Genomic DNA, 57,671 nt, shown 5'->3' on the forward strand with positions numbered 1-57,671 from the left:
GTTGTGTCCATCCTCTCGTTTGCCCCCCAAATCCCTACCAAAAACCCGGTTTCCGACCTCAAGCCCGAAACCGGGTTTCTTGCACCAACCCCTTACCCACCATCACCCCCCTGAAACCCGGTTTCTTTCCCACCACTAGCCACTCGACTTAGGACTGATAAGGACAAGTTCAGGGAAATAGGTTTGGTAACGGGTAGCATCACGAGTGAGCAGATTGTACCCAGACACAACCCCATGAGCACCAATATAGAAATCCGGTAAAGGCGATCTTTTCACACCACCCCTACGACGATAGGCTAAAAAAGCCTGACCCGCTAAAAATGCCGCCTCATAAAGTAATCCATCCCTCTGAAAAAAGCGAAATACTGATTCCACCTCCGTCACAGCCTTAAACCCAATCGAAACTTCCGCATAAATAATCGGGTTGATATGCAATGTTCCACTCTCAGCACAATCAGCCAATTGTGCGGCTGACCAGTCAAACCAATAAGGATCTTCAGTTAAGACATCCAGAATCACATTACTATCCACGAGGAAATCCGTCATTCCTCACCCCGCGTTAAACTCAAAATCTCATCAGTACTCAGATCCCCCGTCGCCTTTCCTCGCAGACTCGCAATTAAATTTGCTCCTTGATGCGAATTATTTTGATACCGCCAAGCCAAAAAATCTAAAAATATTTTCGCCTCATCCAGAGCAGGCTGGGGCAGATTACGCAAAATCGCTAAAATTTCAGTTTCCGTAGTGAGCATCGTCAATTTTTCAGAATACTACCCCCAATTCTACCCCATTCCCAAAATCGAGAAACCGGGTTGCGCTTATCCCTCATTTTCCCCCAACCCCTCCCAAAAACCCGGTTTCTCACCTCAAGGCCGAAACCGGGTTTCTTGCACCAACCCCTTACCCACCATCACCCCCCTGAAACCCGGTTTCTTTCCCCCCACTAACCAAGAAACCGGGTTGCGTTTATCTTCTTGTTTTCTCCTAAATCCCTACCAAAAACGCGGTTTCTGATCTCAAGGCTGAAACCGGGTTTCTTGCACCAACCCCTTGCCCCCCATCACCCCCCCTGAAACCCGGTTTCTAACTGCTTGTTATTCATCGAACATTAAATGCTGAATCGCAGTAGTTTGGATCGAACTTTCTACAAATAAACGGTAATTGGCGGCTGACTCAAAATAACCCTGCATTGCATCCAACTTAGGTAAACTTCCCCGTCGTAGCCCTAAATATTCTGGATAACTCGAAAACTCCCAATCTTCAGGTCGATTGACGAGGTTTGCTTTCACCGGGTTTAAATGAATGTACCGGGTTAACTGCCATAAATACTCATCTGAATCAACAGCGATCGCTTGAAATCGACCCTGAAATAAACTACCCACTCGTCGATATCGCTGGTTGATGGCTTTTGTATAAGATAATCCAAACTACTGGGATCACCTTTAGACAACAAGAAACCGGGTTGCGTTCATTTTCTCATTTCCTCCCAACTCCTACCAAAAACCCGGTTTCTGACCTCAAGCCTGAAACCGGGTTGCACCCATCCCCTCGTTTTCCCCCAAACCCCTAACAAAAACCCGGTTTCTGAACTCATCCCTCCCTAAACCCTGCCCAAGTAGTACAATCAAAGCAATCCAAAAGGTAACTCGTTTTCTGTTTCATCACCTGTTGACCCTTGCTAAACTCTACCCCTAGTCCCCCACACATTGAACAACGACTAAAGGAAATCCCCTTGGAACCGGGGGTGTATTTGATGCGAGATAGTCATGGGCAGATTCTCTATATCGGCAAATCCAAAAAATTGCGATCGCGAGTTCGTTCCTATTTTCGCTCCTCCCAACCCCTAAGTGACCGCATCGCCCTGATGGTGCGTCAAGTGGCAGATATTGAATTTATCGTCACCGATACTGAATCTGAAGCCCTAGCATTAGAAGCAAATTTAGTCAAGCAACATCAACCTTATTTTAATGTTCTGTTAAAAGATGACAAAAAATACCCCTATATTTGCATTACTTGGTCAGACGATTATCCCCGTATTTTTATCACCCGAAAACGACGACTCACCCAAGCCAAAGACCGCTACTATGGCCCCTATGTAGACACGGGAGTTTTACGCAATACCCTCCACCTCATTAAGCGGATTTTCCCCTTGCGTCAGCGTCCTAAACCCCTGTTTAAAGACCGTCCCTGTTTGAATTATGACATTGGGCGCTGTCCGGGAGTCTGTCAAAGTTTAATCACCCCCCAAGACTATCAGAAAATTGTCCAAAAAGTGGCGATGATTTTCCAAGGCAGAACCGGGGAATTAATTGATGCACTCACCCGACAAATGGAGGAAGCGTCGGCAGAATTAAACTTTGAACTGGCGGCTAAATTACGGGATCAAATTCAGGGGTTAAGTCAACTTCAGGGGGAGCAAAAAGTCTCTTTACCCGATGATACAATTTCCCGAGATGCTATTGCTTTGGCGACCAATGAACAGCATTGTTGTATTCAACTTTTCCAGATCCGTGCTGGGAAATTAGTAGGTCGTTTAGGCTTTTTTGCGGACGCTCAAAGTGGGACACCGGGGGCTATTTTACAACGAGTGTTAGAAGAACACTATTGGCAAGTTGACCCGGTAGAAATTCCCAGCGAAATTTTAGTTCAGTATGACCTGCCCCAAGGGGATTTATTAACCGAGTGGCTGACGGAAAAACGGGGGCGAAAAGTGCATCTGTTAACCCCCCAGCGCCAGACTAAGGCCGAATTAGTGGAACTGGTGGAACGCAATGCCCAGTATGAGTTAGACTGGACTCAGAAAAAATGCGATCGCAATCTAGAAGCCCTACAAGACCTCGCCCAAGTCTTAGACCTCCCCACCCTTCCCAAACGCATTGAGGGTTACGATATTTCCCACATTCAAGGGTCTAATGCCGTGGCCTCCCAAGTGGTTTTTATTGATGGCATCCCCGCGAAACAACATTACCGCCACTATAAGATTCAAAACCCAGAAATTAGGATAGGACATTCCGATGATTTCGCCAGTTTAGCCGAAGTCATCGGCCGTCGTTTTCGCCGTTATTTAGACAATCCCCAACTCTCCCCCCAAGAAGATCCCGATTTTCCCGATTTAGTCATGATTGACGGAGGGAAAGGACAACTTTCTGCGGTGGTGGCTGTTTTGCAGTCTCACCCAGAATCCTCTCTGTTGGCCGAGTTATCTGTAGTGAGTTTAGCCAAACAACGGGAGGAAATTTTTCTACCCGGACAGTCTAAACCGTTAGCCACAGATCCAGATCAACCGGGGGTTCAATTATTACGACGACTGCGGGATGAAGCCCATCGTTTTGCTGTCACCTTCCACCGTCAACAGCGCTTAGAACAGAGTCGGCGATCGCGCTTAGAAGAAATTCCCGGATTAGGATTTGAACGACAAAAGCAATTACTAGCTCATTTCCATGCCATTGACTCTATCCGAGAAGCGACCCCAGAGCAATTACAACAAGTCCCCGGAATTGGTCAAAAATTAGCCCAAGAAATTCACAACTATTTCCACCCCTAACCAAGAAAACCCCCCGTAGGTTGGGTGCAGCGACAGCGAAACCCAACACTCAAGAGGAAAGTGTTGGGTTCATTTCATTGCAGCCAACCTACAAAGCAGAGACTCCTAGGCATTATTCGCCCGTTTGCGACGAGTCGTTAACACACCGAACGCGACAGCACCTAAACCAATTATCATCGTAGGTTCGGGAACGGGTTGGGTTTGTAAACCTACCACCTTAAAGTCAGGGCCATTATAAAAAGCGGCATTTTTGCCCGTATTTTCCAACAATCCCAAATCATCTAAGGAAACAGTGTTATTGAAGAAACTGTTTCCTTTCGCTACTATACGAACCCCATGAATGAGAGAAGAAAGTCCTAAATCCTCAAGAGAGATCCCAATAGAACCCACGTTTTGAACACTATTGCCAATTTCCATCGTACCCATACGGAATCCGGCATCAGCCCACTGACGAGCGTCGAGATTGAGCAAATTTCCTAACAAGTTACCTTGTTTGTCAAGGGCTTGAATAGACATCCCGCTATTTCTGCCCCGTTCCCAGAACAACAGGTTATTCACGGCTGTTTCAAAGAACAGATCCATTGAGACAGTCCCTCTATCTTCCCCATCAATAATGCTGCCCAGGTTCTGATTTCCTAACGCTTCTACAGCCCCCTCATTGGTGAGATCCTCTTGGGATAAACCAATAGTTGCTAAACGTCCCATATCCGCACTGGCTGCCCCCGTATTTCCCCCTGTGAAGGCATCATTGTAGAGGATGTTCACATTATCAACTAAGGAGAAATTGCTAAATGTCTGACCATCAAAGGTGACGGAATCCAGCATGATATCACCGCGCCAGCGATTATCTCCGCTTAAGCTGGGGTTAGTCGAAAAATTTGTCTGGAAATAAAAACCTGCTGCTTGCGCGGCACTACTTAATCCGAGGCTGCTGGCTAAAATTCCTGCAAAGATAGATAAGCTGAGTTTAGTGTTCATTCGTCGTTTACCTTATTTTCTAGTTTTTCTCAATGCTCTAGAAGACCCTGTTGCTCCCTTTATAACTAATAGGTTGAGGGAGCGACAAGGGCAAATCAGGTCTTTTTACGAAAACTTGTTCCTTTTTTGATCTCTATAAAGTTTGTATAAAGATAACTTGCTTAAACTTTTTTTGTAATTGCCGCAACCGAGTTTTCACGGAATTAACCTTGATCGGGTAGTAATTCTAGGGGAATTCATAAATTCCCCTAGAATCGGAAAGTTAGAAACGTTTCAAGGCGCGCTGCATATCTCTTTGATCTTGGCGTTGTTTCGTCGTTTCCCGTTTATCGTGGAGTTTTTTCCCACGTCCTAAACCGAGAACCAGTTTCACCCAACCTCGCTTAAAATACATTTTCAACGGCACGAGGGTTAAGCCTTTTTGTTCCAATTTGCCGACTAATTTATTAATTTCCTTGCGTTTCATTAATAACTTACGCGTCCGACGAGGATCATGGTTAAAGTAATCGCTACTCTCTTGGTAAGGGGAGATATGAACGTTAATTAACCAGGCTTCTCCGTTACGGATCAGCCCATAGCCATCCTGCATATTAACCCGTCCGGCACGGATGGATTTAACTTCGGTACCGACTAATTGAATTCCGGCTTCGTAGGTTTCTACGATTTCATACAGATATCTCGCCTTACGATTATCTGTAATGATTTTAACGCCGCTTTTCTCTTCTCCCATGGTTTTTTCCTGAAGTGATCATTTTGAAAGAATGGGGGGTAAACCCAAAATATTTGAGCAGGAAACCCGGTTTCTGAGTGACGTTCGGGGTTTTAGGGTGATTGGACTGAGAAACCGGATAATGAGCGCCTAACGGGTGAATGGACTCGATCTTGCGTTGTTCGCCTATTTTGAGATCCTACAATATTTTGCCGGGTCTCAAGGGATTAGTTGGCGAGGGGGACGGGGGTTTTCCAGATAGCTAGGGGACGGGTTTCCGGTTTAGACTGGGGGAGGGTGGAGGATTCTAAGACTTCGACTTCAATTTTCACCGCAATCAAGTATTCTCCAGAAGCGGAACCTACGGCCTGGGCGATCGCATTTTGTAAATCTGGCCGTTCCCCAGTCATGGGATTGCGCAACACACACTGATCCCAAGGGTGTTCGGCGTTCGGATCTAAATGGAGGATGTAGTGCTTGGTCATGGCTATTATAGGGGTGGAAGAACTGACAAAAGTTGAATAAAAAATCAACTTACTTTTATTATAGTCCCCTTTTTGAGTTTTGACCAAAATTCTGGGATACAAGCCCCATGCTTCTAGGACAGCTTTTTGTTGTTAGGATACCCACTTTCGGGCAGGGGGAAGTGGCTGATCTAGGTAGTGCCGCAGATCAGCCGTTATTCATCCCATAGGGGCTGATTTTAGCTTCCGTCGCAACGTTTGCTGCTGTTTCCGTAGCTGGCGCTGTCGGGCGGTTCCCCCTCGTCCTTTGTCATTACGCCCTGCACGACGGGGCGATTCCCAGCGCTTCAATCTCATCGCTCTCCCTCCTCTCAATATCCCACTTTCCCAAGTGTAACACGCTATGTATTACAAGTGTAGTGAAAGAATACCTAGGGCTTGCTGAATAACTCTACTCGTGGGACTAGGGAACAGGGAACAGGGAACGGGGAACAGGGGGGTCGAAAAAAGGCAAGTCTTTTTGATGATTTATCCCTAAAACCTTGCAGTTTCTCTCTCTTAAAATGGCTGAAAGTCCTAGTAACACTGCTTAGAGGGATATTCAGCAGACCCTACCTAGAGTTTTTTGCTCAAGGGAACGGGGTGTCGGGAGTTGGGAATCGGGAATCGGGAATCGGGTGTCGGGAATAAGTCTTAATTCCTCATCTCCCTCTCTCCTCTCTCCCCTGCTCCCCTGCTCGCCCTCCCCCGTTCCCTGTTCCCCGTTCCCCGTTCAGTAAATCACTAACCGATAGCGCCCCCGATCGGTTGGATTATAGCCATTGACGAACACCCGATAGATGCCATCGTAGGGTAGGGTCATCTGAACTAAGGAGTTGGTATCATTTTCACTAATGTCATCATTTTGTGCGAGAACCTCTGTTCCCTCTTCATTCAAAATGGCTAAGAAAGTGTCAAAATCATCACTTTCTAGGCGAATGGTGACAGATTGACCTTGTTCTCCCCGAAAACGATGTTCATGGTAAAGACTTCCATCTTCGTACATGGGATCTCCATCTTGTAGCACGCCTTCTTGAATCAAAATGACACCTGCCGAGGTGCTAGTGGGAGGAGTTGAGGTCGGTTGGGTGTCAGAGGGAGTTTCTGGGGGCGTTTCGGGAGGAGTTGGGGAGGGAGTGGCAATAGGTTGTTCTTGATAAGTCCCAGCAAAATTGATGGTACACATATTAGTTAGGGTCGGGTGTGAACCACAAGCTAACCCCATAAATCTAAAATCAAGATTGAACAAATTATTGCGCTGGGTTCGTTGGGATAAACCATCATCGATAATTAAGCGCATAACCATGATGCGGGCGGACTCTTCCCCATAGGTGATATTTTCTGCTGCCGGACCGTTGACCCGACCATAGCGACTCAATCGTTCAAAAAAGGCGCTGCCATCACTGCCTGTATTGCCAGTTTGTCCGGTTTCCCCTTGATCTGCAACGTGATCTTGAGCGGCTTTCGACATTCCGGGAGACAGTTGTAAGGGTAAGAGGGGACGAGCTTCTCTCAGGAAGCGAATGGCTTCATCAAGGGCATCGACTCCTTCTTGGGTTTCAATGGTTGGTTCTCCGGGAATTTCTAGGAGGTTGCCGTTAAAGTGGACACGCTGGGATTCTAACCAGTCAGCATAGGCTGAAGGATTGGTGCGAACACTGTTAATTTCTCGCAATACCCGGGTTTCAAAGGGGGATAATTCCGGGGCAGTTACTCGGGCGGGGTTTTGACTGACTCGGAGGGGGTTTTGAGGTTCTAGGGAAGAACCGTTAGAGGCCGCTAAGAGGGGGGTAGTCGGGGTTATGACTACCGTTAAACCACTTAGGAGGGCGATCGCGCAAAGTTGGATCCGGTGCATAGACTGTTTAACTTAACTGAGTTCAGCAATCACATTTGAAGACTTTAAGAAAATTTAGTTTCTTGAGATTTCATCCCACCGCTAACCCATGGTGTAGGGTAGGGGGGATTTCTCGGTTTGACCTCTGGGGGGAGAAATGCCCTAAGCGGTAAGCCGCTTAATGGATGGTTGTTCTCCGGCTAGAGTGCGGTTGGGATGAGTTTTCATAGGCATATTGTAATCACATCCGGTCAAAGTGGGGGGCAGAAAAGGAGAAGGCTGGAATCTTCGGTCAAAAGATCAGCCTGAATGTTTCACCCCCTGATACATTGGGGAAGATGTCGAGATACAATCGGAAACTAGAGTTGCTGCTCTAGAGCGTTTTTCCCAACACCCTGATTTTTATTGGAGTCAAGATGGCAGAATACCAGAAAATTGAATACCGAATCGGCAAAGATGGCAAAATTGTTGAAACGGTTGTCGATGGCATTTCCGGCCCCCACTGTACGAAGGTGACGGAGGAGATTGAACAGGCAATGGGTGAAATTGAAAGCCAAGAATTTCTCCCGGACTATTACCAGGACTCGAATATCCTCACTCAAACGGAAAGCCAATCACAATCGCTGGAACAGCAGGGATAGTAGAGGATAGCATCATGGTTGATGACCCCAATCTTTTTTGGTTCGGTGTCGTTCTTTGGTTCGGGGGGACTCTGGCTCTGTTAACGGTGGTTGGGTCACGGATGGCGCGGGAGGAGAATCTAGATTGTGTCTATCCGGGAGATGAACTATTGCGCGATCGCCTTTTGCGGGCGAATCTCTCCAGTTGGACGGCTCTACAACGTAAGGCGGGCTTGACTCCTCGGGAGTTGGAACAGTTGCGTCAAGGGTCGATTGAAAAACTGGAGTTGCAACAGTTGCAACGCTTGGCAACAACCCTCAACTGGACTTTAGAGGAGTTGCTACAACAGTTTGGTATTTCTTTCCCGTCTTTGGGGGTGGCTTTCCAAGAAATTGGTAAGTTACATCAAAAATGCCAAAGTTTGTATGATGAAACCGTGATGCTCAAAGGGCAATTAGCAACAGCCGAAGAAGGTTTAGCAACGGCTCAAGCTCAGGTTGCCCAGTTGGAAGAACAGACCACGGCACAAGATCAAACCTTGAATGAGGCGAACTATCAGGTGCAACAATTACAACAACAATGTCGTCGGATGCGGGCGGAATTGCAACAGGGAACTGAGCAGATTCGCGGGGATATTAAGACTGAGGTTTTTGAGCAGTTACAAACCCTGTTGATGAATTTTCCCACCGCTTGCACCATGGCCGAGGCTAAACCCAATTTACCCGCTAAAAATTTAATTGCTTTATTTACCCCCTTAAAAAACCTGCTCCAGACTTGGGGGTATGAACCCATTGGTTCAGCTTGGGAACAGGTGATTTTTGACCCCCAAATTCATCAAGGCGATCGCAATGATATTCAAGCGGGGGATTTAGTGTATATTCGCTTTGTGGGCTACCGAGAGGGCGATCGCATTCTCTGTCCCGCTAAGGTCAGTCGCACCTTACCCAAAACCTAACCCCTCCCCATTTTGACAAATTTAAGCCTGCGCGGATTCACAGTAAACACGAATCACGGAATCAGTCATCAGCCCCGAAGATTAGCCTAGCCCCCAGAAAGAAAATCAGAAATTGATCTCAATTGTGGTTTCTAGAGTCTAAACAGTTCCCCATCCCCCGATTCCCTAGTCCCTTTTTTAAAGCAATGAATACTGTTGCTATTGATTTCGGCACCAGCAACACCGTCGTCAGTTTTTTAGAACCCGATACCCAAACCCCGAAAACCCTACGCTTCGGGGAAATGTCCCGGTTGTTTCGCAGCAAGAGTAAAGACGGGAGTTGGGTAGATGTGCCTGTAATCCCCAGTTTGCTCTATGTGCAGGCCGCCGATCAGATTTTGATTGGGGAACAAGTGCGATCGCAACGCCTCGGCTTTACGGAACCTGAACGCCTCTTTAAAGGCTTCAAACGCGAGTTAGCGGCTGATTTCCAAATGCCCCCCCGTCAACTGGAGGGTTTAACCTACGATGCCCAGACCGTCTCAGAACGGTTTTTAGGGCAAATCTGGCAAAGTATCCAAAAGCAAGATATAACCCCCTCAGAACTCATTTTTACCGTGCCTGTGGGCGCATTTGAACGGTATCTGGACTGGTTTAATGATTTTGCCGATCAATTAGGGGTCGAACAACGGCGCTTTATTGATGAGTCTACGGCCGCCGCCCTGGGGTATGCTGTGCAGAATCCCGGCGCGTTAGTTCTGGTAATTGATTTTGGGGGCGGCACTCTGGATTTAAGTTTAGTCCGCACCGAGGGCGCAATGGGCAACCAGCAAGCGGTTTCTGCCCAAGTCTTGGCTAAATCTGATGCCTATGTGGGGGGAGAGGATATTGATATCTGGATTGTGGAAGACTATCTCAGGCAACAGGGCACCTCCCGGGATGGTGTGGATGAGGTGAGTTGGCAGAATTTACTGGAGTTAGCAGAACGCTTGAAAATTCGCCTGTCTGGGGAAGAAAAGGCGGCGGAAAGCTGGCTCGATGAGGAAAATTTTATGTCCTATGATTTGAGTTTAGATCGGGAGCAGTTCGAGGACATTCTAGAACGCCACCAGTTTTTAGAACAGTTGCGGGAGGCCTTGGATGAAGTGGTGATGACGGCCTTGGGGAAAGGAGTCCAGAAAAGTGATATTGAACAAGTGTTACTGGTGGGGGGCAGTTGTTTAATTCCGGCGGTGCAACAGTTGATTGTCTCCTATTTTGGGCGATCGCGGGTACAACTGGGCAAACCCTTTGAGGCCGTCTGTCATGGGGCTTTAGCCCTCACCCAAATTGAAGCGGTAGATGACTATTTACGCCACAGTTACGCCCTCCGTCTTTGGGAACCGATCACCCGCACTTATTCCTATTTCACCCTATTTAATCGAGGGAGTCAGTATCCTTGTAAACGGGAAGATCCCTTAACCTTACAAGTGGCTAGGGAAGGACAGAAGGAAATTCGCCTTGATATTGGGGAAGTGGCTCAAGTGAGTCAAGCTGAAGTAACCTATGATGAGTTGGGGCGAATGTCGAGCAGTAAACTCCATCGTCAATCCCAGTATCGCTCCCTTGACAGTCATCATGCCCAAGTCTGTGTCGCCCATTTAGAACCGAGTGGACAGGTGGGTATGGATCGAATTTCGGTAGAATTTGAGGTGAACGAGCAACGGGTACTGCTCGCCACGGTCAAGGATTTGTTAACCGAACAGGTGTTAGTCGAAAAAGGTGCGATCGCTAAATTGCAATAAAATCCATGCGTGTTCCCCTCCCCCAATTTGCCACCGACAATCGGCCCCCTGAACATATTGCCGAAGTCATCGAAACCACAACAACCGAGTTTCTGGCGCAATGTTTAGACCCCGAAGAATTAAACTTTCCCCTCATGCCGCCCTTTGGCAGTTGGGTCAAGGCCTGGGACGAAGAATCCGGGAATAAAATCTTTGGGATTGTCACCTATGCCACCACTTCCCCCATTGATTCCGTTCACCGGGCGCGAGCGTTAGGGCTATCCTTAGAAGAATTACGATCCGAACAGCCTCAAATCTTTGCCATGCTCAAAACCGAGTTTCGCGCCGCCCTAGTTGGCTTTGAAACGCCCTCTGGGGGGAATAACGGCCCATCTAGCGCACAGGGGGCTATGTTCCAGTATTTACCCCCTCGCCCTCCCCAAATTCATCAAGGCGTGTACCAGTGCGATCGCCCCGAAATCATCGCCTTCACCGAAAACCTAGACTTCCTGCGCACCCTCCTCCAAGTCAAAAACGTTCCCGTTGAAGCCCTCGTCGCCGCCTGCCTCCGCCAGATTTATCAACTGCGTCAATGCGATCGCCCTTGGCTCGTCAAAGCCGGACGCGCCCTCAGTCAACTCCTCAAAGACGATTACGACAATTTACGTTACATCCTCAGCCAAATTCACCCCTAAATCCCCCCGTTCCTATCATCTTTGTAACATTCGGGTATATTTTTTTACAAAGCTTCGCAAAACAGCAAGTGAAAGTAAATAAATCCAAAAGAACTCCCACGCTTCAAAAACCAAGTCTTACAATGAAGAAGTAAGCCAAGAAAAGGCGTGATTCAAAACTACCCTCGACCCAGAGGAGTGACCCCGGAAACTCCCTAGAGGTAAGGCATACCGCCGATTGCTGCCGAATCAAAATCGGTTCAAGCAGCCCTCTAAGGCTCCCAAACGATTGAATAGCACCCTCTTCTTGCTTAACCTCAAGTTAATGTCAGGCACTTAAACTTAGCAAAAAATCCAAGGTGGATAGAGTACATTGACCTTAAAAATGACTGTTTTTTGCGGCAATCTGATCAAAAAACTTAACCTAAGTTAACTCAAGCTTTAAGTTGCAGCTTAAAGAGAGTTGAATCAAGTTAAGTCCGGTTTCCTATTCTAAGTTTCAGTGTGACATTTAAGTTGTGACATTTAAGTTGAGTGTGATTATGTTTTGGTTTGGTAATGAGTATTAATCCTTAAATAATCTGGTGGATTCCGAAATACTCACTCCAGATCGTTCACAATCAAAAAGCTAGTCCAGAAGATTATCTCATACCGAGGGGACAAAATCAATGATCCCCAGTCGGTTTAAAGCCAATCTCTGGGACTCGCTAGGAAACTTTAGGCTTTGCATTGTTTCTTAACGTACTGAAATACACAGGAGCGAGATTTATGGTTAGCACAAGCCTTGACCGAACCAGTGATGCCTCTAAAGAAAAAGCTTTAATTCTTTGGTTTGAAGAAGTAGGCACCCATGATGTCGGTCTAGTAGGCGGGAAAAACTCCTCATTGGGTGAAATGATCCAATTATTACAACCCAAAGGAGTGAATGTTCCAACCGGTTTTGCCACAACCGCTTATGCGTTCCGCTACTTCGTCAAAGAAGCTGGTCTAGAAGCCAAATTACGGGAATTATTCAGTGATTTGGATGTTAACAACGTTCAAAACCTACAAGAACGGGGTAAACAAGCGCGGGCGTTGGTCTTAAACACCCCCTTCCCCCAAGACCTGCAAATGGCGATCGCCTCCGCTTACAAACGGCTTTGTGAACGCTACGGTGCAAGCTCAGAACTGTGTGATCGTTTCAGCGACCCCGAAGCCCGTCAACTTTGTGAAGAACAAAGCAAAGACACCGACGTAGCCGTTCGTTCCAGCGCCACCGCCGAAGACTTACCCGAAGCCAGTTTTGCCGGACAACAAGAAACCTATCTGAACGTACAAGGGGTAAAAGGCGTTTTAGAATCTTGTCATAAATGCTTCGCCTCCCTGTTCACCGACCGCGCTATTTCCTACCGGGAACACAACGGATTTGATCACTTCTCCGTTGCCCTCTCCGTTGGTGTCCAAAAAATGGTACGTTCTGACCTCTCCACCTCTGGGGTTATGTTCTCCATCGACACCGAAACCGGGTTCAAAAATGCCGCGTTAATCACCGCCGCCTATGGTTTAGGGGAAAACGTGGTACAAGGTGCCGTCAACCCCGATGAATACTATGTATTCAAGCCCACCCTGAAAGATGGTTGCCGTCCGATCTTAGAAAAACGCCTCGGCGAAAAAGCCATCAAAATGGTTTACGATGTCGGCGGTTCCAAACTGACCAAAAACGTTGAAGTTCCCCTGACTGAACGGCAGAAATATTGCATCAGCGACGATGAAATTCTGCAACTGGCAAAATGGGCTGTTCAAATTGAAGAACACTACTCCGAAGTACGCGGTCAATTCACCCCAATGGACATTGAGTGGGCGAAAGACGGGATTACCGGAGAACTGTTCATCGTTCAAGCCCGCCCTGAAACCGTTCAATCCCAAAAATCCGCCAACGTTTTAGTGAGCTATGAACTGAAAGAACACAGCAAGGTTCTGGTCACAGGTCGCAGTGTTGGCGCAGCCATCGGTCAAGGGAAAGCTCAAGTTATCCATAACGTGAGCAACATCACCCAGTTCAAACCCGGCGAAGTGCTGATTACCAACCGCACAGACCCCGACTGGGAACCCATCATGAAACAAGCCAGTGCCATCGTCACCAACCAAGGGGGGCGGACTTGCCACGCGGCCATTATTGCTCGTGAAATGGGGATTCCTGCCATTGTAGGTTGTGGTGATGCCACCGAAAAAATCGCCACCGGACAAGATGTTACCGTTTGTTGTTCTGAAGGGGACGAAGGTCACATCTACGAAGGTTTATTACCTTACGAATTGAAAGAAACCCAACTGGATAACCTGCCTCGCACCAAGACTCAAATCTTGATGAACATTGGTAATCCAGAACAAGCGTTCTCCTTAGCAGGGATTCCTGCCGATGGTGTTGGTTTAGCTCGTTTAGAGTTCATCATTGCCAACCACATCAAAGCTCACCCGATGGCCTTGTTGAAATACGACGAACTCGAAGATGAAAACGTGAAAGCGGAAATCGTCGAGTTGACAAAAGGCTATGATGACAAACCGGAATTCTTCGTCGACAAACTGGCTCGCGGGATTGCGATGATTGCCGCCGCCTTCTATCCCAAACCCGTTATCGTGCGGATGTCTGACTTCAAATCCAATGAGTACGCGAACTTACTCGGCGGTCGTCAGTTTGAACCGAAAGAAGAAAACCCGATGATTGGCTGGCGTGGTGCTTCCCGCTACTATGACCCCAACTATGCTGAAGCTTACGCTTTAGAATGTAAAGCCTTCAAACGGGTGCGCGACGAAATGGGTCTGACCAACGTTGTGCCGATGGTTCCCTTCTGCCGGACTCCTGAAGAAGGCAAACGGGTATTAGAAGAAATGGCTAAACAAGGTCTGGAACGGGGCGTAAACGGTTTACAAGTTTATGTGATGTGTGAACTGCCCAGTAACGTGATTTTGGCCGACCAATTCTCAGAAGTGTTTGATGGTTTCTCCATCGGTTCTAATGACTTAACCCAATTAACGTTAGGGTTAGACCGTGACTCCGCTTTAGTGGCTCACCTGTTCGACGAACGGAACGACGGTGTGAAACGGATGGTGAAAATGGCCATTGAAACCGCAAAAGCTAAAGGTCGTAAGATCGGGATTTGTGGTCAAGCGCCCAGTGACTATCCTGAATTCGCTCAGTTCTTAGTGGAATTAGGCATTGACTCCATGAGTTTGAATCCTGACTCTGTGCTGCAAACCATCTTGATGGTGGCAGAAGTGGAGCAGAAGAACGCCTAGAGCAACGTCTAGAAAATAAGGTGTGATGCCTTTTGAGTGATCTCCAGCACTCCGCCACCTCGCAGAACGCAGGTGGCGGAGTGTTCATTTGGTTTTTTCTGGTCTGCGTGACATCCTCCCGACGCTGACCCTAGGGATACAGCACCGGACTAATCTTGACAAGTTAAGTCTCCCCAGTAATAGACAATTGATCCACCCAAATCCGAGGACATACCCCACCTGGCGTTAACTCTAACTCCGATTCCACATAAATAATCGACTTCAACACCTCCCGGAAATCTCCGGCCACAGTGGCTGAATCAATACTAATGCGCTCTCCCTTGTTTACTAACCAGCCATCAAAGGGTAGGGAAAAAGATCCCTGTAACGCATTTGCTCCGGCATGGAGAGCTTGTAAATCATCAATCCAGATCACATTTTCGGCCTCGGCAAGGCTTAATACCTCTTGGGCAGGCTGTCCGGGGAAGACATGATAAAAGTGAGGGCTAACAGTGACTTTCGCGCCGATATTGGCGTTTCCGGTGGGTTGGGCGTTGAGACGTTTTGCCGTGCCAGCACTATGTAAAAAACTGGTCAGGATGCCATCGGTAATAATTGGGGTGCGACGGGTGGGAGTGCCTTCTCCATCAAAGGTTTCCTTGCCGACATTTTGGGGGTGTAAGGCATCATCACAGACTGAAAGCAGGGGAGAGGCGATCGCATGACCCAGAGAATCCGGCGTAGACAGACTTTGTTGATCGAGAATACTTTGAGCATTAAACAGATTAGAAAACGCCGACAATAACTGAAGAAATGCTTCAGCCGAAAAGACAACCCGATACTTGCCCGTTTTCACCTTTTGATAGTTTAAATGGCTAATGGTTTTTTCCGCCGCTTCTTGAATACAGCCTTGAACATCTAATTGATTTAAACCGTTACTCAGGCGAAAACTTCCAGCACTACGGGGTTTTTTGCCATTTTCTTCTGTCTTACTGTATAAATACATCGACGTAGTATTATGACGTTCATAGCGCACTGCCCCCGCACTATTGAGATAAAAATGATCTAAATCCTGTTGGGAGAGTCCATTGTAGGGAACGCTGGTAATAGCTGGATGAGCCGCCATCAATTCTTTTTCGGCTTGAATTAGGGTTTCAATTAACACCGGAACCTCTGCGGGGGATGCCGTTTGTGGCTCAATTTCCACCACGGGATGGGTAGATTCTGGACTAAAATCCGGGATGTTTTCCTTCACCCCAAAATAACTCGCTTCTTGGGCGGTTTTTAAGGCTAATTCAATCCCTTTAGGATCGACATCGGTTGTAGAGGTTACGCCCATTGTTTGCTGATCATTCCACACCCGCACCACAATACTGGAACGGTTAGAAGCCTTAACCTGTTTGGGTTCACCCTGATCTACTTGGACACTTGTAGAATCAGTCGAAGACCCATAAATATCATATTTGTGAATACCTAAACGCTGGGCGATTTCTCGGGTGTAATTGGATAGTTCTTGAACGTTTGCCATGATTAAATTGAGGGATAAAACAGACTCTCTTCGTAGTAAGAGAGTTTCATTTTTTAGGAGTAGATTGCTCTGTATTTTATTCCCTCAATTTTAAAAGATTGAGGGAATTTAAATCAGAGAATCATAACGGGAAATGTTTTAAAAAGATTCCCGGCTTATTGAAACCTGCCTGGGGGACAGTAACAGCAATTTATCGACCGCCAACGGTGATAGAATCCACTTTTAAATGAGGTTGACCCACGGTGACGTAAATACTGCCACTAATTGAACCACAGAAGCCCGGAGCAAGGCTTAAATCATTGGAACACATGGAAATTTTATTCATAATTTCCTTGGCTTCTCCAATCAGAATTGCACCTTTGAGAGGTTTTGTTATTTTGCCATTTTCGATTAAATAGGCTTCTTCCACCCCAAAATTAAATTCTCCCGTTGCGCCAACACTCCCGCCGCCCATTTTTTTACAGTAAATCCCTTTTTCCACGGAGTTAAATAAATCCTCAAGGCTATAGTCTCCGGGGGCGATGTAAGTATTGCGCATCCGAGAGGCGGCCGCATAGGCGAAACTTTGACGGCGACCGCTTCCTGTGCGAGGATGACCTGTTCGCAGAGATCCGGCGCGATCGCTCAAAAAGTTTTTCAATACCCCATTCTCAATCAATAATGTGCGCTGGGTAGGCATTCCTTCATCATCCATGTCAATGGTGCCAAAGGCATCATCGGAGCGCCCTTCATCCCAAGCGGTCAGATTTTCGTGGGCAATTTTTTCCCCTTTTTTGTCGATAAACGGTGTCGTTTTCCGTTCAATTTGGGTGGTTTCCAACAGATGGCCACAAGCTTCATGGAAGATTACTCCCCCAAAATGATTGGCCATAATAATTGGATAGTCTCCCGACTCCACATAGTCGGCATAGAGCATTTTTCCGGCCGATTCTCCCAAGTTAGCGGCCGTGGTGGTATAGTCCCAATTGCGCAGGAAATCGGGATCACTGGTATTTCCATCCCGGACACTATTAGAACTCCGATTATCTCCATCGGCACAGAGCAAATTGTAGCCCACCGATTGAGTTAAGCGAATATCCCGGGCAAAGGTGCCATCACTGGCCGCTACCAGCACTTCTTGCCAGTCTCGGAAATAAACAGCCCGTCGGGATTGTACATGGGAGGCATTCTGCTTTAATTGGTCATTGGCAGCTAGTAAAATCTCCCCCATTTCCTGCATGGAACTACATTCACCCAGCCAGCGTTCTTTTTCTTTCACTGTGCCATAATCCCGCAGGAGTTCTAAATACACTTCGGGAACGTAGGAATTCGGGGCGGGTAAGGTTAATCCTAAGATAGCTAGCGCTTTCTCTAAAGCTCCTTTTAGCCCTTGGAATGAGAGATCATTCGTGCTAACGTAACAGTCCCCCATCCCCCGGAAAACTCGCACTCCGGCCCCGGTGGAGAGGCGTGGGGTGATACTGGTGATGGTATCTTCTTCCGCGAGACAACTGATATAGTTGACCCGTTCTAGGAAAAATTCAATAAAATCCGCTCCTGCTGCACGTCCTAAGCCCAAGAGTGTGGAGAGTGGGGATTCCCAAGTGATATCAAAGCGTTCCGGGGTAGCAGTATAGTCTAAACTCGGTAATTCTTTGGTCAGGAGTAAGATACTAGATGGCATAGTGTTTATTTTGTGCGGGATGAAAGAGCTAAATCCTTAGTTTAACAAAATGTTGCGGAATTCCCCGTCCCCCGTTGCAGATCCCGAGAGGATGCCAGATGACCAGAGTCTTGTTGAGCCATTGTGTTGGTCACTAGGTGATGATTTCGATTAACATTTTGCATCCAATCCCTAACAAGATCAATCCGCCGAGAATCTCAACTTTACTGCCGAAGAAGTCCCCGCAACGATGACCCACGACCACCCCACAACAACAGAGGGAAAAGGTGGTCATGCCAATAATGGTAATGACGGGGGCGAGGGCGACTTGTAACACCGAGAAACTCACCCCTGCGGCTAAAGCATCAATACTGGTTGCGATCGCTAATCCTAACAAGGTGTAATTATCGAGAGGATCAAAAGCCTGATTTTCTTCGTCTTGTAATCCCTCCTAGATCATCTTCCCCCCTATTCCCTATTAAACTATTGCCCGTCGTCGGAAAGGATACTGAGCGCGACGGGGATAAGTCCGAGCGGCGAGTTGGTGGGAGCGACGCTGACGCAAACGAGCGGCTTCCTCTAGGAGTCCTAAATCCTCAATAATCGCTAAAGCGGCAGCCTCTCCAGTTTCACAAGCCCCCTCCATGTAACCCTGAAATTCGAGGGAGGTATGTTCTCCAGCAAAGAAGAGATTGCCCACACGCTCCCCTTCCACACCGTACATTTGGGTGATTTGCCCCACTTTATAGCAACTGTAAGAACCACGACTGAAGGGATCACCGACCCAAGCGGTGCGGGCGGTTTTGCCCGGAATATGAACTTGGCGCAGGCCAGGAAACACTCGCTCAAATTGGGGAAGAACGCGGTTCACTGCCTCTGGTGTTGTTAACCGTTCAAAATCTACTCCCAGACGACCCCCCATATAGTGAACGAGAAAACTAGGACCCGGTGTAAAACGGGTAGAACTGGCTTCCCGGGTTTCTTGGTAGGGGAGGTCGCTAAAGGTTAATCCGGTGGCTTGATAGCGATCGCGCCAAATTTTCTCCTCATAGGCCGTCACCAGCTTATTATTAGTCCCATAGCCCAACTCATTAATTGCCAAGCGTTTGGCTTCCGGTAAAGGAATATTTAACTCCACATCCCGCAACACACTAAACGGCACCGTTAACACCACCCGTTCATAGGAACGTTGCCAAGTTCTCAGACCAGACCGCATACTAGCTTGATACCAGCCATCAGGTCGTTGCCGCAGCGACTCCAAAATGGTATCAGTTTGAATAAAATTGTGCAGGCGGTCAGCAATCATCCGGGGCATTTGGTCATTGCCTCCCCGGGTATAAAAGCGCTCATCAGACTCCCCATAAAGTGCCAATTCATCTAGGTCTGTGCTGACAACATAGAGCAAATTTAGGCAACTTTGCTCCTCCGCAGGCAACCCCACAAAGGTCGTGTAAGAGACTTTTAACAAGTTGCGGATCATCTCGCTGGCTTCGATACTATCCACATAATCGGCCAGAGAGATTTGATCCAGCGCCACAGCAGCCGGGATAGGAGTTGTATAATCCTCAAAATCCTCAATTGTGGCTAAATCAGCCTCAATTTGGGCAGCAATGGGGGCAAAATCCCGCAGGACTTCCTCCTCACTTACCTTACGACCGCCGAAAAAGTAGGTTTGAGGGGTTAGTCCCGCTTCCACTTCAAATAGGTCTACGAGTTCTAACTCCAGTTCCTCGGCTAAACTGCGGATAGCGACGTGATTGGTGTCAATCCACTCCCCGCCAATTTCCATTGAGGCCTCACTTCCCAGGGCTTGACGACGGCTATACATCCGCCCCCCGATTCGGCTACGCGCTTCCATAATTTCCACAGGAACTCCCGCCTCATGGAGACGATAAGCCGCCATCAGACCTGCCATTCCTGCCCCCACAATTAACACAGGGCGCATCTGTTGAGCAATGACAGGTCGGGAGGATCTTGGCCAAGCGGTACTCGTTACCATAGCAGTCGCAATAGCCAAACTCCCCTGCAACATTCGCCGTCGGGAAATTCCCCGATTTTGCGCTTTTTCCTTCGCCTGATCCATTAGTTCATCTGCTGGAATCCCCGTTTTCCGCGAGACATAATGTAATCGGTAGGCTTTGCGCAAAAGCCTAAGCAATGACGAGCGAGCCATGTTCAATATCTCCAAAATCTGAGCAATTGCACCCTTACTGATGGCAGAAACCACTGAGACGATGGGGGTGTATTTCTCCGTCATGGGCAAGGTCATTTTATTTCAAAAAAGATAATTCGTCCATTTTTTTATAATTCATTATTTTTGATTAATTAATCGCATAACAATATATCGAATTTTTTACTTTAGTTGCTCAATAGTTTTGCCCTGACTCAGGGGAGTCGTGTTATTTTAGGGGATGATCTACCGTCAATCTCCCCGCCCCGATGTATCTCAAATCGCTACATTTACAGGGTTTTCGCAATTATCGAGAGCAAAAAGTCCTGTTTGATGCCCAGAAAACCATTGTGGTGGGCAATAATGCTCAAGGGAAGTCCAACCTCCTCGAAGCCGTGGAATTGTTGGCGACCTTGAAAAGTCATCGGGTGAGCCGCGATCGCGATTTAGTCCTAGAAACCGCCGAAACCGGGCAAATTGAAGCCCTCGTAGAACGACAGTATGGCCCGGCTGACTTAACCCTAACCCTACGCAAACAAGGCCGACGCACTGCCCAACTCAACCACGAAACCCTACGCCGTCAACTCGACTTTCTGGGCGTTCTCAATGCCGTTCAGTTCTCCAGTTTGGATCTCGATCTTGTGCGCGGCAGTCCAGAAGCCCGTCGCAATTGGTTAGACTCCCTCTTGATTCAATTAGAACCTGTCTATGCCTACATATTGCAGCAATACAACAAAATTCTGCGCCAACGGAACGCCCTCCTCAAGAACCTCCGAGATCTCCACCACACCCAGACCCCCACTGCTCCCACTTCCCAGATATTGACTCAATTGGCACTCTGGGACGCACAACTCGCGGCCCACGGGTCACGAGTCACCCGCAGACGGGCGCGGGTCTTACAACGTTTAACCCCCATTGCCCAAAATTGGCACTCTTGTATTAGTGGGGAAACCGAGCAACTCGCGATTTGTTATCGTCCCAATGTTATTTGGACAGAAGATGAAGCCACAGAAGTACAACAAGCCTTTCTAGATAAACTAGAACAACGTCGCACAGCCGAATATTTTCAGGGCAAAACCGTAGTCGGTCCCCATCGAGATGAAATTGAGTTCACTATTAACCAAACCTTAGCCCGTTCCTACGGCTCTCAAGGTCAACAACGCACCCTTGTATTAGCCCTCAAGTTAGCGGAATTACAACTCATTGAGGAAGTGATTGGAGAACCCCCTTTATTGTTATTGGATGATGTATTAGCAGAATTAGATCCCCATCGACAAAACCAACTCCTCGAAGCCATCCAAGACCGTTTTCAAACTTTAATCACGACGACTCACATCACAGCCTTTGATGCCCAATGGCTACAAGCTTCTCAAATTTTATCAGTAGAAGCCGGAGAAATTGCGTTTTTTTAGAAGCGATAGGGACTAAGTAGGATTCTCATTCTGAGAAGCTTCACTAGCACACCAAGTCGCTAATTCTTCCAAAGTGTTTAAGCTGGGTAAGACAGTGAGTAAATCATCGAGTTGAGACTCTGAGAAGCCCTCAATAATCTCTCGTTGACGGGCGGGAAGTTCTCCAAAACGACGGTTGATTTGGCGGAATACCAGTCTGAATTGACCTTGTTCTAGACCTTGCTGTAGACCTTGTTGAAGTCCTTCATTCAAAATTTCCTGATACCAAGGCGACTCTCTTAAAATAGCCATATCCCACCTCAGAATGTCTTGAACTACTTGCAAGTTTAAGACAAAGGAGGCAAAGAATGCCAGTAGGGGTTCTAACTCTTGCAGGTCTTCCTCTGCCCTTAATTCTTGTAGGGCTTGTTGAATCACTTCTCGCTCATTCCCACCCCGCAAAATGGGAACGAAGGGCAGTAGACTGGACAAACCCTCACGAAACACTAACGCCACATCGACCTCCCAAAGATTAATCACCCGATAACTCTGTACCGCTTCAATCCCTAAGAATTGGGAACGATAGGCGTTGGGGATGTTGGGGTTCGCTGAAGGGGGCAAGATGTTGATTAAGACCGGATAAACGGGCAAATTGTAACGCTCTTCTGCCAAGGCGGTATAGGCTCGTATTCTCAGGGGGATTTGTCTATCCGGGCGTAGTTGAAGTTCAGTCAGCACAAGGAATGGGCCGTGGTCTGGACTATTAACTTTCAGCAGAACGTCGTTTTCCCGACTAATCCATTGGAATTCTGAACTGAGGAAGGCTTCAACGGTCAGGTCGTTGCGTTGTGTCACCCAATTCACCCAAGCCTCTGGAGCAAGGCTAATCAGTCGTTTGCTGCCAATATCGGCTTTTTTGGTCATGGTCAACCCCGATGAATGCTTGTCTAGGCTTAAAGTATCAGGGATTAGGGAATTTTCTGATTCCTTACAATCCTACCCTCCTCTTGCCGTCCGTGTCGGGAGAGTGTCACAATAGAATAAAGACTTGTCAAGGCCTTTTTGTTCCTTTCCTCCGGCTCGATTGTGGTCAGGAAAAACTAAGGTTACAGACATCATCCGTCCTGCGTGGACGTTGTGATCCGCATGGAGCAAGCCGAGATTAACTTATTAGGTCGTTCCTTACGACGTATTGATCAGAAACTACTGACTACTGAAGGGGATCCCCACAGGGTTCGCATCTGGTATCAGGGGGGAGAACCCTATTTTGATCTCTTTATTGAATTACAGCGTGAAACTATCGAATGGTTTCAGATGACCTTGCGCGGACGCTCTATTTCGTGGCAACGTCAAGATCAGGTGTGGCAAACTGGGATTACGAATGAACTGCGCACTGATGATGTGATGTTCTATCCGGCCAGTAAAACCATAGAAAGCGATCGCCAAACCAACCCAGATTTTTTTGCCCTGGCCGAAGCTATCCTCACCACACGCAAGGGAGAACCCTTATTTGATCAGCTTTTAGAGATTTTTCGGGGTCACTATAGCACCTCCCCCCTAAAAAATATTTATTGAAGGGCTTGCCTATTTCCAAAAGGCTATGCTACATTAGTAAATCGTGTGAACAACATAGTTTCAAGAGGGTCGCTAACTCAACGGTAGAGTACTCGGCTTTTAACCGATTAGTTCCGGGTTCGAATCCCGGGCGACCCATTCCCAGCCTAAAAATACTGGATTCCAAAAATTCCCCAGAGTAAAAATACTTAAGTCTGAAAAAAACTTTAAGATTCTGGTAAACTAACTTAAGATTACCTAAAAGACGACAGGGAAATCACAGGATAATCCCGGACATCCTAATCTCGGGTTGGCTGTGGAAACCTGTCAAAGATCAAAAAAAACGTTTATCTGGCTTGTGCTAGCTGAAAGCTCAACCCAATAACAAGACCGAACAAACCATTAGGAGGATATTTTATGGCGCTTGTACCTATGCGGCTGCTCTTAGACCACGCTGCCGAGAATGATTATGGGATTCCTGCTTACAATGTGAACAACATGGAGCAAATCATCTCCATCATGCAGGCAGCCCAAGAAGCTGACAGTCCTGTAATTCTACAAGCTTCTCGTGGCGCTCGTAGCTATGCAGGGGAAAATTTCTTACGTCACTTAGTGCAAGCAGCAGTGGAAACCTATCCTCATATTCCCGTTGCCATGCACCAAGATCACGGGAACTCTCCTGCCACCTGTTATTCTGCCATCCGCAACGGTTTCACCAGCGTAATGATGGACGGTTCCTTAGAAGCAGACGCTAAAACTCCCGCCAGCTTTGAATATAACGTCAGCGTTACGGCTGAAGTCGTCAAAGTCGCTCACTCCGTTGGTGTGAGTGTAGAAGGTGAATTAGGGTGTTTAGGGTCTTTAGAAACCGGGAAAGGTGACAAAGAAGACGGTCACGGTTTTGAAGGCACCCTGAGCAAAGATCAACTGCTGACCGACCCCGACGAAGCCGTTCAGTTCGTAGAACAAACCCAAGTGGACGCTCTCGCCGTTGCTATCGGTACCAGCCACGGTGCTTACAAATTCACCCGCAAACCGACGGGCGAAATTTTGGCGATTAGCCGCATTGAAGAAATTCACAAGCGCTTACCCAACACCCACTTAGTGATGCACGGTTCTTCCTCCGTTCCTCAAGAATGGATCGACATGATCAACCAATACGGTGGTACTATTCCTGAAACCTACGGTGTACCCATTGAAGAAATTCAAAAAGGGATTAAGAGCGGTGTGCGTAAAGTGAACATCGACACCGACAACCGTTTAGCGATTACGGCCGCTATCCGTGAAGCGGCGGCGAAGGATCCCAAAAACTTCGATCCTCGTCACTTCATGAAGCCCTCCATCAAGTACATGAAACAAGTGTGCTTAGAGCGTTACCAAGCATTTGGTACCGCCGGAAATGCCAGCAAGATCAAACAAATGACCTTAGATGAGTATGCCGCGAAGTATGCCAAAGGCGAATTGTCTGCTTCTGTGAAGTCTGCGGTTTCCGTTTAGATTCCGAGGGACATAAGGGAGAGTATCGTTGACTCTCCTTTCTCAACATTCCTAGACCAGTTCTTTTTTACTGGTCTATTTTTTTGGCTCAAGCTCTCCCCACCTGCTCCCAAGTAGGGAAACACAATAAGCTATCCTGATGTGGACTCATCCCATTTTCCCTGACAATATGTCTAACCCCCTACAAACTCCCCACAGTGGCTATCATTGGAACGGCAGTTCTGAGCGTTTCTTTGAAGGGTGGTATTTTCGCGTCACCCTCCCCACCATTGAACAAACCTTTGCCTTTATGTACTCCATTGAAGATCCCCTAGGAGGACAAGCGTATAGTGGGGGGGCTGCCCAAGTTTTAGGGGCTAATGATGAATATTTATGTCGTACCTTTCCCGATGTTACTCAATTTTGGGCGACTCCAGATGAACTGGGTTTGGGTCATTGGGGAAAGACGAATTTAACGCAAAATCCGCAACTCTTAGACTCCAAAGACTTTGAAACTCACGTTCAAGAAGGCTACCAATCAACGGCCTATTTAAATCAAGGGGTGATTGGGGATCGGGCCACTAAAAAATACTGTCGCTGGCAATATGAAATCAAGCCCATTTATGGCTGGGGAAATCCCAATCAGACACAACAATCAACGGCGGGCTGGTTGTCTTCTTTCCCGATTTTTGAGCCGGGATGGCAGATTTTAATGGCGCATGGTTTGGCGACGGGATGGATTGATTGGAGCGGACAACTTTATTATTTTGATGATGCTCCTGCTTATCATGAAAAAAACTGGGGGCGTGCGTTTCCGCAACGTTGGTTTTGGGTCAATTGTAATGTCTTTAAATCAGAATCGGACTTAGCGATTACGGCCGGAGGAGGTAAGCGGGGGGTTTTGTGGTGGATGGAATCTGTGGCGTTGATTTGTCTCCATTATCGCGGAAAATTTTATGAGTTTGTGCCGTGGAATTCGGAGGTGAGTTGGGTTATCGAACCTTGGGGATACTGGAAAATGCAGGCGAAAAATGCTCAGTATGAGGTGGAATTAGTGGGGAAAACGCAGCATTTAGGAACACCTCTGCGCGCTCCTACTTCTGAGGGGTTAGCGTTTTGTTGTCGGGATACCATGCGGGGTCATTTACGCTTAGAATTGCGGGAAAAACAAGGCCAGGTGATTGTGAGGGCGGAAAGTTCGGTTTGTGGTTTGGAAGTGGGGGGGGGCCCTTGGGATAAACCTTGGATTAAGGATTGATTTCCTGCATCACTCGCCCAATATCTAACAAAAAAATAGGCTTTTTCCCCTGTTCAGACTGCCACAGTGCCACATATTGAGCAAATTGGGCAGGGCTGGTTTGTTTCGTCGAAGGGGGGAGGGGTTGGATGATGTGGAGGGGTAAATCAATCATGTTGGGCAACTCGGCCACTTGAATCCCACATAACTGTTGTCGAGGGTTTTTAATTAAGATCAAAAAAGGACGTTCCGCTTGAGAAATAGGGGTTAAAAAAACATCCTCTTCTCCAGTTTCTTGTTCTTTTAATAAAGCTTCTAGGGGCAAAAGTAAAACGGTTTGACCTTCTAAATCAATTAATCCCACTTCATCAAATCCGGTTTTGGCATCAGGGGGACAATGGTAAATTTTTAAAACGGCTTTCATGGGTAAGGAAAATAAGTGATTCCCCAAGGGGAATACAATCACTTTAACACTATCAGCGCGCTGGGGGGATGAGGTCATGAATCGCTTCCTCTAAGGTGGAGAGAATTTCCTGTTCTAGGTAGGGTTTGGTTAAATAAGCATAAGCCCCTAAAGACATGGCGATATGTTGGAATTTGTCCCGACTGCGGGAGGTTAACATCACCACGGGAGGATGGGGAAGGGTTTTATCCTGTTGGAGACGGCTGAGGAATTCTAAGCCGTTCATCCGGGGCATTTCAATGTCACAGAGGATCATTTTGACCTCTGGGGCGGTTTTCAGGGCTTCTAGGGCTTCTAAACCGTCTTTAGATTGAATAATTTTATACCCGTTCCGTTGCAAAATTAGGGTCAAGGTTTGCCGTTCGGTGAGGGAATCATCGACGACTAAGATTGTATTCTGAGTGGGGGGGGATGGGGCTTGTCCTTCTCCTGCTTTGGGGGTAAGATTGGCGCTTCGACGTTCCTCGGTGTCCGTCGTGTCTTCGGAGGGGGCGACAAAAAGGCCTAATTGTTGGGTGGAAAGGGGGGAGGAGGACACATCAACGGTGAAGGGGGTGGAAAATTGGGAGCGCATTTCCGTTTCATCTAGGACGCGAATCCCTTTCTTTTGGGCTTGTTGGAGTAGGGCAGCACCATCTAAAATGAGGGTGAGACGACCATCTGCTAGGATACTACAACCGTAGAGGTAGGGGGGAGGGGCGATCGCACTAGAAATGGGTTTAATCACTAATTCCTGTTCCTCAATCACCTGATCCACTTCTAAGCCAATTAACCCCTCGGTTGTGCGTAATAATAACACAGGGGGAACATTATCCGGCGTTCGGAGAAGAGGACTTAATCCCTGTTCTGAGGACTCATGAAACAGTAGACTTTGATGGTGGGTGAGGGAGTGACCTGAGTAGTGAAACAGACTGGATAATTCATAAACAGGGATAGTGCATTCTTCCCCTTTTTGTTCCCAATCTAAGACCTTTTGTCCGGCTAACCAGCGTAAATTATCTCCCGGAATTAACACTTGTTCAATTTCATTGGAAACAAAGCCATAGATTGAGTTTTTAGCCCGACAGATGAGCAGTCTTGCACTCATCAAGGATTCCCGAATCTGCACATAGAAAATTGTCCCCTGTTGGGGGAAGGAACGGACGGAGAGATAGCCTTTAATATTGGCTAGTTGGGTTTGTACTACATCTAAACCTACCCCACGGCCGGATAAATCGCTCACCTGTTCGGCTGTAGAAAAGCCGGGCATACACATTAATTCAAGAAGTCGATCTTCGGGGTGTAGGAGTTGTTTAATTCGTTCTGCTTCAACTTCAGTAATTAACCTTTTGTGTAAAGCTTTTTGGCAAATTTTATCGATATTTAAACCCTGTCCATCATCCCGCAACTCGATAATGGTACGGTTGCCTTGATTATAGGCATTAATTTCCAGTTGTCCGGTTGTAGGTTTGCCTAGTTTTTGGCGAATTTCGGGGGATTCTATCCCATGATCAAAGGCGTTGCGGATCAGGTGTAAGAGAGCATCATAGAGGTTTTCAGTGATGGTTTTATCCACCATCACTTCTGTTCCTTTGAGGGCTAATTCTACTTCTTTTTTATGGACAAAGGAGAGTTGTTTCACCATGGGGGGAAACCGTTTGAGCAAGGTTTTTAGCGGAACCATGCGGGCTGATTGGATATTATCCCGCAGTTGTTTGGAAATTCGTTTTTCTCGCTCAATGGTGGAGGTCGTTGTCCGGGATAATAGGCTAATATCTTCTGTTGCTTGGGTAATTTGGGAGGTTTCTTCAAGGGCAGAATATAGCAGTCTTTGGGTGGGGGTGAGTTTTTTCTGATCTTCGTTTTTGTATTCGGCAATATAATCCCGCAGTTGGGTTAGGGTGAAACGGTGTTTTTTCAGCCAGTCGGAGAGTTTTTGGACGGCTCCTTGGAATTGTTCATCCCGTAGGGTGAGTTGGTTTTGATTAATCAGTAATTCCCCGACTAAGTGATTAATATGTTCGAGTTGTTCGAGTTCAAGACGGAGAGTTTTTGTGCTGACGGGTTGGGGGGTGGATTGTGCGGGGGCAGCAGGAGGAGGAGAGGGGGCTTTTAGGGGGGTGGGTTGACTGGTTTGTTGAAGAGGGGTTACAGGGGCAATTGAGGGGGTTTGGGAGGGTTCTGGAGTAGGTTCAGGTTCGGATTCTATTAAGAATAATTCATCAGCATCAAATTCGGCTAAAGATGGCTCTAATTCTAGTCGGCCAAAGGTGTCCTCAATGCTGGGAACGGTGTCTAATTGTTCGCTGTTATTCCAATCATCGCCGAACAGAATATGATCAGGGTTTTCTTTGTCAATTGGGGGGGAAGATTCTGGGGGCGCAATGCTGGTTTCTTGAGTGATGTTTTGCTCTTTTTTTATCTCGGGAGATGTTTGACCATAGTCTAGTTCTTCCTCATTTTCTACGGGAGAGGGGGCTGTTTCGGGGAGACTCTCTAGGGGTTCTTCTTCTGCCATTTCTGCGGCAGGATCTGTCCATTCTAAATCACTATAGAGGTCTTCTGTTGGTTGTTCGGGGGCTGTTTCGGTAAAGGTAAAGTCAATGAAGTTATCCTGATCTGGGGTTAGGTTTTCAGGATCTCTGCTAGGTTCTAGGCTGAAATCGTCGGGGTCTAAAATGAGGCTTGTTTCATCGGGGGAGAAGTCTATAAGAGGGGCTATTTCTTCTGCTTCTGCTGCAAAAGTAGGAGCATTAATCCAGTCTTCCTCTGGGTTAACGGGGGCAAGGAAATCTTCGTTTATTTGCGGGGTTTGTTCTAAATTGGGGGCTAAATCTTCCGAGGTTGAATGGGTGGGTTTCACGGGGGGAATGGGGGCAATATTTTCTGGAAAAATGAAGGTATTTCTGCCTTCATTTTCTGGTTCTAAATTTGGTGCATAGTCCGAGAGATCTAGGCTATAATCAAGGTCGTCTTCACCAATATCTAGACTATATTCGTCGTCTAGAAAAATCTGTTCTAGATCCTCGGAAGACTCAGGGGCAGATGGGCTGAAGTCGGGGTAAGTGTGGGAGGGATAGCTTGTCTCTTGGGGGTGAAAATCTAGAGGGTCTATTTCTGGGGTCTTTACGGCTGGATTGGTTATGTTTTCATCGAGTACATTTGGGGCTATCTCTTGATTGTTTAATTTTTCAGAATCTAAGTCTTCAACATCTAATTCTAAACGGTCGGGACTAACGGTCTGGTTTAACTCTTGATCTAAGTCTGGTTGTACAAGGTTTTGGGGGTGGAATAATTCAGATTCTAGCGGTATTGGCGCTGTCGTTTCTTCTGCTTCTGGATTGAATGGGGATTCACTGCCAGAGTCAAAACTATCCTCTAGGGGGATTTCTTCCTCGTCCCAAAGTTCTGAGGAGTTAAAGGGATCTTGGACTAATTCTAAGGGGTCTAATGTGAAAATATCCTCGTTGGAGGGGGTGGCATCCCCCAAAAATTCGGGGTCTTCTAGGGCTTCGGGAGGGTCAAAAGGGGCTAGGGGATCTAAGTCCCAGCTTTCGGGCTGTGGGGGGTCTGCTGGGGGGCTGTGGGGGCGTTCTGTGGGGGCGGTGGTATCAAGGAGTATGGCATCGCTGGGGGCGAAGTCTTGGGAGTCTTCGAGGTATTCTAACTCGCCAAAGTCTTCGGGGAGGGGGGCTTCGTCGCTGAGGGATGCTCCTGACCATTGTAGCAGTTGAGGGCTGGGGGTGCCGCCTTGGGTGCGATCGCCTGCAAAAACCGCTTGTTGTGCTTGGTAGAAGTCCTGATAAACCAGGGGGGCAATCTCCAAAACCGCGTCAGGGTGGTAACTGAGGGCGTTTAGGGTCGATTGGGCGATCGCACAAAATCCCGATAATCCCAAAGATTCCCCTAATCCTAGAAAAACTTCGGCACTTTCTTCTAAAAACACTAACAAATGTTCGGAACTTTCGGGATTCTCCAGCATTCCTTTCAACTCACTCAAGCGCTGTTCTACCCCCATTTCAAAAATAGAACGAGTCAGATCAAACCCCATTTCAGAAGAGCTAGGAAGGGGTGCCGGATTTTGAAAACAGTCCCCCAATTTTTCCTCAAAACGAGCAAATAAATCCGCCGCCCGATTTAATAAATCATCGGTTTGACCATACTCATGGGCTAACTCGGCAGAAAGGGCTAAACGCAAGCATTCGTAGCCCTCAAATAACATGGATTCTAACTCTGGATCAATCACCGCTTCCGGGGATAACATTGCCCGAAAAACATCCTCTAAGTTATGGGCAATGGTTTTAATTGTCTCTTGTCCCACATTGGCGGAAGCCCCTTTAAGGGTATGAGTTGCCCGCATTAAGCTATAAATTTGAGCCGTATCTTTTTGTCGGTTTAAGTTAAATACTTGTTCTTCAATTTGTACGAGTAAATCTTGAGCTTCTGTGATAAAATATTGATAGCTTTCTGGGTTACGCAGAACTGGACTTTGATGGCTAGATGTTGGGGAGGAAATGGGAGGGTTTAAATTAGGTGAATTTAAATTGGGTTGAATTTGTTCTGGATTCGGTTGGGAAGAGGGAATAGAAGGAGATGGGGAAAAATCACCTGTTTCGTCTTCGGTTACGGCCTCAATGGTGATTTCGGTAAATTCGGATTCAGGAGGTTTCCCGGCATCCTCAGACGGGTGAATATTCCATAAACTATCGGCAGAAGCCCGCACTTGTTGCCCGAGACTATCTCGGGTAAAATAATCCCAATCCCGGACGGATGACCAGATACCGCCCACCACTTGGCCTGCTATTTTGCCCAAATCCCATTCTTTCATGATCTTCCTCCGAGAAACCCTATCCCCTTGTGGGTGGGCTTATTGACATAATTGATCAAATTTTTATCAATTGAGTCTAATCGTCTCCTATTCCTGAGCTTCACTGATTCAGTTGCCACAGATCCGATCAGCCTTTACAGATTGTTACTTTTGGCGTTTAGAGTAATTTTAGCAAGAAACCGGGTTGCGTTCATTTTTTCGTGAGGCTCTTTACTCTCTATGAAAAACCCGGTTTCTGGATTTAAAGCTAATCCGTAGTAAGAAACCGGGTTGCGTTTATTTTCTTGTGAGTATCTCTACTCTCTATGAAAAACCCGGTTTCTGGATTTTCAAGAGTGGAATTAGACGAGACGACCATAAATCATCCCAGCGAAGGTGGCCATCAGGACAACTAAACCGACAAAGACAAGGGTTTTTTTCGTTCCTAAAATGCTGCGAATGACCAACAAATTGGGGAGGGAAACGGCGGGTCCGGCAAGGAGGAGGGCGAGGGCGGGGCCTTGACCCATGCCGTTGCCGATTAAGCCTTGTAAAATGGGAACTTCGGTGAGGGTGGCGAAATACATCAGCGCGCCGGCTAGGGCAGCAAAGAAGTTAGCTCCGAGGGAGTTTCCGCCTACAGCCCAAATAATCCAGTTTGAGGGGATGAGGGCTTCTTGTTCCGGGCGACCGAGTAGGGCTCCGGCTAAGAGAACTCCGAGCAAGAGTAAGGGGAGGATTTGCTGGGCATAGTCCCATGTGGCCTCAAACCAGTCTGAGGCTTCCCCTGGGCTGCTACTGGTGAGCCACGATAGACCTATTACGGCGGTCGAGAAGGGAATAAGGGGGTATTGGGGAAATTGCCAGCAGAGGACGGCGGTTAGACCTGTGATTAGGATCACTTTGCCGGAGTTGAGATGGTGCCAGAGGATGAGAATGGCGGCTAGGGCGAGTCCAAAGCCTCCGGTTATCCACCATTTCAGGGTATAGAGGTTATACCATAGCCCAATGGTGCTGTCGGGTTTTGCCCAGTTCGCAAAGATGAGGATGCCGACTAATACACCCAGAAATAGGGTATTTTGCCAGAGGGGGCGGGTTTCTTCGTCTTCTGGGAGGGGGGCGGGGGCTTTAATGGGGATAGGTTGCTCGTGGCGAAAGATGAATTCCATCGCTAAACCAATGACAATACTAAAGAGAATGGCTCCGATGGCGCGAGCGATGCCGAGTTGTAGCCCTAAAATCCGGGCGGTGAGGATGATCGCGAGGACGTTGATGGCTGGGCCGGAGTAGAGAAAGGCGATCGCCGGCCCCAAACCCGCCCCCATGCGATAGATGCCTGCAAATAAGGGGAGAACGGTACAGGAACAGACGGCTAAAATTGTGCCGGATACGGAGGCCACGCCATAGGCTAATCCTTTATTCGCCTGGGGCCCTAGGTAACGCATTACGGAGTCCTGACTGATGAAAATGGCGATCGCTCCGGCAATGAAGAAGGCGGGGATCAGACAGAGCAGGATGTGTTCTTGGGCGTACCAACGGACTAAATAGAGGGCTTCCCAGAAGGCACTGTGCAACCGTTGGGACTGTTGAAGGGCTTCGACGGGCAGGTAAAAACAGACTAAAAAGGCGATCGCAATGAGACCAAGGGATCTCCCATGTTCTCGCCAAAACGGGGACAGTTGCATAATAGGTAATGGGGAATGGGGACTTGGGAATCAAGCACGATTAATTCCCTATGGTTGACCTGTTAAGAAGGCTGTGCTTCTAACAGGGTTTGCAATTGTTCTGGGGTGGCAACTTTCCCCTGACTCATCACCTGACCGTCCACGATGAGAGCGGGGGTTTTCATGACACCCCGTTCCGCAATTTGTAGGGGATCGGTAATATGGAGAACTTCGGCATCCCAGTTTAATAATGCGATCGCCTCTTTCACATTAGTTTCCAATTGCTGACACTTTTTGCAGCCCGTGCCGAGAATTTGAACGGTTCGTTTTGCCATGAGGATTCTCCTAGGGATATTTGATACTCTCTCCCTCTAATGGGGGAGGAAGGTTCAACTTTATCCTAGACCCTATACCTGGGTATAAGGTCAAGCCCCTAGAGCCAAATTTCTTAAACCAGATCCGGGGATTGGTCTAAAACAACACATTGCTGATCCAGTTTTTGCAGATTGGTCTGGCAACGCTGCGCTAGTTTAGCTAGTTCCCCATGCAGGGCTTGTAATTGTTCCATCTGAGCCTCAATGTCCCTAAGTTTTTGAGTCAAATGCTCATATAGGGCTTGGCAAGTGAGCGATCGCCCATCTTTGAGCGCCAAGATCTCCTTAATTTCCTCCAAACTCAAGCCCAAGGTTTTCGCCCGACCAATGAATGCCAGTCGTTCCACATCTTCCGGGCTAAACAAGCGATAGCCCCCCTCACTACGGTGGGGGGGTGGAATCAAGCCAATCCGCTCATAAAAATACAAAGTTTGGGGGTTCAGATTTAACTGACGTGCTACTTGCCCGACTTGCAACATGGTTCTCTCCGCTAGATCAAACTGCCCCAAACTTATCCATGAAGGCTGAACTAACTCCAAAACTCATCTAGATTAACCTCCGACATCTCTTGCTGTACCTCTTGGAAGTAGCTACTTTCGGTTAACATTGCCACCTCTCGTTCTCGTTTTTTGTGGTCAATTTCAATCTGTAACTCTTGCAGTTGTCGCCGTAATTCCTCCTCCTGTCGCTTGCGGTCGGTAATATCTTGAACCATCCCCTCATAGTACAATATATTGCCGTCTTGATCCTTCACAACCCGAGCATCAATTTGAGTCCAGATAATACTCCCATCTTTGCAATAACACCGATATTCAAAATCTTTAACGGAGTTTTGTTTTTGCAATAAAGCGCGAAACTCTTGGCGTTTTTCTGGGTCAACATAGAGTTGTTCGCTAATGTTGGTAATACTGGTAATCATTTCCTCGGGGGATTCGTAGCCGTAAATTTTGGCTAAGGCCGGATTAGCATTGATAAAACGGCCTTCGGGGGAGGATTGAAAAATCCCCTCTAAGGCGTTTTCAAAGATGCTGCGGTAGTTTTCCTCAGCAATGCGTAAGGCTTCTTCGGCGCGTTTACGATCGGTAATATCCCGCACCATAATTAAAACCTCGTCCTCTGCCAAGACTAAAATCCGCACCTCTTCTTCTTGGACTTCACCGTTAACGGTGATGCGATGCTCATAAACTTGCAATTCCCCCGTGGCTAAGGCCTGCTGAATATAGTGCATTCGCTTGTCGGCTAAGTCTTGGGGGAGGGATTCATGGACGGTGGTTCCGGTGCTGAATTGCTTGACTCCGTGGACTCCCCGGAGGCGATCGCATCCTACAATATCCACATAGACCCCATTCCCTTTGGCGCGAATCATTAAATCCGGAATCGTGTTGACAATGGCGCGATTAGTCGCCTCACTTTGGCGCAGTGCATCAAAGGATTCTTTGAGTTGCCGTGCCATAGTGTTAAAAGAACTGGCCAAGCGGTCAATTTCAATGATAGAACTGGCTTTAACCTGTTGCTCCAATTTCCCTTGAGCCAATTTATCAGAGGCCTGGGAAACGCGCAAAATGGGACGAGTGACCCAGCGCGAGGTGAAAACTCCCAAGAGGATGGCAATTCCTAACGCTAAGATACTTAAACCCAAGGTTTGCTGACGACTGGCGGTAATTTGCGCCATAAAGTCTGACTCAGGAATAGTCAAAACAACCAGCCAGTCTAAGTTTTCATCCTGAAAGGGGACAATCTGCACATATTGCCGTTCCCCATTCAGTTCAAACTCTAGGGACTCGATGCTTTCAATATTGCTCAAGTCGGCAAAACGTTCTTGCAAATATTCGGCCGTGCCGCGAATGGTCTTATTTTCGCTCTCGGTGGCTAGAATGCGATCGCTCTCTTCTCCTTCTCCCGTAATGGTCGGTTCCGTCGTAGAAGTCGCCACCACTTGCCCAGAACGCTCTACAATAAAGGCCGTGCCTGTTTTGCCAATATCCAGACCTTGCAGGAAGTTGTTCAACTCTTCGGGGAGAAAAAAGTCTGTCCCACAAACTCCCATAAATTCACCCTCGACCACACTATAGACCGGAGCACTGGCGGTAACAGTGGGTAAGAGGGTAGAAAAAGAGAGATAAATGGCACTCCACATCACTTTCCCCTCAGCCCTTGCCGCCTTATACCAAGGCCGTGAACGAGGGTCATAGGGACGATCTAAACTCCCCACTTGTTCAGCGCGATTACCGCGACGATTAAAGGCGAAATCTTGGCGCTTATACTCCGTGTCGGCGTTGCTATAGACAAACGTCAGCTTAGACCGATCCGCTTGGGACAAACGACCGACCCCGAAAAAACTGCCTTGTTCATCCCCACAGTAGACGTAACTCAAACTCGGATACAGTTGCATTTGTTGCCATAATTGATGCTCTCCTTGGGGATTACTCACGGAAATATCCCCATGAGCGAAAGCATTGGCATTTAGGCGATTAATCGTATGGGGAACCTCCGTATAAGAAGATAATTTTTCAGTAATACGGTTGGTTAATTCTGTGCGCAATTGATCCGCCACATCATTAACGGCTTGTTCTCCACTGCGATAAGCGATCCATCCCACTAGGCCAACGGCGGCTAGAATTTGTAATAGAAACGGGATTAGGAGGGTTGTCCGCAGGCGAAATCGACGCACTGGGACGTTATTTTGATGGATCATTTTCGGTTCTCCTAAATGGCAACAAGAGAATTTTCTCTCAATATTTCAATGGTATTTGAGGAACGTTACCAGTCGTTGATACCCTCTCCGCCAGCCATCCATTCCTCTACATTGCGATCGCTCTTGGCCGCGTTAAACAAATGCAGACCAAAATCCCGGGAGAGTGCCTCACACACCTTAATTCCCCGGACACTATTCCCCTTAACATCCAAAGGAGGGGAAAAAATACCAATTCCCAATTTACCCGGCACCAGAGAGACAATCCCCCCACCGACACCACTTTTAGCAGGCATTCCCACGCGATAGGCCCACTCCCCCGATGCGTCATACATTCCACAGGTGAGCATCACACTAATCACATCCTGCACATAGCGTTCATCAAGAGCGCGTTCCTTCGTTACCGGATTCACTCCCCCATTGGCTAAGGTAGCGGCAATCATCCCTAAATCTCGCGCATTAACCAGAATCGAACATTGCTGAAAATAGAGGTCTAATGTTTCCTCAATTTTGTCGCTAATCATCCCGAAATTGAGCATTAAATAGGCCATCGCTCGATTGCGGTTTCCCGTCGCTTTTTCCGACAAAAAAACCGGGACATTGATATCATGTTCCCGTCCGGTATAACGTCTGAACATTTCCAACAGCCGTTTTAGCCGTTCCGTGCTACCATTGCCCTTAATCAAGTCAGCTGTTGCGATCGCCCCAGCATTGACCATCGGGTTATAAGGACGGTTCGTAGCTTCATCCAACACAATGGCGTTAAAAGCCTCTCCCGTTGGCTCAACACTCACCTTGCTATTAACATAATCTCGCCCACAATCTTCTAAGGCTAACCCAAAAACAAAGGGCTTAGAAATGGATTGAATCGTGAACAATTGGTCACAATTCCCCACCTCAAAAACCTGCCCATCCTTACTCACAACACAAATCCCAAACCAGTCCGGTTTTGCTAAAGCCAACTCCGGGATATAATCAGCCACTTTCCCCTCATTTAAGGGCTTATATCTTTCGTATAACTCATTCAGATAGCCCCGAAAGGGAGACGTTACCGCACTAATAGAACTGGCGAGGGACTTTAAATCTCCTAAATCTGACATAAGCCTTACCCCTCTATAATTTGTTGGGCAACTTTAGCAAATTCTTGGCTCACAGGATGCTCAGGATACCTAACACAAAATACCCCCTCACTGGCCAGTTGAACAATATCCTCCGACAGGGGAAACACACCAGCCACCGTTTCTGAGTAGGTTTCCTCAACCTTTTGTTTTAAAGCCTCCAAATTTAGCTTACTATGAGCCTTATTCACCGCTAAAAGCATCTTGCGAACCTTTAACTGACGCGCCACATCCACCGTCACCGCCGTTCCTTGATAATCTTGCTTATCTGGGCGTAAAATCAAGATTAAAATATGAGAAATAGCAATAGAAAGAAACGTTTCCTTCGACAAACCAGGGTGAGTATCAATGAACAAATAATCCAACTCTAAAGCCTTGACCAAGCGACGAAAACCGTCATTCATCAACTTAACATCATAGCCATTTTTCAAAATGCGAGCGATATCATCTGCTTTCACACTAGAAGGCACCAGATACAGTTTCCCATTCCCCGTTACACCGACATTCGCACTGACATCATAGGCCGCATCTTCAATGCCACTTTCCCCCCATAAATAATTATTCAGGGTTTTGTCCATTTGTTCGGGTTCAAGGCAGAATAAATTATGAATCCCCGGAGAAGGAACATCCGTGTCCACAACACCCACCCGGTAGCCTTTCGCGGCCACGGTAGTTGAAAGATTGGCCGTAAAGTTAGATTTACCTGTTCCCCCCCGGTAGGAGTGGATAGAAATGACTTTTGGCATAGTTTTTAATTAAGTCTCAGTAGGTCTGCAAATCAAGAGAGAACCGCAAGGATTCAGCCTTTCTTAGATAATCTCTCTCACCCCCCCCAATATAAGGAAATTTTGGCGATTTTTCCTCAATCAAAGAAAATTTTCCTGATTTTACCGCTTGGCATTAGCCTAACATTTCCTATTGCAGGGGATTCAGAGGGGATTTCCGGCTATGGTGAACCCTTACCGGGGAACTACCCAGCGCCAAGGATGCAAGGGTACAGTTTACACTTCCTGCTTTAAGGACTAATGCCTTTAGGTTTATACCCCCGCAAGGTCTGATTCAGCGCCCACAGGTCAAAGCCCTGCTCCCCAAAGCTTGTACAATGTTAGAGGATACTGGGTTTTTGTGCTACCGAATACTGTCGTATTTTTAGGATTAAGTGGCGATTCATCCCTTTGTCAGCCTTCCATTCGGCAATTTCCCCGCACTTTTTAATAATCAATTAGAAAACACTGTTTTATTCTTATGGAGTAGTTAATTTTGGACAAAAGTGCATTCTCCCCATTCCCTCGTAAACCATCGCGCCTTTGGTTAAAACTCCTCCCCCTCCTCACTCTCCTAACTAGCTGTGCCAGTTACCCCAGAGTGCTAAATTTCCCCTACGATATCGGGGGACGAGGCCTCAATAGTCCCAATTCTGAACTTACCCCTCACATTGCCTCAGAATATATTGTTTTTACCTCAGACCGTAACCGTTCCCAAGATGTGTATTTATTCGATGCCAGTAAGCGGCAACTGGTGGAACTTCCCGGACTCAATGCCTTAGATGCCACAGCCTCTCATCCGGCCATTTCTGAAGATGGGCGCTATATTGTTTATGCTTCCAGTCGTTTGGGACGGTCTGATATTTATTTATATGACCGGGAAACAGGACTCAATCGCAATCTTACCGAAGGATTACAGGCCCAAGTGCGACACCCAACGATTAACGGAGATGGGTCAATTATCGCTTTTGAGGCCAATAAAGATGGACAATGGGATATTTTAGTCTATGATTCCTCCGGCCAGCCTCTGCGTTAAATTTAGCCTATTCCTGCTGTTGCTGGGGGGGTGTGGGAGGAGTCTGTGGGTGAGTCCTCAAATTCCCACAGGGGGATTGAATAGTCAAGCGCCGGAGGAGTACCCCAGTTATAGCGCCGATGGTCGTTATTTGGCCTTTGCTTCGGAGCGCAACGGCCACCGGGACATTTTCCTTTATGATCTGCAAAATCGAACCCTAGTAAGTTTACCGAATTTAAACCGTCGGGACTCGTCCCAAGACCAACCCGCGTTAAGTCAGGATGGGCGTTTTTTGGCTTATATTTCCACAGAACGGGGGAGGAGTGATGTTTTTGTGTATGATCGTCAAACGGGGCGATCGCAACTGCTCACGGCCAACTCCAGAGGCAGCGCCCGTCATCCCACCATTACCGGAGATGGTCGTCAGATTGCCTTCCAAACCAGTGAACTCGGACAGTGGAATATTGCTGTTGTGGAAAATAATGCCGCACCTTGAATCAATCTTTAATACTCAATACTCCAGTCGGAAAACGAACCGTTTCTATACTAATTTTTTCGCTCTAACTAACCCTACATAAACTCAATCCACAATGAATTCCTTGTTAATCACGGCTCTTTTTCTCCTTTCTACTCCATCTCACCCCGGGTTAATGGGAGAACTCCCGGTTCAGCTTGAAGTAAAAACGCCACAGTACCTGAGCCAAACCTCTCAATCTATTAACTTTGAGCGACATTTTCAAGACCTTAACGTTGAGGGGTCAATCTTGATTTATGATTCCCAAAATAATCGCCGTTTTGAACATAACCCTCAACGGAATACTACCCCTTTCCCTACAGCATCCACCTTTAAAATTCTCAATTCCTTGATTGCCCTAGAAACAGGTGTCATTGCCGATGATTTAGCCCTCTTAACGTGGGATGGGATTGAACGCACACTACCCCAATGGAATCGGGATCTAAACCTGCGAGAAGCGTTTAAAATATCCGGGGTTTGGTTCTATCAAGTTTTAGCCCGACGGGTAGGGTATGAAAGGATGCGAAACTGGATTAATCAAGTTGAATATGGCAATCAAAATATAGGTCGTCCAGAGGATATTGACCAATTTTGGTTAGAAGGACAATTACAAGTGACTCCTCAACAACAAGTTGATTTTTTGCAGCGTTTTTATAACAATCAATTGCCTTTCTCTTCTCGTTCCGTTAGTCTGGTAAAAGATATTATGATTATGGAAAAAACGCCAGCCTATACCCTTTCAGGAAAAACGGGTTGGTTCGGGTTTGGTAATCCTAATGTAATCAATATTGGCTGGTATGTAGGATATTTAGAAACTTCGGATAATGTTTACTTTTTCGCCACGAATATTGAGATGAAAGAACAACAAGACGCGGCGGCACGTCTTGAATTAACCCGTCGCTGTCTCCAAGATTTAGGAGCATTCTAGGGATTTATTCGCTTTATAAAATGGGTAGGGGTAACATGAATTACCCCTAAAATTTGCCTTAAAATTCAAACAAGATTACTGCTTGTCTTGCGTCTAATTTTCTGACCATATAAGCGATTTGTTGTATAGCATCAATAGGGTCTATGATATTATCTGATTTCTCCCATTATTGGTTAAACAATGCCCACTGTCCCCCTTGTTTTTTACCGCCGCAATTTGCCTCTAAACCCACAGAGGAGGGATTTTGTCAAGTTAATTTAGAAATTAAACAGGGAAAAATTCAGCAGATTTTACCCGCCACGGAGTCCGGTTTATTGCCAAATACTATCTCGTCATGGGATTTGAAAAAGCGGATTATTTTACCTTGTTTTGTCGATATTCATACCCATTTAGATAAAGGTCATATTAGCCGCAGAACACCTAATTTACTGGGAACTTTTGCCGAGGCCGTGAAAATTATTCGGGAGGATTGCCGTGAGTTTTGGCAAGCAGAGGATCTTTATCGACGGATGGAATTTGGCTTAAAGTGTAGCTATGCTCATGGAACTCAAGCGATTCGTACTCATCTTGATGTTATAGAGCAACAATATAATATTACGTTTGAAGTGTTTAAGACTTTACAAAAGGAGTGGAAAAATCAGATATTTTTACAACCCTCTTCTTTATTTCCGGTGGAGAACTTTCTGACAGAGGAGGGGGTAAAGATAGCGGATGAGGTGGCAGAATTGGGGGGAATTTTGGGGGCGGTTGTTTATCCTCATCGGGAGGTTGATCGGCAACTGGATCGGATGTTTGAATTGGCGATGGAACGGGGGCTAGATGTAGATTTTCATGTGGACGAAACCGATGATCCCCAGTCCCAATGCTTGTTACAAGTGGCGGAAGCGGTGCTACGTCGTAGTTTTTCGGGGCGGGTGCTATGTGGTCATTGTTGTAGCTTGGCGGTGCAGTCTCCGGCAGTGGCTCAGAGGACGATGGAAGCGGTGCAGAGGGCGGGGATTGCGGTGGTGAGTCTACCGATGTGTAATTTGTATTTACAGGGGCGAGAAGGGGGAAAAACCCCCCGTTGGCGAGGGGTGACGCTGGTGCATGAGTTGAAGGGGCAAGGGATTCCGGTGTTGTTTGCCAGTGATAATTGTCGGGATCCCTTTTTTGCCTTTGGGGATCATGATGTGTTGGAGGTGTTTAATCAGTCGGTGCGAATTGCTCAGTTAAATCCAAATTATAGTGACTGGATTGAGTCGGTGACGACGGCGCCGGCGCAGGTAATGGGATTGGGGGAGCAGGGCGGTTTGAAACCGGGGGCAGGGGCGGATTTGATTATTTTTCGGGCGCGGTATTGGGAGGAGTTGTTATCTCGTTCTCAGCGCGATCGCATCGTTCTCCGTCAAGGTCAGCCCATTGATACCACACTTCCCGATTATGAGGAGTTGGACGATTTAAAAAGATTGCCGGGAACTCCCCATCCCCTCGTGGGTGGGGATGAAAGGCCAGTCAATCAAGCGGTTCAATGCCGCGCAGATTGACAATAATCTATCGGTCTTGCCATTAATCCTTTTTGTGTTAAACTTGGAGAATGAGAAGTGTTGTTAAGGTCAGAATCTATCCAACCACTGAGCAGCAAGTAGCCTTGTCAAAGGCGTTTGGCTGTGCTAGGTGGTGGAACTACGCTCTAAACCTGAACAATGAAACCTACAAAGCAACCGGGAAGGGACTGTCAAGACAGGGGTATAACGACCGCTTACCAGCACTCAAAAAGGAGTTTCCTTGGTTGGCCCAATGTTATTCCCAAGTTCTCCAGTCTGTATCCCTGAATCTTTCTCAGGCGTTTATCAACTTCTTTGAGGGAAGAGCTCAATATCCCAACTTCAAGAGCAAGCATGGTAAGCAATCAATCCAGTATCCGCAGCACGTCAAGTTGTTGGATAAAGCGATTAAATTGCCTAAAATCGGTGATGTCAAAGCAAAACTTCATCGTGTTTTTGATGGTAAGCTGAAGACCGTTACCGTCAGCATGAGTAGGACGGGCAAATACTACGCCTCTTTGCTTGTTGACGATGGACTACCTGAACCTGAAATAAGCAGCCAAGGTAAAGCGGTTGGGATTGACCTAGGGTTAGCCCATTTTGCCATTACGTCTGATGGTTCTAAATTTGATAATCCCAAACCGCTCAAGAAGAGAGAGAAAAACCTGAAACGCAAGCAGCAAAAGTTATCTCGTAAACAGAAGGGTTCAAAGCGTCGGGCTAAAGCAAAACGTATCGTAGCGCGAGTGCATGAGCGGATTGCTAACACTCGCAAAGACTTCCAGCACAAACTCTCCCGCAAATTGGTGAACGAAAATCAAGTCATCGTTGTGGAAGACCTAGCAGTTAAAAACATGGTGAAAAACCACAATCTAGCCAAAGCGATTTCAGATTGTGGATGGTCAGAATTCACCAGACAGTTAAAGTACAAGGCTGAAAAAGACGGGAAAACCTATCTAGAAATTGGTCGGTTTTTCCCGTCCAGTAAGACTTGTCATGTATGCCTCAATCAGATTGATAGTCTGCCTCTTGATGTTCGTAGTTGGGAATGCCCCAATTGCAAAACCCAACATGACAGAGACGTAAATGCAGCTATCAATATTCGAGATGAAGGCTTACGAATATTATCGTTGGGAACCAGCGATACTGCCCAAGGAGGCAATGTAAGACCAAAGCGGGGGCGTAAGTCATCCGTAGAGGCGGTTGCTGTTGAGTTGGGAAGCCCCGTCCCCTTGTGGGCGGGGTAGTTCACGGGCAACCAGTAAGCAGGAATCAGGAATCAGGAAAGCGTGATAGGTTAGAGGGAGTGATGATGTTCTACTATATCTTATGCCGAATCGTTTAAGCCAAGCCCAAAGCCTTTATCTGCGGAAACATGGAGACAATCCTATTGACTGGTGGCCTTGGTGTGAGGAGGCACTCGCTATGGCAGCCCAAACCGATCGACCGATTTTTCTCTCTGTGGGCTACTCGAGTTGTCATTGGTGTACGGTGATGGAGGGGGAGGCGTTTTCTAATCCGGCGATCGCACAATACCTGAATGAGAACTTTCTCCCCATCAAAGTAGACCGCGAAGAACGCCCCGATCTTGATAGTATCTATATGCAGGCGCTACAAATGATGATCGGACAAGGGGGCTGGCCGCTTCATCTTTTCCTCACCCCCGATGAACGCATTCCCTTTTATGGTGGGACTTACTTCCCCGTAGAACCGCGTTATGGTCGTCCCGGATTTTTACAGGTTTTACAAGCCCTCCATCGCTTTTATCAGGAAGAAAAGGACAAACTCCAAGGCATTAAGACCGAAATTCTCTCGACTCTACAACGGTCTACTCTATTACCCAAATCTCCCGAGTCGGTCTTAAAGTACGAACTCCTACAACAGGCCATTGTTGTTAATACCAGTGTGATTAAGGGTAGTACCCCCGGCCATCCCAGTTTCCCGATGATTCCCTATAGTGATTTTGTCTTAAGGGGGAGTCGTTTTCCTGAAGAAATTACCGCCCACAATGCAGCCTACCAACGGGGGGAGGATTTGGCCTTGGGGGGGATTTATGACCATGTAGGGGGAGGATTCCATCGCTACACCGTTGATGCGACTTGGACAGTGCCGCACTTTGAGAAAATGCTCTATGACAATGGTCAAATTATGGAGTATTTAGCGAATTTATGGAGTGCGGGAGATACCAAACCAGCTTATAAACGGGCGATTGATGGCACAATTCAATGGTTAAAACGGGAAATGACCGCCCCCCGTGGCTATTTTTACGCCGCCCAAGATGCCGATAGTTTCGCCACCTCAGAGGATAAGGAACCGGAAGAGGGGGCGTTTTATGTCTGGAAATACGAGGAATTGCAAGCCTACCTGACCTCGGAAGAATTAGCCGCCCTTGAACAGGAATTTATGATTAGTGAGAAGGGCAATTTTGAGGGGTCTAACGTCCTCCAACGTCGTCGGGGGGGTGTTTTATCAGAAGTGACGGAACAAGCCCTTTCTAAGCTATTTATCCGGCGTTATGGGGCTCCGGCCGAGGCGATCGCAACCTTCCCCCCAGCCCGTGACAACCAAGAAGCCAAAACCAAACCCTGGCCGGGTCGAATTCCCGCCGTCACCGACACCAAAATGATTGTTGCTTGGAACAGTTTAATGATTTCCGGTTTAGCCCGGGCTTACAGTGTGTTTAAAGATCCCCTCCCTTGGCACATGGCCACCCAGGCCGCCCAATTTATTCTGAAGTATCAGTGGGTCGAGGGGCGTTTTTACCGCTTAAATTATGAAGGAAATGCCACCATTTTAGCTCAATCGGAAGACTATACCCTGTTTATCAAAGCCTTACTGGACTTATATCAGACCAGTGTGGGACAAGGAAGACCCGAGGAACAATGGCGAGAAAGTGCGATCGCCCTCCAGCAAGAACTCGACCAATACCTCTGGGATAGCAGTATGGGAGGATACTACAACACCCCCAGCGATGCCAGCAGCGACCTGATCATCCGAGAACGCAGCTACATGGACAACGCCACCCCCTCCGCCAACGGAGTCGCCGTCAGTAACTTAGTTCGCCTCGCCCTTTGTACCGACGAGGAACAATACCTCCAGCGCGCTGAAGAAACCCTCATGGCCTTCAGTACCATCATGGAGCAGTCCCCCCAAGCTTGTCCTACCCTCTTCACCGGGTTAGACTGGTTTCTCTGTGCCACCCTCGTCCGCACCCGTCGCGACACCCTAAAATCCCTCAGTCCTCAATACTTCCCCAGCAGTGTTTACCAACTGGAGGAAACCCTACCCGAAAACACTGTGGGATTAGTCTGTAAAGGCCTGAGTTGTTTAACCCCGGCCACCAATCAAAGCGAATTCTTAGAGCAAATTCACCAGATATTGATTCCCTAATCCTTAATGCTCCCCACCTGCGACGGCTTCAAATTAAAAACCATGTATCTTTTTATTGCAATGTGCCGCCAAAAATGATCATGAGGGTCAAAGCAAAACCTCACTGTAGGGGCGCAATGCTTGCGCCCTAACCTTTTCCCCTGTTCCCTAACCTCACCAGCAGACTTATTCAGCAAGCCCTAATTATTAACAATAATTAACAACATTTCTCATATTAAAAAATAGCCTTGTGACCTAGCTCACTTCAGTGCTATTATAGGGACGAATAAAACTAAAAACCATCTGAATATCTGCCCTAGCAAGCTTACGCATTTTAGTTTGTGGGCTTTACTTTATCACCTCAAGTTTCCCTTAGTTCTTGATGAGAGAGCCGAAAAACTAAGCTTCCCTGTTGTCTTGGAACGTGGTATATACCGCCCCACTTCCTCCCTGAAAGTTCTCAGAGATTATCTAGCGGTCAACACCCTAAATGGATAGCAAATATTTTGAAGAATACCAAACCCAACTTCGTGATTGGCAAAAGAAATTTTTTGACACTTGGTTAGAATCCATGTCTATGGGGAAAGATGCCTTGAAATTTCCCGAAACCCTCGACAAAACCTTAGACGCTCAAGAAGAATGGGTTAATAACTATCTGGAAGCCCAAGAAACCGCTACTAAAATCGCGTTAGAGTCCCAAAAACAATTTTGGGATAGCTATTTTAAAGCCATGCGCGCAGTTCCCACGGCTCAAGCGGCCTAACGGCTTTTGCTTTTAAATGGCATCGTTGACGGGATTGGTTTTATCAATATCGCCGGGAAAACCCCTGTGCCTCGTGCTTGGGGATGAGAGGCGAGGCCATGAGGAGCTTCACCCCGGAATAATGCTGCAAAGCAGCGGATGGAGTGGGTGGGCGACGAGTTGCCAAGTGATACAATCGTAATACCTACCTGGGACATGGCATCTTCAAATCAGCATCTCGTCTGTGTTGAATGCGAAGAAAGCGGTTTGTCTGTGACGGTAGAAGTAGCTTTGCTAATCCTCCTGCGGGAGATGCCCCAACAACCGGGAGTAAAGGTTGAATTCTTCCCTCTACCGCTAGTCGGACGGAGGGACAGGGTACGGTCAATTGCCCGTATGCTTCGGAGAACTTCGGGACTCTAGAGGCAAGCCGCACCCGCTCGTCAGTGCGGTGGTTGACGAACTAATCTCCTGAGATGTAAGTTATGAGCTTTTGTGTTGAGTTTTCTTCGACAGTGAGTGAATAGAATGCCCCCCTAGAGAGAATCTGAGGGGGGTTTTCCTCGGATTTTGCCGATGCCATCAGAGCGCATCCGAACATCTTAATGTCGTCGTTTTTCTAAAACCCGGTAAACCTCGCGTAAATCAACATTGTGGTGAGCGAGAGCAACGAGGGTATGGTAGAACAAATCAGCCACCTCCGAGGCGATATCTTGGGGATTATCATCCTTACAGGCCATGACCACCTCGGCCGACTCTTCGCCAATCTTTTTGAGAATCTTGTTATCCCCCCCTGCGAAAAGTTTACAGGTGTAGGAACTTTCGTTGGGGTTAGCTTGGCGCTCCCGGATTACTTCGTACAAACCGGATAAGGTGTTAGCCGGGGGAGCTTGTTTTCCCTCTCCCTGTTGGTGGAAACAGCTTCTTTCCCCTGTATGACAAGCAATATCGCCGATTTGCTCAATGGTTAATAAAATGGCATCACTATCACAGTCATAGCGTAGGGATTTCACGGGCTGGAAATGTCCCGAGGTGGCTCCTTTGTGCCAGAGTTCTTGGCGGGAACGGCTCCAATACCATGCTTCCCCTGTCTCAAGGGTTTTCTGGAGTGCTTCGGCGTTCATCCAGGCCATCATTAATACAGTACCATCGAGGTAGTCTTGAGCGATCGCAGGCACTAATCCCTGTTCATTAAAACGTATTTTTTCCAAGGGAATCGATCCGACAAAGGAGGAGGGGTTGGAATTGGACATCATATCAAGGAGCAGAATGCTCTCAACGCATCGTGAAACATCTATCTTGACACTCCCTCCGTAAAATAGGCAAGAGGCAAGAATCCTTAATTCCCCCTCCCCCGTTGTTCCCTATTTCCTTGTTACCTCTAGCATCCCGTTTTCTTCAGCTAGCCTTAATTCTTGATGGCTAATCCCACCAAGCTCTCAAAGAATAGGGATCTACTTTTAACTCATCAGCATTGTGGGCAAAACAGACAAATTCTTGAATTAAAAAACTGGGAACCTGACCGCGAAAATATAACCCATCCAAGGTGACACGATAATCTCGACGGAAGGGACTAATCGCATACCCCGTAAAGCTAAACTCTAAGCCCTTTTGGGCTTGCCAACGGGCGAATTCTAGAAAAGCGTGATGGGTGGGAGCATAATTCTGTCGATCATTGGGGTCAACATAACCATGCTCAAATAATTGCTCTAGTTGATTGATACTTAAACTATCAAAAGCTACCCGCCCTCCTGGGGCATTATCCCAATCGAGACAAAAGCCAAAAATAATGATATCTCGTCGTTCACTCGCCAAATTATAGACAAATTCATTACCCGAATCAATGGGAAGGGATGCGGGAAAAAATGGCGGAATTTCCTGAGAGTTGATGCCCAAATTTTGCCAATACAATCCTAGGGCGGTTTCACGTTCTAAGGGTGAATTTGTGAGACATTCTGATAAATTAGGGCAATTGTAAATTACTCCGGTCATCATTTGACAATCTAAGCGCATGGGACAATACATGGGGATAACCTCTAGTCAAGAACAGATGGAAAACCCTTCTAGGAATGAACGGCTTCACACAATTTGTAGTAGCTTTTAGGCTCTAGGTGTGAGCTAAGATACCGGAGATTTAACCCGGTTCAAAATTGATCTGTTAATGATTTTAACGTCCGCTTTAATGAGAAATTGAACATAGTAGCGGTCTGCACGACGAATAAGCCTAACGTGACATCCTCCCGACACCGACCCTAGGGGTACGGTGCGGGCTTCCCCATATTACTATGAGGCTTTCCTGCTTCTACGGGAGGCTCTAGATGTCTTTTTAGGGACATCCCTGATAACCTCTTCCTCTACAGGCAGCAGATTTCTAGCCAGTCAAGTAATTCTTTTTCTTGACTGGCATCTGGATAAATTCTGTAGCAATAGTTGAGGTTTAACAAGAATAGTAGCTTATTGACATGAACCGATTATACAATATCTAGGGATAAATCGTCACTCCCTAGTAAATGATTGTTGGTTAATTTTCGGGGCATCGAACCCCTCAATTAACCGTCTTTCATCCCGACACTGACATTTGCTACGCAACGCTTTGCTACGCAACGCTTCGCGAACGCGAACGCGAAGCGTCACGAAGTGAACGCGAACGTACAGTGCGGGGCTTCCCGACGATGAGCTAAAAAGCCGTCCTTCTAGGACGGGGCTTTAGACCTAGGATCTTTGGTAACTGTGCAGATTTCTCGAAAGTCCGTGCTGCTTCCTGGTTTGGTTTTTGCCACCGGAACAATCGCTGGTCATAATTGACTGGCGATCGCGTTCACGGATTCCCTTCCCCCTCTCGATCCGTTGACGAAGGAAGACTCAGAGCCCCCTAATCGTACCCCTATCATACACATTGGGGTGAAACTTAAATCCTCTTCCTCCATTTCTTCTCCTCCTGAAACCAAGGAGCAGCATCCCAAACCACCGCCCTCCACCGGGCTACTCATCGCACTCCCGTATTACCGCCGCCGTTGGCTTAAACTATTCTTCTCCACAGCCCAAACCCCCCCGCTTCCCCTAGGGGCAACGTGGGCGAGAGCAACAAGCCTCCTAAGCCTCAACCCAAGGGGGATGAGGTGGACTGCTCGATCATTTTAGGGTTCACTGCCAGAAAATCTACAGAAAATCTTAAGCCAGAGTTTCTGGACAATAACCCAAACCGCGAGTAAACTGACGGCGGAAGGACTCGATATCACTCTTATCGGGATCGCCGTGAGAAACAACCGCTACTTGATAGCGTCTCATCACATCAATGGGAGATTGTCCGGTTTCCAAGCTCCAGAGTGCCATCTGAACGCGGATTTCCGGCTCATAAGGGATTCCTAATTCGTTCATGTAGGCGACGAAATCTCCATGTTGCTGAGGTGTGATAGGATCATTGAGTTTAACCCGAACGATCCAACCGTCAATCTGGTGTATAACCGTTATAAACCCAACTGACAAATGATCAACATTATGAAGAAACTCTGTAACTCTTAAAGTAAGGCTGGCGTTGGCAAGAAAATAGAGGTAGTACATTCTTCCCTCTCTCCAAATATTACATGGGGTGGTATATTCTTAGTCTTACGCAGAATGGGTTTATTAGCGAAGGGGAGATGCACCCGAATTTATATGGGGAAGTTTACCCAATTTTGCTCTCAGGAGTTTTCCTCAGTACCCTAGAATTGCAAGTAAAATCCAACATTCACTGCTAGTCGTCAATGACCATCGATCAATACCTGTCGAGCTATCAATATGAGTTACCGCAAGAGCTAATCGCTCAAAACCCTGCCGTACCCAGGGATAGTTCTCGTTTGTTAGTCGTAGATTCCCCCAAAACTCATGCTCACACGGTCTTTAAAGACATTGTGGACTGGTTACAGCCTGGGGATCTGTTAGTTCTGAACAATACTCGTGTGATTCCGGCGCGTTTATACGGTCGCAAGTCCACCGGAGCCCCGGTTGAGATTTTATTACTCCATGAAGTTCGGGAAAATTGCTGGCTGTGCTTAGTCAAACCCGGTAAACGGTTTAAGATAGGCTCCGAAATTTGTTTTAAGTTCTCTCCCGATGATGGCCGAACCGACAGCCCCTCAATTTGGGCGCGGGTGATTGAACGAGATGATGCCACTGGAGGGCGTTTATTAGAGTTTCAAGTGCCGGATGGTTCTTCTTTGATAGATTTAGTGGCGCGAGTGGGTCATGTGCCTTTACCGCCCTATATCACGGCCACAGAGGCCGATGCAGACCAGTATCAGACGGTGTATGCTCGGGAGTTAGGGTCGGCGGCGGCTCCTACTGCCGGACTCCACTTTACCAAGGAGTTGCTGGAGAAAATCGCCGCTAAGGGTGTTTCTATGACCAACATTACTCTCCATATAGGGGTGGGAACATTCCGCCCAGTGGAAGTAGAGGAAATTAACCAGCACAAAATGCACTCGGAATGGCTGGAAATTAATGCCGAAACGGTGAAGAAAATCCAAGAAACTCGGGCAGCTGGGGGTCGAGTGATTGCGGTGGGAACAACGGCGGTGCGCGCTTTAGAGGGGGCGGCCACGGCTCAGGGTGTCAGTGGGGCTGTCCCAGCGAAACGGTATTTAGTCGAACCGTTCCGCGATCGCACGGATTTATTCATTTACCCCGGCTATGAATGGAAAGTCGTAGACGGTATGATCACCAACTTCCACCTCCCTGGTTCGAGTTTGCTGATCTTGGTCAGTTCCTTGCTAGGTCGGGAGCGCCTGTTAAAATTGTATGAAGAGGCGATCGCCGAAAAATACCGTTTCTACTCCTTTGGAGATGCCATGTACATCACCCCCGAGGCTGCCGTTGGCCTCACAGGAGTCACAGAAACCGTGACAGAAGTGGACGAAGAAGAATAAGATCCACCGGATCTTAGATCCTATGCCCATTCCATTTTGCCTATCGGCCGATTAACTCGACCCATTAAAAATGCACCCTAAAAAACCTACACTCGCTTAAATCGCCCAGTGTAGGTTTTTTAGTGGGTGTTTTGTCATTCCTAGGCAGCAATTGCTGCTTGAGTTAGTTGCTCTGACTGTTCTTGCTAGCCGTTTGAATATACAAAATGAGCAGAAAGACAGAAGGAACTAACACAAACAAAATACTGGCAACAAAACCAAGATCATTAACTTGCATTGTAATTACGCCCCTAACGGAACTTTTGTCAAAGTTTACATGAGAACAGATTAAACAACCAGCCAAGGGTTGCTCAATCCTAGAATACCATCCTTGGCGCTTGGGGAATCAAGGCTTTGTTTTGACGCTCACAGGCCCATTAACAATGGTTTGACAGGCCAGCCGATAGTTACTCGGCTTTTTCTTCAATTTCCGTTGTTCAAACTCTGTGGGTGCCGATAAATTCTCTAACCCCTCAACAATCTCCACAATACAAGTTCCACACTGCCCGTAGCCTCCACAGTTCATGAGTTTGCCTTTTAAGGTGTAAAGGTCAACCCCATTCTGTAAAGCCTTTTCGCGCAAATTTGCCCCATCGGCGGCAATCACTTCTTTCTGTTCATTGATGAATGTAATATTCGCCATTGACCCTCCTAATGACAACTCCTTTTCTATTTTATGAAGAAATGCAAAGAAATATAAATTTTTTTGCAAAAAAGCCCGCACTTGTTGAACAAAATTAGCGACGCACTCCCCCACCTCGCGCCCTCGCAGGTGGCGGAGCATTCATAGCTCCTGCCTTTTAACCAAGGAATACAACGCAACGACATTTCGGCAACGCTCAGTGACTACGATTTGAAGGGACACAGAAAAATCACTTTATTTTTGAGGGTATTTAGGGTCTGCTGAATATCCCCCTAAGCACTGTTACTAGGACTTTTAGCCGTTTATACCAAATTAAATAGACTTGAGGGCAAAAACCTGAATTTCCCCTGTTCCCTGTTCCCTTGACTTCTAAGAGCGAGAAACTACAGGGTTTTAGGGATAAATCATCAAAAAGGCTTGCCTTTTTCCGATTCCCCCTGTTCCCTGTTCCCTAGCCCCACGAGTAGAGTTATTCAGCAAGCCCTATTTACATCTCGGTCTATTTTTGCATGACTAAGCCCCCCAACGCAAAAGCAGTAACTCTATCTAGAAAGCCTTTCTCTCCTTTTTTGGGTTGAGCCTGTGCGGAGTCACAAAGAACTAAAACAATTCTTGTGTTGCTCCCCATAAAACTAATTAAGGAAATCGGAGCTTTGCTTGGAGTTACTGCTTTTGAACTGACACGAGACAGATATAAAATTAAACAGCGTTCTTACCTCTCTTTGTACATGAACTAGCGTTATCCTTCGGTCTTGGCTGTTCTATCTGCCAGGGAAGCTCTAGTAGCCTCACTTATTAATCTAGCGAGTTTCGCTTAAATAACCAAGGGTTTGATACTAAACTTTACTGAAGTTTGAAGGCTTACTCTAACGCCGTAACTTTCTACAAAATTATGCTATCTTTACCCCCATTTTATGCTAGAATAACCCGCCTAACCATTTTGACGGTCGCGCCAATTTTCGATCCGCTCCACAGGCAAGGAAAGCACTTGAGCCACTTGTTCCACAGTCATTCCCAGCTCTAAAAGTTGGGAAATGGCGTTCAGTTGGGCTTGTTCCGCCTCTTCTGCTCGTTGCCGTTCCTCTGCGGCGCGTTGTCGTTCCTCTGCGGCTCGTTGTCGTTCCTCTTCGACTTGTAATCGGGCTTGTTGAGCTTGTAAGCGAGCTTGTTCCGCCTCCTGCCGGATTTGTTGGTTTTGAGCCACTAATTCCACAAAACTGGTAAAACGTTCCCCTGTGGGATGGTAGACCACTAACTGATCCTCAACAACAGTGAAACGGATGCCCAGTCGGGGACTAATCCAGTTGTCCATGGTGGGAATGGGGGCGAGAATCTCTTCAGAACGCAGCCATCCTTTTAATTCTCCTTGTTCGGGGTAGAACAGATAATATTCTTCTACCCCATAGCGTTCATAGAAGTGATGTTTTGTGACTTCTAATTCTTGACGGGTATTGCTGGGGGAGGCAATTTCAAAGACGACTTGAGGGGGAATGTTATTTTCTCGCCATTGTAAATAAGATCCGCGATCGCCTTTCGGACGGCCAATAGCCACTAAAACATCGGGAGCAACACGAGTCCAAGGTTCTCCTTCTACGGGATACCACAGTAAATCCCCCGCCACAAAAACATTGGGATTATCTTGAAACAAGGCATCGAGTCCCCCTTGTAGGGTGACGATTAGGCGAAACTGTAAGGTATTATCAGCCAAGGGTTGTCCGTCGCTTTCTGGATATTCCAGTTGAGAGAGAGATGAAACTATCATGATCTTTAGCTAGGGGAATCAACAAGAGGCAGGATGCAGAAAGCTTAACGATTAATGATTCACATAATGATTCACGTCCCCCACATCCTCCTCTCACCCATTCTACGCAAAGCGAGGAGGGTCTGGGGGGACATCTTGCCAACGGCCTTGACCTACAGCGCGCACCGCTTCTGAGAGGGATACATCCCCCGTGTATAAAGCACGGCCGACAATAGCCCCGATAACCCCTAATGGTTCTAAAGCTAATAGACTCAGGAGGTCTGTTAAGGAACTCACCCCTCCCGAAGCAATAACGGGAATGTCTACCGCTTGCGCCATTTCTCGCAGCGCTTCCATATTCGGGCCGATGAGGGTACCATCTCGGTGGATGTCGGTATAAATAATCGCACTTGCGCCAAAACCAGCCATTTGTTGAGCGAGGTCTGTGGCGTTGATTTCCGAGGTTTCTAGCCATCCTCGGGTGGCGACTTTGCCGTTGCGCGCATCAATCCCGACAATAATCTGGTCGGGGAAGTCTTGACAAAGTTGTTGGACTAAAGCGGGATTTTCTACGGCAATAGTACCGACAATGGCATAGCGCACCCCTACTTCAAATAAGCGTTCAATGGTGGCTTTGTCTCGCAGTCCGCCCCCGACTTCGACGGGAATTGAAATAGCTTGGGTGACAGAGGCGATCGCATCTAAATTAACAGATTTTCCCTCTTTTGCCCCATCTAAGTCTACCAAATGGAGGCGGGTCGCTCCTTCCTGTTCCCACTGTCGAGCCACTTCAACGGGATTTTCATTAAAGACCTCGGACTGATTGTAGTCTCCTTGATAGAGACGCACACAACGACCCTGGAGTAAATCAATGGCTGGGATAACTTCCATATTCTATTTATTTACTTTGCTCTGATCTGGATTCGCTGCAATTATCTACACAGTTTGTAGAGTTTGTTCGGTTTCCCCATGTTCTTTTAACAAGGCGGCAAATCTGCGCCGCATTAATAGACCCGGTTTATCGGTCATCATGTGTTGTTCTTGACTCACGTCTAGGGGAACATCATAATTGGTGGTTTCTAAAATGCGTTTATCTTCTAATGTCACCTGACGGTCAAAAGCAATTACATCGGCGGCGGATGTATCAGCTTCTGTGTCATTTCTCAGACAAAACTGCACAATTTGCGAGGAAGAATCATTAATGGGAGTAGTTGTGTTTACAATCACATGAACTAAGCCATTTGGGTAGCGAATCCGCAAGCGACAAGTAAAGGGAAGAAACCAATCTAGCTCAAAATAACGGGTCGTTTTTCCTTCCCCCATTTTTAGGTTTTTTTGTTGCAATTCTGGATTGACTACCCCTAAAATCGCTTCACCTTTTAAGCCATAGTCTGTTTCCGTAAGTTCTAATTGCTCAGGAATCGTATGCTCAGGACTACCAAAGGTGCTAGTGTGAACAAAACTGGGATGAGCGAGGTCTAGTTCATTCTCCATCACCCTTATTCCAGCAACGTTCCAAGTTTCGTAAAATTCAGGAATCAGACGAAAGTTAGGGTCTTGGGCTTCGGGAATTTCGGGTATGGGGTGCAGAGGATCACCTAAACAAACCCACAAATAACCATAGCGTTCTTGACAGGAATAGGTAGGGATTTTATATTTACTAGGGATCGGCTCATCTTCGGTCAGTTGGGGAACTTTAACACAAGTTCCCGCCCGGTTAAATTGCCAGCCATGATAAGGACAAGCAATATTTCCATTAACGACTTTTCCTAAAGAGAGTTGGGCGGAACGATGACAACATTGATCCGCCGCAGCGACGGGTTTTCCCACCTCATCTAACCACAGGACAATTTTTTGACCAAGGAGTTGAAAACTTTGGGGAGTATCTTTCAGTTGATCAAGGGGTAAAACGGGGTACCAAAAGCGTTTTAAAACGGGTTGTCGGGTGACTAACATAGGGATTTTTCGGGAGTCTTGTCCAATGATGTTGGTTTATTTTACCGTAAGCTTTTTGATGTAATGTATCACCTGACTCGGTTTTTGGCATGAGGCTGGGGTAGGTTTAGGGTGAGATGCGATCGCCGTGATCACCCTGTCGATGGGCTAAACACCTCCCCCTCTCTCGATTCCCGACTAACCCACTTTTTCCCCAACCCCCATCTAGCTGGATGTCCCCTCATTCGTCCTCTGGTTGAACATTTTTCTTGACCCCTCACTTTGGATGTGTTACGATATAACTTGGGTTGTGCTGGTTTCAATCCCTCTAACCCAGCAGAACTTGTAAGCGGATGTGGTGGAATTGGTAGACACGCACGCTTGAGGGGCGTGTGGCTAGCCCGTGCGAGTTCGAGTCTCGCCATCCGCATAAAGCTTAAAACCTTGTATGTCTAGCAGTTTAGGCTTCACTCAAACCTGATATAGTATCGTTTCACTCATCTTTCACTAAATCTACATTATGCCCAATCTACATTAGGCATAACTGAGTGAAAATCTTGGGTTCTAGGAAATTCACAGACCTAGAACCCAGTCGCTGATTTAGCGTCCCAATAGCTCAACAGCCCGCTTAACAAAATTCTCGGCCGTCAAACCATTCAGCGCCATAATCTGTCCGGCACTAGCCGTTGTTTCGCCACGTTTCCAAGCAAAAACATCCCGCTTCGAGGTACTGCGCAACATCACAGGTTCTAACATGGCACTCGTGCCTCCTGTGACGCCCAGTAAGACATCCCCACCGAACAACTGGGCAAACCCTTCATCACTGAGGAAATCCCCATCCGGTTCTGAACAAGCATCCCAGGCCACATCAGAAGGACGATAAAGACGACGAGGATTAATAATAGACACCACCTTTGAACCGATGCCCTGTGCTTGCAATTGTTCCACCGCTTCCAACACTGGAATTAACGTCATATCACCAATCACAGCAAAAACAACCGTTTGCTCACCCGGTATTTCTTGTAGGACAACACCCCCACTCACCAAACCTTCTCGCGTCTGTTCAAACGTCGTCCGAATCGGTAAAGGAGACTTAGAGGCTGTAATGGTAATCCCTTTATTCTTCGTCTCTAATGCCCACTCATAGCAGACTTGCACACTATTGGCATCACAAGGGAATAACGGGAAAACATTACCATTGCGCATCATCGCCGCAAAATAATTTTCAACCTCCGGCCGTTGGTGTGTCCAACCGTTGCGTCCCTGTTCTAAAGCCCCGGCGGTAAATAGGGTAATCGTCGAAGGAGTGGGACGGCGTAACTCAGCCATTGCCTGCGTTACCGTCTGCCAAATGGGTAAACCGTTAATGGCAAAGGATTCATAGGAACACCACAACGTCCGCGCTCCCATTAACGATAAGGCGGCCGCTAAACCCGCACAAGCATCCTCACTCAAGGGTTCATACACCTGACCTTGAGGCTGCTGATAATAGAGTTCATCCGTTGTGGGATGGACAATATTTAAGCCCACATTAATGTTATTAATCCCCGATGCCGCATTACCATCGGCATTAGTCACCACAAAGCTGGGATCGTTTTGTCCCACATGAACCACTAAAGCCCCCATTGCCGTAGTTGCCACTTTCTTATCACCCCCGACGGCATATTCTTCTAAGGGTAATTGCCCCAAATCAGGAAGCGGGCGCACCTGTTCCGTCACCACAGTTTTAGAGGCAGAACCGCCCCCAGCCCGGACGCAGTTGGTGCGGACTAATTGCCAAGCTTCGGGAGTTAAAGCCCGTTCTTTGAGGGCATTGAGAATATAATCCCGTTCTACTGTATCTCCGGGGTAAAGGTTATGAGACTGGGCGCCTCGTTTGTGAACCCCTGCCCCTTTGAGTTGTTTAATAATCAGAACCGTTAACGTACCATTTAGGGCAGACTGGGCAGCTTCTTCCGTGCGTTTCAGGACTTCCTGCACAAAGGCCAAGCGTTTTTCAAGAGAGAAATTGGTGCTGTCTACATAGTCTCCCGGTTGTTTGGCATCATCAAAATCCTTGGCATCGACTAAAATCACATTTTCAAAGCCGTTGCCTCCCCAATATTCCAGCATTTGATCATTGGTTTTGGTGGAAACCATGCTGTGATGTTCTTGGGAATAACCATTCCAGACCAAAATGGGCAGGATGTTGGTCACGTTGGGATAGGCCGTGTGGAAGTGACCAAAACTGCTCATAATATAGGGTTCTCCTAAACCCCCATCCCCAATCGTCACCGGGAATAATACTCCGGGGTTGAGTTTGGCGGCGGCCATCGCAAAATGTTGTCCTTGTCCTAACGGTCCGGCGGGGTTGAGGAGTCCTGGAATCTGCCCGGAGAGGTGGCCGAGGAGTCCATGAGTTTCTCGGAAGCGATCGCGCAATTCCTGCACTGTAGTAATCCCCATGTCTTCGAGAGAACGATCTAAAAAGACAGTGCTATAGAATCCCGGTGCATGATGTCCCACCTCCGTCATGATGTTTTTGTAGCCCAACATCACTAAAGCCGCAATACCTTCCGCCACACTGGCAAAACCTCCGGGGTGTCCCGACTCTTTGCTGGCCGTAATCTGTAAGGTTAAATAGCGCAATGCATCGGCCGTT

47 protein-coding genes, 2 tRNA genes and 3 pseudogenes (2 of these 52 only partly in view) are annotated in these 57,671 nt (G+C 47.3%); 21 read left to right on the plus strand and 31 right to left on the minus strand.

All coding sequences use genetic code 11. The features are described 5' to 3' along the window. On the plus strand, window positions 1-152 hold the 3' portion of the coding sequence (locus SPI9445_RS0123430; RefSeq protein WP_017307239.1) for a hypothetical protein. It extends 106 nt beyond the left edge of the window; only the last 152 of its 258 coding nucleotides appear in the window; its start codon lies beyond the left edge, outside the window; it ends in the stop codon at window positions 150-152. Here SPI9445_RS0123430 and SPI9445_RS0123435 read toward each other — a convergent pair. The 3 genes and pseudogenes from SPI9445_RS0123435 to SPI9445_RS26800 form a co-directional block, all read right to left on the minus strand. Further along, complete coding sequence (locus SPI9445_RS0123435) at window positions 136-546, minus strand: type II toxin-antitoxin system VapC family toxin (RefSeq protein WP_017307240.1); 411 nt, start codon at window positions 544-546, stop codon at window positions 136-138. The genes SPI9445_RS0123430 and SPI9445_RS0123435 overlap by 17 nt on opposite strands. After that, the gene (locus tag SPI9445_RS0123440; RefSeq protein ID WP_017307241.1) at window positions 543-752 is read right to left on the minus strand and encodes a transcriptional regulator; all 210 of its coding nucleotides are present in this window, start codon (window positions 750-752) and stop codon (window positions 543-545) included. Before SPI9445_RS0123440 ends, SPI9445_RS0123435 begins: the two co-directional genes overlap by 4 nt. Before the next feature lie 342 nt (window positions 753-1,094). Further along, window positions 1,095-1,427, minus strand: a pseudogene (locus tag SPI9445_RS26800) (transposase); the annotation flags it as partial. Between the two features lie 248 nt (window positions 1,428-1,675). Here SPI9445_RS26800 and uvrC point away from each other — a divergent pair. Then, window positions 1,676-3,544 carry an excinuclease ABC subunit UvrC gene (uvrC, locus tag SPI9445_RS0123455; RefSeq protein WP_017307244.1) on the plus strand — a complete coding sequence of 623 codons (1,869 nt, stop codon included), beginning with the start codon at window positions 1,676-1,678 and terminating at the stop codon, window positions 3,542-3,544. Window positions 3,545-3,649: 105 nt separating this feature from the next. On the opposite strand, the gene SPI9445_RS0123460 is transcribed toward uvrC, so the two are convergent. The 5 genes from SPI9445_RS0123460 to SPI9445_RS28985 all read right to left on the minus strand — a co-directional run bounded on the left by SPI9445_RS0123460 (window position 3,650) and on the right by SPI9445_RS28985 (window position 7,592). Next, window positions 3,650-4,522 carry an exosortase-dependent surface protein XDP2 gene (locus tag SPI9445_RS0123460; protein ID WP_017307245.1) on the minus strand — a complete coding sequence of 291 codons (873 nt, stop codon included), beginning with the start codon at window positions 4,520-4,522 and terminating at the stop codon, window positions 3,650-3,652. A gap of 262 nt (window positions 4,523-4,784) precedes the next feature. Next, window positions 4,785-5,252, minus strand: coding sequence for an SsrA-binding protein SmpB (smpB, locus tag SPI9445_RS0123465; RefSeq protein ID WP_017307246.1), 468 nt, complete (start codon window positions 5,250-5,252; stop codon window positions 4,785-4,787). A 206-nt stretch (window positions 5,253-5,458) separates the two neighbouring features. Further along, a complete protein-coding gene (locus tag SPI9445_RS0123470) occupies window positions 5,459-5,716 on the minus strand; it encodes a hypothetical protein (protein WP_026080052.1) in 258 nt (85 codons plus the stop codon). Window positions 5,717-5,914: 198 nt separating this feature from the next. Continuing rightward, a complete protein-coding gene (locus SPI9445_RS30865; protein ID WP_164674590.1) occupies window positions 5,915-6,052 on the minus strand; it encodes a hypothetical protein in 138 nt (45 codons plus the stop codon). Between the two features lie 415 nt (window positions 6,053-6,467). Further along, a complete protein-coding gene (locus tag SPI9445_RS28985) occupies window positions 6,468-7,592 on the minus strand; it encodes a CAP domain-containing protein (RefSeq protein WP_017307248.1) in 1,125 nt (374 codons plus the stop codon). Window positions 7,593-7,987: 395 nt separating this feature from the next. On the opposite strand from SPI9445_RS28985, the gene SPI9445_RS0123485 reads away from it, so the two are divergent. The 5 genes from SPI9445_RS0123485 to ppsA all read left to right on the plus strand — a co-directional run bounded on the left by SPI9445_RS0123485 (window position 7,988) and on the right by ppsA (window position 14,836). Further along, window positions 7,988-8,212, plus strand: coding sequence for a DUF2997 domain-containing protein (locus tag SPI9445_RS0123485; RefSeq protein WP_017307249.1), 225 nt, complete (start codon window positions 7,988-7,990; stop codon window positions 8,210-8,212). A gap of 14 nt (window positions 8,213-8,226) precedes the next feature. Continuing rightward, on the plus strand, window positions 8,227-9,147 hold the full coding sequence (grpE, locus tag SPI9445_RS27965; protein ID WP_017307250.1) for a nucleotide exchange factor GrpE: 921 nt from the start codon (window positions 8,227-8,229) through the stop codon (window positions 9,145-9,147). 185 nt (window positions 9,148-9,332) lie between these two features. Continuing rightward, on the plus strand, window positions 9,333-10,910 hold the full coding sequence (locus SPI9445_RS0123495) for an Hsp70 family protein (RefSeq protein WP_026080053.1): 1,578 nt from the start codon (window positions 9,333-9,335) through the stop codon (window positions 10,908-10,910). A gap of 5 nt (window positions 10,911-10,915) precedes the next feature. Beyond that, a complete protein-coding gene (locus tag SPI9445_RS0123500) occupies window positions 10,916-11,584 on the plus strand; it encodes an HAS-barrel domain-containing protein (protein ID WP_017307252.1) in 669 nt (222 codons plus the stop codon). Between the two features lie 747 nt (window positions 11,585-12,331). Beyond that, on the plus strand, window positions 12,332-14,836 hold the full coding sequence (ppsA, locus tag SPI9445_RS0123505; protein ID WP_017307253.1) for a phosphoenolpyruvate synthase: 2,505 nt from the start codon (window positions 12,332-12,334) through the stop codon (window positions 14,834-14,836). 163 nt (window positions 14,837-14,999) lie between these two features. Here the strand turns inward: ppsA and SPI9445_RS0123510 are convergent, their stop codons facing one another. From SPI9445_RS0123510 to SPI9445_RS0123525, 4 genes and pseudogenes are all read right to left on the minus strand, one after another. Continuing rightward, window positions 15,000-16,343 carry a TldD/PmbA family protein gene (locus SPI9445_RS0123510; protein WP_017307254.1) on the minus strand — a complete coding sequence of 448 codons (1,344 nt, stop codon included), beginning with the start codon at window positions 16,341-16,343 and terminating at the stop codon, window positions 15,000-15,002. A gap of 190 nt (window positions 16,344-16,533) precedes the next feature. Next, window positions 16,534-18,006, minus strand: coding sequence for a TldD/PmbA family protein (locus SPI9445_RS0123515; RefSeq protein WP_017307255.1), 1,473 nt, complete (start codon window positions 18,004-18,006; stop codon window positions 16,534-16,536). A gap of 133 nt (window positions 18,007-18,139) precedes the next feature. Continuing rightward, a pseudogene (locus SPI9445_RS27160) lies at window positions 18,140-18,457 on the minus strand (manganese efflux pump MntP); the annotation flags it as partial. A 6-nt stretch (window positions 18,458-18,463) separates the two neighbouring features. Continuing rightward, on the minus strand, window positions 18,464-20,254 hold the full coding sequence (locus tag SPI9445_RS0123525; RefSeq protein ID WP_086010362.1) for a flavin monoamine oxidase family protein: 1,791 nt from the start codon (window positions 20,252-20,254) through the stop codon (window positions 18,464-18,466). Between the two features lie 170 nt (window positions 20,255-20,424). Between SPI9445_RS0123525 and recF the strand changes: the two genes are divergently transcribed. Next, window positions 20,425-21,567 (plus strand): DNA replication/repair protein RecF, encoded by a 1,143-nt coding sequence (gene recF, locus SPI9445_RS0123530; protein ID WP_017307258.1) that lies wholly within the window; start codon window positions 20,425-20,427, stop codon window positions 21,565-21,567. A 12-nt stretch (window positions 21,568-21,579) separates the two neighbouring features. Here recF and SPI9445_RS0123535 read toward each other — a convergent pair whose 3' ends face one another. Next, a complete protein-coding gene (locus tag SPI9445_RS0123535; protein ID WP_017307259.1) occupies window positions 21,580-22,470 on the minus strand; it encodes a DUF4351 domain-containing protein in 891 nt (296 codons plus the stop codon). Window positions 22,471-22,674: 204 nt separating this feature from the next. On the opposite strand from SPI9445_RS0123535, the gene SPI9445_RS0123540 reads away from it, so the two are divergent. The 4 genes from SPI9445_RS0123540 to SPI9445_RS0123555 all read left to right on the plus strand — a co-directional run bounded on the left by SPI9445_RS0123540 (window position 22,675) and on the right by SPI9445_RS0123555 (window position 25,834). Next, window positions 22,675-23,121 (plus strand): hypothetical protein, encoded by a 447-nt coding sequence (locus SPI9445_RS0123540; protein ID WP_017307260.1) that lies wholly within the window; start codon window positions 22,675-22,677, stop codon window positions 23,119-23,121. A gap of 66 nt (window positions 23,122-23,187) precedes the next feature. After that, window positions 23,188-23,259, plus strand: a tRNA-Lys gene (locus SPI9445_RS0123545). Window positions 23,260-23,517: 258 nt separating this feature from the next. Next, window positions 23,518-24,597: a class II fructose-bisphosphate aldolase gene (gene fba, locus SPI9445_RS0123550; protein WP_026080055.1), complete on the plus strand. Its 1,080-nt coding sequence runs from the start codon at window positions 23,518-23,520 to the stop codon at window positions 24,595-24,597. Window positions 24,598-24,766: 169 nt separating this feature from the next. Further along, window positions 24,767-25,834: a tocopherol cyclase family protein gene (locus SPI9445_RS0123555; protein ID WP_033375481.1), complete on the plus strand. Its 1,068-nt coding sequence runs from the start codon at window positions 24,767-24,769 to the stop codon at window positions 25,832-25,834. Here SPI9445_RS0123555 and SPI9445_RS0123560 read toward each other — a convergent pair. The 8 genes from SPI9445_RS0123560 to SPI9445_RS0123595 form a co-directional block, all read right to left on the minus strand. Continuing rightward, window positions 25,824-26,315, minus strand: a complete 492-nt coding sequence (locus SPI9445_RS0123560; RefSeq protein WP_017307263.1) for a chemotaxis protein CheW — start codon at window positions 26,313-26,315, stop codon at window positions 25,824-25,826. The genes SPI9445_RS0123555 and SPI9445_RS0123560 overlap by 11 nt on opposite strands. Further along, on the minus strand, window positions 26,290-31,083 hold the full coding sequence (locus SPI9445_RS27970) for a hybrid sensor histidine kinase/response regulator (RefSeq protein WP_017307264.1): 4,794 nt from the start codon (window positions 31,081-31,083) through the stop codon (window positions 26,290-26,292). Before SPI9445_RS27970 ends, SPI9445_RS0123560 begins: the two co-directional genes overlap by 26 nt. 341 nt (window positions 31,084-31,424) lie before the next feature. Next, the gene (locus SPI9445_RS0123570; protein WP_017307265.1) at window positions 31,425-32,747 is read right to left on the minus strand and encodes a permease; all 1,323 of its coding nucleotides are present in this window, start codon (window positions 32,745-32,747) and stop codon (window positions 31,425-31,427) included. A 62-nt stretch (window positions 32,748-32,809) separates the two neighbouring features. Then, complete coding sequence (locus tag SPI9445_RS0123575; protein ID WP_017307266.1) at window positions 32,810-33,061, minus strand: thioredoxin family protein; 252 nt, start codon at window positions 33,059-33,061, stop codon at window positions 32,810-32,812. 113 nt (window positions 33,062-33,174) lie between these two features. After that, a complete protein-coding gene (locus SPI9445_RS0123580) occupies window positions 33,175-33,579 on the minus strand; it encodes a heavy metal-responsive transcriptional regulator (RefSeq protein ID WP_017307267.1) in 405 nt (134 codons plus the stop codon). A gap of 50 nt (window positions 33,580-33,629) precedes the next feature. After that, window positions 33,630-35,795: a PAS domain S-box protein gene (locus SPI9445_RS0123585; protein WP_017307268.1), complete on the minus strand. Its 2,166-nt coding sequence runs from the start codon at window positions 35,793-35,795 to the stop codon at window positions 33,630-33,632. Window positions 35,796-35,860: 65 nt separating this feature from the next. Continuing rightward, window positions 35,861-36,892, minus strand: coding sequence for a glutaminase A (glsA, locus tag SPI9445_RS0123590; protein WP_017307269.1), 1,032 nt, complete (start codon window positions 36,890-36,892; stop codon window positions 35,861-35,863). A 5-nt stretch (window positions 36,893-36,897) separates the two neighbouring features. Further along, window positions 36,898-37,656 carry a MinD/ParA family ATP-binding protein gene (locus SPI9445_RS0123595; protein ID WP_017307270.1) on the minus strand — a complete coding sequence of 253 codons (759 nt, stop codon included), beginning with the start codon at window positions 37,654-37,656 and terminating at the stop codon, window positions 36,898-36,900. Between the two features lie 514 nt (window positions 37,657-38,170). Between SPI9445_RS0123595 and SPI9445_RS0123600 the strand changes: the two genes are divergently transcribed. From SPI9445_RS0123600 to SPI9445_RS0123630, 7 genes are all read left to right on the plus strand, one after another. Then, window positions 38,171-38,710, plus strand: a complete 540-nt coding sequence (locus tag SPI9445_RS0123600) for a TolB family protein (protein WP_017307271.1) — start codon at window positions 38,171-38,173, stop codon at window positions 38,708-38,710. A gap of 49 nt (window positions 38,711-38,759) precedes the next feature. Further along, entirely contained in the window at window positions 38,760-39,185 is a 426-nt protein-coding gene (locus SPI9445_RS0123605) for a TolB family protein (RefSeq protein WP_017307272.1), read from the plus strand. 154 nt (window positions 39,186-39,339) lie between these two features. Further along, on the plus strand, window positions 39,340-40,131 hold the full coding sequence (gene blaOXA, locus SPI9445_RS0123610; RefSeq protein ID WP_033375490.1) for a class D beta-lactamase: 792 nt from the start codon (window positions 39,340-39,342) through the stop codon (window positions 40,129-40,131). A 143-nt stretch (window positions 40,132-40,274) separates the two neighbouring features. Beyond that, entirely contained in the window at window positions 40,275-41,657 is a 1,383-nt protein-coding gene (locus SPI9445_RS26830; protein ID WP_017307274.1) for a cytosine deaminase, read from the plus strand. Window positions 41,658-41,707: 50 nt separating this feature from the next. Further along, window positions 41,708-42,904, plus strand: a complete 1,197-nt coding sequence (locus SPI9445_RS0123620) for an RNA-guided endonuclease InsQ/TnpB family protein (RefSeq protein WP_017307275.1) — start codon at window positions 41,708-41,710, stop codon at window positions 42,902-42,904. An 82-nt stretch (window positions 42,905-42,986) separates the two neighbouring features. Next, window positions 42,987-45,047 (plus strand): thioredoxin domain-containing protein, encoded by a 2,061-nt coding sequence (locus tag SPI9445_RS0123625; RefSeq protein ID WP_017307276.1) that lies wholly within the window; start codon window positions 42,987-42,989, stop codon window positions 45,045-45,047. 469 nt (window positions 45,048-45,516) lie between these two features. Then, window positions 45,517-45,789: a hypothetical protein gene (locus SPI9445_RS0123630; protein WP_017307277.1), complete on the plus strand. Its 273-nt coding sequence runs from the start codon at window positions 45,517-45,519 to the stop codon at window positions 45,787-45,789. A 581-nt stretch (window positions 45,790-46,370) separates the two neighbouring features. Here the strand turns inward: SPI9445_RS0123630 and hisIE are convergent. The 4 genes and pseudogenes from hisIE to SPI9445_RS31800 form a co-directional block, all read right to left on the minus strand. After that, window positions 46,371-47,021, minus strand: coding sequence for a bifunctional phosphoribosyl-AMP cyclohydrolase/phosphoribosyl-ATP diphosphatase HisIE (hisIE, locus tag SPI9445_RS0123640; RefSeq protein ID WP_017307279.1), 651 nt, complete (start codon window positions 47,019-47,021; stop codon window positions 46,371-46,373). A 169-nt stretch (window positions 47,022-47,190) separates the two neighbouring features. After that, entirely contained in the window at window positions 47,191-47,793 is a 603-nt protein-coding gene (locus SPI9445_RS0123645; protein ID WP_017307280.1) for a hypothetical protein, read from the minus strand. Window positions 47,794-48,131: 338 nt separating this feature from the next. Beyond that, a pseudogene (locus tag SPI9445_RS32265) lies at window positions 48,132-48,212 on the minus strand (helix-turn-helix domain-containing protein); the annotation flags it as partial. A gap of 727 nt (window positions 48,213-48,939) precedes the next feature. Further along, window positions 48,940-49,329 carry a hypothetical protein gene (locus tag SPI9445_RS31800; protein WP_017307281.1) on the minus strand — a complete coding sequence of 130 codons (390 nt, stop codon included), beginning with the start codon at window positions 49,327-49,329 and terminating at the stop codon, window positions 48,940-48,942. 182 nt (window positions 49,330-49,511) lie between these two features. On the opposite strand from SPI9445_RS31800, the gene queA reads away from it, so the two are divergent. After that, window positions 49,512-50,672, plus strand: a complete 1,161-nt coding sequence (gene queA, locus SPI9445_RS26835) for a tRNA preQ1(34) S-adenosylmethionine ribosyltransferase-isomerase QueA (RefSeq protein ID WP_017307282.1) — start codon at window positions 49,512-49,514, stop codon at window positions 50,670-50,672. A gap of 163 nt (window positions 50,673-50,835) precedes the next feature. Here queA and psbM read toward each other — a convergent pair whose 3' ends face one another. From psbM to SPI9445_RS0123680, 5 genes are all read right to left on the minus strand, one after another. Next, complete coding sequence (gene psbM, locus SPI9445_RS0123660; protein ID WP_017307283.1) at window positions 50,836-50,949, minus strand: photosystem II reaction center protein PsbM; 114 nt, start codon at window positions 50,947-50,949, stop codon at window positions 50,836-50,838. 108 nt (window positions 50,950-51,057) lie between these two features. Then, a complete protein-coding gene (locus SPI9445_RS0123665; protein ID WP_026080057.1) occupies window positions 51,058-51,354 on the minus strand; it encodes a 2Fe-2S iron-sulfur cluster-binding protein in 297 nt (98 codons plus the stop codon). 931 nt (window positions 51,355-52,285) lie between these two features. Continuing rightward, complete coding sequence (locus tag SPI9445_RS0123670) at window positions 52,286-53,116, minus strand: Uma2 family endonuclease (protein WP_017307285.1); 831 nt, start codon at window positions 53,114-53,116, stop codon at window positions 52,286-52,288. 102 nt (window positions 53,117-53,218) lie between these two features. Beyond that, window positions 53,219-53,986, minus strand: coding sequence for a 1-(5-phosphoribosyl)-5-[(5-phosphoribosylamino)methylideneamino]imidazole-4-carboxamide isomerase (gene hisA / locus SPI9445_RS0123675; RefSeq protein ID WP_017307286.1), 768 nt, complete (start codon window positions 53,984-53,986; stop codon window positions 53,219-53,221). A gap of 45 nt (window positions 53,987-54,031) precedes the next feature. Continuing rightward, complete coding sequence (locus SPI9445_RS0123680; protein ID WP_017307287.1) at window positions 54,032-55,051, minus strand: aromatic ring-hydroxylating dioxygenase subunit alpha; 1,020 nt, start codon at window positions 55,049-55,051, stop codon at window positions 54,032-54,034. A gap of 328 nt (window positions 55,052-55,379) precedes the next feature. On the opposite strand from SPI9445_RS0123680, the gene SPI9445_RS0123685 reads away from it, so the two are divergent. Continuing rightward, a tRNA-Leu gene (locus tag SPI9445_RS0123685) sits at window positions 55,380-55,460 on the plus strand. A gap of 170 nt (window positions 55,461-55,630) precedes the next feature. On the opposite strand, the gene SPI9445_RS0123690 is transcribed toward SPI9445_RS0123685, so the two are convergent. Beyond that, window positions 55,631-57,671, minus strand: the 3' portion of a protein-coding gene (locus SPI9445_RS0123690; RefSeq protein ID WP_017307288.1) for a phosphoketolase family protein. 158 nt of this gene lie beyond the right edge of the window; the window shows 2,041 of its 2,199 coding nt (coding positions 159-2,199); its start codon lies off the right edge, out of view; the stop codon is at window positions 55,631-55,633.

Source organism: Spirulina subsalsa PCC 9445 (genome assembly GCF_000314005.1).
Lineage (GTDB): Bacteria > Cyanobacteriota > Cyanobacteriia > Cyanobacteriales > Spirulinaceae > Spirulina_A > Spirulina_A subsalsa.

Excerpts from the sequence above, each read along its gene's own strand:
- hisIE (WP_017307279.1), bottom strand. The coding sequence starts at position 47,021 with ATGTCCAATTCCAACCCCTCCTCCTTTGTCGGATCGATTCCCTTGGAA.
- SPI9445_RS0123500 (WP_017307252.1), top strand. The coding sequence starts at position 10,916 with ATGCGTGTTCCCCTCCCCCAATTTGCCACCGACAATCGGCCCCCTGAA.
- SPI9445_RS0123575 (WP_017307266.1), bottom strand. The coding sequence starts at position 33,061 with ATGGCAAAACGAACCGTTCAAATTCTCGGCACGGGCTGCAAAAAGTGT.
- SPI9445_RS0123485 (WP_017307249.1), top strand. The coding sequence starts at position 7,988 with ATGGCAGAATACCAGAAAATTGAATACCGAATCGGCAAAGATGGCAAA.
- SPI9445_RS0123510 (WP_017307254.1), bottom strand. The coding sequence starts at position 16,343 with ATGGCAAACGTTCAAGAACTATCCAATTACACCCGAGAAATCGCCCAG.
- SPI9445_RS0123630 (WP_017307277.1), top strand. The coding sequence starts at position 45,517 with ATGGATAGCAAATATTTTGAAGAATACCAAACCCAACTTCGTGATTGG.
- SPI9445_RS0123585 (WP_017307268.1), bottom strand. The coding sequence starts at position 35,795 with ATGATCCATCAAAATAACGTCCCAGTGCGTCGATTTCGCCTGCGGACA.
- SPI9445_RS0123680 (WP_017307287.1), bottom strand. The coding sequence starts at position 55,051 with ATGTTAGTCACCCGACAACCCGTTTTAAAACGCTTTTGGTACCCCGTT.
- SPI9445_RS0123620 (WP_017307275.1), top strand. The coding sequence starts at position 41,708 with ATGAGAAGTGTTGTTAAGGTCAGAATCTATCCAACCACTGAGCAGCAA.
- SPI9445_RS28985 (WP_017307248.1), bottom strand. The coding sequence starts at position 7,592 with ATGCACCGGATCCAACTTTGCGCGATCGCCCTCCTAAGTGGTTTAACG.
- recF (WP_017307258.1), top strand. The coding sequence starts at position 20,425 with ATGTATCTCAAATCGCTACATTTACAGGGTTTTCGCAATTATCGAGAG.
- SPI9445_RS0123625 (WP_017307276.1), top strand. The coding sequence starts at position 42,987 with ATGCCGAATCGTTTAAGCCAAGCCCAAAGCCTTTATCTGCGGAAACAT.
- glsA (WP_017307269.1), bottom strand. The coding sequence starts at position 36,892 with ATGTCAGATTTAGGAGATTTAAAGTCCCTCGCCAGTTCTATTAGTGCG.
- SPI9445_RS0123440 (WP_017307241.1), bottom strand. The coding sequence starts at position 752 with ATGCTCACTACGGAAACTGAAATTTTAGCGATTTTGCGTAATCTGCCC.
- SPI9445_RS26830 (WP_017307274.1), top strand. The coding sequence starts at position 40,275 with ATGATATTATCTGATTTCTCCCATTATTGGTTAAACAATGCCCACTGT.
- SPI9445_RS0123645 (WP_017307280.1), bottom strand. The coding sequence starts at position 47,793 with ATGTATTGTCCCATGCGCTTAGATTGTCAAATGATGACCGGAGTAATT.
- SPI9445_RS0123595 (WP_017307270.1), bottom strand. The coding sequence starts at position 37,656 with ATGCCAAAAGTCATTTCTATCCACTCCTACCGGGGGGGAACAGGTAAA.
- SPI9445_RS0123670 (WP_017307285.1), bottom strand. The coding sequence starts at position 53,116 with ATGATAGTTTCATCTCTCTCTCAACTGGAATATCCAGAAAGCGACGGA.
- SPI9445_RS0123560 (WP_017307263.1), bottom strand. The coding sequence starts at position 26,315 with ATGACCTCATCCCCCCAGCGCGCTGATAGTGTTAAAGTGATTGTATTC.
- queA (WP_017307282.1), top strand. The coding sequence starts at position 49,512 with ATGACCATCGATCAATACCTGTCGAGCTATCAATATGAGTTACCGCAA.
- ppsA (WP_017307253.1), top strand. The coding sequence starts at position 12,332 with ATGGTTAGCACAAGCCTTGACCGAACCAGTGATGCCTCTAAAGAAAAA.
- psbM (WP_017307283.1), bottom strand. The coding sequence starts at position 50,949 with ATGCAAGTTAATGATCTTGGTTTTGTTGCCAGTATTTTGTTTGTGTTA.
- fba (WP_026080055.1), top strand. The coding sequence starts at position 23,518 with ATGGCGCTTGTACCTATGCGGCTGCTCTTAGACCACGCTGCCGAGAAT.
- SPI9445_RS30865 (WP_164674590.1), bottom strand. The coding sequence starts at position 6,052 with ATGAGATTGAAGCGCTGGGAATCGCCCCGTCGTGCAGGGCGTAATGAC.
- SPI9445_RS0123525 (WP_086010362.1), bottom strand. The coding sequence starts at position 20,254 with ATGACCTTGCCCATGACGGAGAAATACACCCCCATCGTCTCAGTGGTT.
- SPI9445_RS0123470 (WP_026080052.1), bottom strand. The coding sequence starts at position 5,716 with ATGACCAAGCACTACATCCTCCATTTAGATCCGAACGCCGAACACCCT.
- SPI9445_RS0123460 (WP_017307245.1), bottom strand. The coding sequence starts at position 4,522 with ATGAACACTAAACTCAGCTTATCTATCTTTGCAGGAATTTTAGCCAGC.
- SPI9445_RS31800 (WP_017307281.1), bottom strand. The coding sequence starts at position 49,329 with ATGTACTACCTCTATTTTCTTGCCAACGCCAGCCTTACTTTAAGAGTT.
- SPI9445_RS0123665 (WP_026080057.1), bottom strand. The coding sequence starts at position 51,354 with ATGGCGAATATTACATTCATCAATGAACAGAAAGAAGTGATTGCCGCC.
- smpB (WP_017307246.1), bottom strand. The coding sequence starts at position 5,252 with ATGGGAGAAGAGAAAAGCGGCGTTAAAATCATTACAGATAATCGTAAG.
- SPI9445_RS0123495 (WP_026080053.1), top strand. The coding sequence starts at position 9,333 with ATGAATACTGTTGCTATTGATTTCGGCACCAGCAACACCGTCGTCAGT.
- SPI9445_RS27970 (WP_017307264.1), bottom strand. The coding sequence starts at position 31,083 with ATGAAAGAATGGGATTTGGGCAAAATAGCAGGCCAAGTGGTGGGCGGT.
- SPI9445_RS0123435 (WP_017307240.1), bottom strand. The coding sequence starts at position 546 with ATGACGGATTTCCTCGTGGATAGTAATGTGATTCTGGATGTCTTAACT.
- SPI9445_RS0123580 (WP_017307267.1), bottom strand. The coding sequence starts at position 33,579 with ATGTTGCAAGTCGGGCAAGTAGCACGTCAGTTAAATCTGAACCCCCAA.
- hisA (WP_017307286.1), bottom strand. The coding sequence starts at position 53,986 with ATGGAAGTTATCCCAGCCATTGATTTACTCCAGGGTCGTTGTGTGCGT.
- SPI9445_RS0123570 (WP_017307265.1), bottom strand. The coding sequence starts at position 32,747 with ATGCAACTGTCCCCGTTTTGGCGAGAACATGGGAGATCCCTTGGTCTC.
- blaOXA (WP_033375490.1), top strand. The coding sequence starts at position 39,340 with ATGGGAGAACTCCCGGTTCAGCTTGAAGTAAAAACGCCACAGTACCTG.
- grpE (WP_017307250.1), top strand. The coding sequence starts at position 8,227 with ATGGTTGATGACCCCAATCTTTTTTGGTTCGGTGTCGTTCTTTGGTTC.
- SPI9445_RS0123515 (WP_017307255.1), bottom strand. The coding sequence starts at position 18,006 with ATGCCATCTAGTATCTTACTCCTGACCAAAGAATTACCGAGTTTAGAC.
- SPI9445_RS0123535 (WP_017307259.1), bottom strand. The coding sequence starts at position 22,470 with ATGACCAAAAAAGCCGATATTGGCAGCAAACGACTGATTAGCCTTGCT.
- SPI9445_RS0123555 (WP_033375481.1), top strand. The coding sequence starts at position 24,767 with ATGTCTAACCCCCTACAAACTCCCCACAGTGGCTATCATTGGAACGGC.